At 64.0% G+C, this 55002-nt stretch carries 55 protein-coding genes and 1 pseudogene (1 of these 56 only partly in view); 32 read left to right on the top strand and 24 right to left on the bottom strand.

Going from position 1 to position 55002, the window contains the following annotated elements; genetic code table 11:
• The 4 genes from Q2941_RS22490 to Q2941_RS22475 all read left to right on the top strand — a co-directional run.
• Positions 1 to 707 carry the 3' portion of an ABC transporter ATP-binding protein gene (locus Q2941_RS22490; RefSeq protein WP_458193758.1) on the top strand. Its footprint begins 103 nt before the window's first position, so the window shows 707 of its 810 coding nt (coding positions 104-810); the start codon falls outside the window, past its left edge; the stop codon is at positions 705 to 707.
• Positions 704 to 1555 (top strand): ABC transporter permease, encoded by an 852-nt coding sequence (locus Q2941_RS22485; protein ID WP_458193757.1) that lies wholly within the window; start codon positions 704 to 706, stop codon positions 1553 to 1555. Before Q2941_RS22490 ends, Q2941_RS22485 begins: the two co-directional genes overlap by 4 nt.
• Complete coding sequence (locus tag Q2941_RS22480; RefSeq protein ID WP_027525747.1) at positions 1552 to 2166, top strand: hypothetical protein; 615 nt, start codon at positions 1552 to 1554, stop codon at positions 2164 to 2166. The genes Q2941_RS22485 and Q2941_RS22480 overlap by 4 nt, the downstream gene beginning before the upstream one ends.
• A 138-nt stretch (positions 2167 to 2304) precedes the next feature.
• Entirely contained in the window at positions 2305 to 2607 is a 303-nt protein-coding gene (locus Q2941_RS22475) for a copper-binding protein (RefSeq protein ID WP_027525748.1), read from the top strand.
• Between the two features lie 20 nt (positions 2608 to 2627).
• Here the strand turns inward: Q2941_RS22475 and Q2941_RS22470 are convergent, their stop codons facing one another.
• Positions 2628 to 3191 (bottom strand): PQQ-dependent catabolism-associated CXXCW motif protein, encoded by a 564-nt coding sequence (locus tag Q2941_RS22470; protein WP_458193756.1) that lies wholly within the window; start codon positions 3189 to 3191, stop codon positions 2628 to 2630.
• A gap of 24 nt (positions 3192 to 3215) precedes the next feature.
• Positions 3216 to 4100, bottom strand: coding sequence for a substrate-binding domain-containing protein (locus Q2941_RS22465; protein ID WP_458193755.1), 885 nt, complete (start codon positions 4098 to 4100; stop codon positions 3216 to 3218).
• Positions 4101 to 4244: 144 nt separating this feature from the next.
• Here Q2941_RS22465 and Q2941_RS22460 point away from each other — a divergent pair, with 144 nt between their 5' ends.
• Positions 4245 to 5171 (top strand): quinoprotein relay system zinc metallohydrolase 2, encoded by a 927-nt coding sequence (locus tag Q2941_RS22460; RefSeq protein WP_458193754.1) that lies wholly within the window; start codon positions 4245 to 4247, stop codon positions 5169 to 5171.
• Between the two features lie 49 nt (positions 5172 to 5220).
• Complete coding sequence (locus Q2941_RS22455) at positions 5221 to 6045, top strand: quinoprotein dehydrogenase-associated SoxYZ-like carrier (protein WP_458193753.1); 825 nt, start codon at positions 5221 to 5223, stop codon at positions 6043 to 6045.
• Positions 6046 to 6165: 120 nt separating this feature from the next.
• Here the strand turns inward: Q2941_RS22455 and Q2941_RS22450 are convergent, their stop codons facing one another.
• Entirely contained in the window at positions 6166 to 6525 is a 360-nt protein-coding gene (locus tag Q2941_RS22450) for a hypothetical protein (RefSeq protein ID WP_027525753.1), read from the bottom strand.
• A gap of 86 nt (positions 6526 to 6611) precedes the next feature.
• Here Q2941_RS22450 and Q2941_RS22445 point away from each other — a divergent pair, with 86 nt between their 5' ends.
• From Q2941_RS22445 to Q2941_RS22425, 5 genes are all read left to right on the top strand, one after another.
• Positions 6612 to 7592 carry an ABC transporter substrate-binding protein gene (locus Q2941_RS22445; protein WP_035663749.1) on the top strand — a complete coding sequence of 327 codons (981 nt, stop codon included), beginning with the start codon at positions 6612 to 6614 and terminating at the stop codon, positions 7590 to 7592.
• Positions 7593 to 7594: 2 nt separating this feature from the next.
• Positions 7595 to 8332, top strand: a complete 738-nt coding sequence (locus Q2941_RS22440) for an ABC transporter permease (protein WP_027525755.1) — start codon at positions 7595 to 7597, stop codon at positions 8330 to 8332.
• Positions 8322 to 9050, top strand: coding sequence for an ABC transporter ATP-binding protein (locus Q2941_RS22435; RefSeq protein ID WP_458193752.1), 729 nt, complete (start codon positions 8322 to 8324; stop codon positions 9048 to 9050). Before Q2941_RS22440 ends, Q2941_RS22435 begins: the two co-directional genes overlap by 11 nt.
• A gap of 133 nt (positions 9051 to 9183) precedes the next feature.
• Positions 9184 to 9978, top strand: coding sequence for a pentapeptide repeat-containing protein (locus tag Q2941_RS22430; RefSeq protein ID WP_458193751.1), 795 nt, complete (start codon positions 9184 to 9186; stop codon positions 9976 to 9978).
• A 24-nt stretch (positions 9979 to 10002) separates the two neighbouring features.
• Positions 10003 to 10350 carry a hypothetical protein gene (locus Q2941_RS22425; protein WP_458193768.1) on the top strand — a complete coding sequence of 116 codons (348 nt, stop codon included), beginning with the start codon at positions 10003 to 10005 and terminating at the stop codon, positions 10348 to 10350.
• A gap of 9 nt (positions 10351 to 10359) precedes the next feature.
• Here the strand turns inward: Q2941_RS22425 and Q2941_RS22420 are convergent, their stop codons facing one another.
• Entirely contained in the window at positions 10360 to 10596 is a 237-nt protein-coding gene (locus Q2941_RS22420) for a hypothetical protein (RefSeq protein ID WP_027525759.1), read from the bottom strand.
• Positions 10597 to 10814: 218 nt separating this feature from the next.
• Here Q2941_RS22420 and Q2941_RS22415 point away from each other — a divergent pair, with 218 nt between their 5' ends.
• Together Q2941_RS22415 and Q2941_RS22410 are read left to right on the top strand one after the other, a co-directional pair.
• Entirely contained in the window at positions 10815 to 11885 is a 1071-nt protein-coding gene (locus tag Q2941_RS22415) for an efflux RND transporter periplasmic adaptor subunit (RefSeq protein WP_051389961.1), read from the top strand.
• Positions 11878 to 15033, top strand: a complete 3156-nt coding sequence (locus tag Q2941_RS22410; protein ID WP_458193750.1) for an efflux RND transporter permease subunit — start codon at positions 11878 to 11880, stop codon at positions 15031 to 15033. Before Q2941_RS22415 ends, Q2941_RS22410 begins: the two co-directional genes overlap by 8 nt.
• A gap of 139 nt (positions 15034 to 15172) precedes the next feature.
• Here Q2941_RS22410 and pqqA read toward each other — a convergent pair whose 3' ends face one another.
• Positions 15173 to 15253 carry a pyrroloquinoline quinone precursor peptide PqqA gene (gene pqqA / locus Q2941_RS22405; protein ID WP_035663753.1) on the bottom strand — a complete coding sequence of 27 codons (81 nt, stop codon included), beginning with the start codon at positions 15251 to 15253 and terminating at the stop codon, positions 15173 to 15175.
• Positions 15254 to 15510: 257 nt separating this feature from the next.
• A complete protein-coding gene (locus Q2941_RS22400) occupies positions 15511 to 15834 on the bottom strand; it encodes a hypothetical protein (RefSeq protein ID WP_254111420.1) in 324 nt (107 codons plus the stop codon).
• Positions 15835 to 15980: 146 nt separating this feature from the next.
• Here Q2941_RS22400 and Q2941_RS22395 point away from each other — a divergent pair, with 146 nt between their 5' ends.
• A complete protein-coding gene (locus Q2941_RS22395) occupies positions 15981 to 16265 on the top strand; it encodes a hypothetical protein (RefSeq protein WP_254111419.1) in 285 nt (94 codons plus the stop codon).
• 28 nt (positions 16266 to 16293) lie between these two features.
• Here the strand turns inward: Q2941_RS22395 and Q2941_RS22390 are convergent, their stop codons facing one another.
• Positions 16294 to 16686 carry an EF-hand domain-containing protein gene (locus tag Q2941_RS22390; protein WP_254111417.1) on the bottom strand — a complete coding sequence of 131 codons (393 nt, stop codon included), beginning with the start codon at positions 16684 to 16686 and terminating at the stop codon, positions 16294 to 16296.
• Positions 16687 to 17004: 318 nt separating this feature from the next.
• On the opposite strand from Q2941_RS22390, the gene Q2941_RS22385 reads away from it, so the two are divergent.
• From Q2941_RS22385 to Q2941_RS22370, 4 genes are all read left to right on the top strand, one after another.
• Positions 17005 to 18669 carry a methanol/ethanol family PQQ-dependent dehydrogenase gene (locus tag Q2941_RS22385; RefSeq protein WP_458193749.1) on the top strand — a complete coding sequence of 555 codons (1665 nt, stop codon included), beginning with the start codon at positions 17005 to 17007 and terminating at the stop codon, positions 18667 to 18669.
• Between the two features lie 14 nt (positions 18670 to 18683).
• On the top strand, positions 18684 to 19040 hold the full coding sequence (locus Q2941_RS22380; protein ID WP_254111413.1) for a c-type cytochrome: 357 nt from the start codon (positions 18684 to 18686) through the stop codon (positions 19038 to 19040).
• Complete coding sequence (locus Q2941_RS22375) at positions 19037 to 19963, top strand: type 2 periplasmic-binding domain-containing protein (RefSeq protein WP_458193748.1); 927 nt, start codon at positions 19037 to 19039, stop codon at positions 19961 to 19963. The genes Q2941_RS22380 and Q2941_RS22375 overlap by 4 nt, the downstream gene beginning before the upstream one ends.
• Positions 19964 to 20274: 311 nt before the next feature.
• Positions 20275 to 21312 carry an FUSC family protein gene (locus Q2941_RS22370; protein ID WP_458193747.1) on the top strand — a complete coding sequence of 346 codons (1038 nt, stop codon included), beginning with the start codon at positions 20275 to 20277 and terminating at the stop codon, positions 21310 to 21312.
• An 8-nt stretch (positions 21313 to 21320) separates the two neighbouring features.
• Here the strand turns inward: Q2941_RS22370 and Q2941_RS22365 are convergent, their stop codons facing one another.
• Positions 21321 to 22289, bottom strand: coding sequence for a helix-turn-helix domain-containing protein (locus Q2941_RS22365; RefSeq protein ID WP_027525767.1), 969 nt, complete (start codon positions 22287 to 22289; stop codon positions 21321 to 21323).
• A gap of 499 nt (positions 22290 to 22788) precedes the next feature.
• Between Q2941_RS22365 and xoxF5 the strand changes: the two genes are divergently transcribed.
• The 6 genes from xoxF5 to Q2941_RS22335 all read left to right on the top strand — a co-directional run bounded on the left by xoxF5 (position 22789) and on the right by Q2941_RS22335 (position 30390).
• Positions 22789 to 24591 (top strand): lanthanide-dependent methanol dehydrogenase XoxF5, encoded by a 1803-nt coding sequence (xoxF5, locus tag Q2941_RS22360; protein ID WP_458193746.1) that lies wholly within the window; start codon positions 22789 to 22791, stop codon positions 24589 to 24591.
• Between the two features lie 113 nt (positions 24592 to 24704).
• Positions 24705 to 25193, top strand: coding sequence for a c-type cytochrome, methanol metabolism-related (locus Q2941_RS22355; RefSeq protein WP_027525769.1), 489 nt, complete (start codon positions 24705 to 24707; stop codon positions 25191 to 25193).
• Positions 25194 to 25257: 64 nt separating this feature from the next.
• On the top strand, positions 25258 to 26367 hold the full coding sequence (locus Q2941_RS22350; RefSeq protein ID WP_027525770.1) for an S-(hydroxymethyl)glutathione dehydrogenase/class III alcohol dehydrogenase: 1110 nt from the start codon (positions 25258 to 25260) through the stop codon (positions 26365 to 26367).
• Between the two features lie 33 nt (positions 26368 to 26400).
• Positions 26401 to 26964 (top strand): S-(hydroxymethyl)glutathione synthase, encoded by a 564-nt coding sequence (gene gfa, locus Q2941_RS22345; protein ID WP_027525771.1) that lies wholly within the window; start codon positions 26401 to 26403, stop codon positions 26962 to 26964.
• A 655-nt stretch (positions 26965 to 27619) separates the two neighbouring features.
• Positions 27620 to 28072: a (2Fe-2S)-binding protein gene (locus Q2941_RS22340; protein ID WP_027525772.1), complete on the top strand. Its 453-nt coding sequence runs from the start codon at positions 27620 to 27622 to the stop codon at positions 28070 to 28072.
• A 2-nt stretch (positions 28073 to 28074) separates the two neighbouring features.
• Positions 28075 to 30390, top strand: coding sequence for a xanthine dehydrogenase family protein molybdopterin-binding subunit (locus tag Q2941_RS22335; RefSeq protein WP_458193745.1), 2316 nt, complete (start codon positions 28075 to 28077; stop codon positions 30388 to 30390).
• Positions 30391 to 30491: 101 nt separating this feature from the next.
• On the opposite strand, the gene Q2941_RS22330 is transcribed toward Q2941_RS22335, so the two are convergent.
• Both Q2941_RS22330 and Q2941_RS22325 read right to left on the bottom strand, forming a co-directional pair.
• Positions 30492 to 32219, bottom strand: coding sequence for a methanol/ethanol family PQQ-dependent dehydrogenase (locus Q2941_RS22330; RefSeq protein ID WP_458193744.1), 1728 nt, complete (start codon positions 32217 to 32219; stop codon positions 30492 to 30494).
• Positions 32220 to 32333: 114 nt separating this feature from the next.
• Positions 32334 to 32987 (bottom strand): QcrA and Rieske domain-containing protein, encoded by a 654-nt coding sequence (locus Q2941_RS22325; RefSeq protein WP_254111404.1) that lies wholly within the window; start codon positions 32985 to 32987, stop codon positions 32334 to 32336.
• Between the two features lie 69 nt (positions 32988 to 33056).
• On the opposite strand from Q2941_RS22325, the gene Q2941_RS22320 reads away from it, so the two are divergent.
• Positions 33057 to 33272 (top strand): hypothetical protein, encoded by a 216-nt coding sequence (locus tag Q2941_RS22320; protein ID WP_458193743.1) that lies wholly within the window; start codon positions 33057 to 33059, stop codon positions 33270 to 33272.
• Here Q2941_RS22320 and Q2941_RS22315 read toward each other — a convergent pair.
• The 3 genes from Q2941_RS22315 to Q2941_RS22305 all read right to left on the bottom strand — a co-directional run bounded on the left by Q2941_RS22315 (position 33254) and on the right by Q2941_RS22305 (position 36267).
• Positions 33254 to 33649, bottom strand: a complete 396-nt coding sequence (locus tag Q2941_RS22315) for a group III truncated hemoglobin (protein WP_458193767.1) — start codon at positions 33647 to 33649, stop codon at positions 33254 to 33256. The two genes, Q2941_RS22320 and Q2941_RS22315, sit on opposite strands and share 19 nt — an antisense overlap.
• A 121-nt stretch (positions 33650 to 33770) precedes the next feature.
• Entirely contained in the window at positions 33771 to 35144 is a 1374-nt protein-coding gene (gene ccoG, locus Q2941_RS22310; protein ID WP_254111403.1) for a cytochrome c oxidase accessory protein CcoG, read from the bottom strand.
• Between the two features lie 271 nt (positions 35145 to 35415).
• Positions 35416 to 36267, bottom strand: coding sequence for a 3-hydroxybutyryl-CoA dehydrogenase (locus Q2941_RS22305; protein ID WP_027525778.1), 852 nt, complete (start codon positions 36265 to 36267; stop codon positions 35416 to 35418).
• Between the two features lie 455 nt (positions 36268 to 36722).
• On the opposite strand from Q2941_RS22305, the gene Q2941_RS22300 reads away from it, so the two are divergent.
• The 3 genes from Q2941_RS22300 to Q2941_RS22290 are packed head-to-tail and all read left to right on the top strand — an operon-like array spanning position 36723 to position 39095.
• Positions 36723 to 37208, top strand: a complete 486-nt coding sequence (locus Q2941_RS22300) for a DsrE family protein (protein ID WP_458193742.1) — start codon at positions 36723 to 36725, stop codon at positions 37206 to 37208.
• Between the two features lie 25 nt (positions 37209 to 37233).
• Complete coding sequence (locus Q2941_RS22295) at positions 37234 to 38292, top strand: TAXI family TRAP transporter solute-binding subunit (RefSeq protein WP_027525780.1); 1059 nt, start codon at positions 37234 to 37236, stop codon at positions 38290 to 38292.
• A complete protein-coding gene (locus Q2941_RS22290) occupies positions 38289 to 39095 on the top strand; it encodes a type VI secretion system-associated protein TagO (protein WP_027525781.1) in 807 nt (268 codons plus the stop codon). The genes Q2941_RS22295 and Q2941_RS22290 overlap by 4 nt, the downstream gene beginning before the upstream one ends.
• A gap of 42 nt (positions 39096 to 39137) precedes the next feature.
• Here Q2941_RS22290 and Q2941_RS22285 read toward each other — a convergent pair whose 3' ends face one another.
• The 5 genes from Q2941_RS22285 to Q2941_RS22265 form a co-directional block, all read right to left on the bottom strand.
• Positions 39138 to 39908 (bottom strand): amino acid ABC transporter ATP-binding protein, encoded by a 771-nt coding sequence (locus Q2941_RS22285; RefSeq protein ID WP_305881682.1) that lies wholly within the window; start codon positions 39906 to 39908, stop codon positions 39138 to 39140.
• Positions 39909 to 39942: 34 nt separating this feature from the next.
• A complete protein-coding gene (locus Q2941_RS22280; protein WP_458193741.1) occupies positions 39943 to 40638 on the bottom strand; it encodes an amino acid ABC transporter permease in 696 nt (231 codons plus the stop codon).
• Positions 40635 to 41429, bottom strand: a complete 795-nt coding sequence (locus tag Q2941_RS22275) for an amino acid ABC transporter permease (protein WP_458193740.1) — start codon at positions 41427 to 41429, stop codon at positions 40635 to 40637. The genes Q2941_RS22280 and Q2941_RS22275 overlap by 4 nt, the downstream gene beginning before the upstream one ends.
• A 64-nt stretch (positions 41430 to 41493) precedes the next feature.
• Positions 41494 to 42396, bottom strand: coding sequence for an amino acid ABC transporter substrate-binding protein (locus Q2941_RS22270; RefSeq protein WP_254111402.1), 903 nt, complete (start codon positions 42394 to 42396; stop codon positions 41494 to 41496).
• 41 nt (positions 42397 to 42437) lie between these two features.
• A complete protein-coding gene (locus tag Q2941_RS22265) occupies positions 42438 to 43598 on the bottom strand; it encodes an aminotransferase class V-fold PLP-dependent enzyme (RefSeq protein ID WP_027525786.1) in 1161 nt (386 codons plus the stop codon).
• A 181-nt stretch (positions 43599 to 43779) separates the two neighbouring features.
• Between Q2941_RS22265 and Q2941_RS22260 the strand changes: the two genes are divergently transcribed.
• A complete protein-coding gene (locus Q2941_RS22260; protein WP_027525787.1) occupies positions 43780 to 44562 on the top strand; it encodes an IclR family transcriptional regulator in 783 nt (260 codons plus the stop codon).
• A 20-nt stretch (positions 44563 to 44582) separates the two neighbouring features.
• Here the strand turns inward: Q2941_RS22260 and Q2941_RS22255 are convergent, their stop codons facing one another.
• From Q2941_RS22255 to Q2941_RS22240, 4 genes are all read right to left on the bottom strand, one after another.
• On the bottom strand, positions 44583 to 45509 hold the full coding sequence (locus Q2941_RS22255; protein ID WP_027525788.1) for an FAD binding domain-containing protein: 927 nt from the start codon (positions 45507 to 45509) through the stop codon (positions 44583 to 44585).
• The gene (locus Q2941_RS22250; protein WP_027525789.1) at positions 45506 to 48187 is read right to left on the bottom strand and encodes a molybdopterin-dependent oxidoreductase; all 2682 of its coding nucleotides are present in this window, start codon (positions 48185 to 48187) and stop codon (positions 45506 to 45508) included. Before Q2941_RS22250 ends, Q2941_RS22255 begins: the two co-directional genes overlap by 4 nt.
• Positions 48184 to 48846: a TetR/AcrR family transcriptional regulator gene (locus Q2941_RS22245; RefSeq protein ID WP_458193739.1), complete on the bottom strand. Its 663-nt coding sequence runs from the start codon at positions 48844 to 48846 to the stop codon at positions 48184 to 48186. The genes Q2941_RS22250 and Q2941_RS22245 overlap by 4 nt, the downstream gene beginning before the upstream one ends.
• Before the next feature lie 135 nt (positions 48847 to 48981).
• The gene (locus Q2941_RS22240) at positions 48982 to 50457 is read right to left on the bottom strand and encodes an FAD-binding oxidoreductase (RefSeq protein WP_458193738.1); all 1476 of its coding nucleotides are present in this window, start codon (positions 50455 to 50457) and stop codon (positions 48982 to 48984) included.
• A 219-nt stretch (positions 50458 to 50676) separates the two neighbouring features.
• Between Q2941_RS22240 and hisC the strand changes: the two genes are divergently transcribed.
• A complete protein-coding gene (hisC, locus tag Q2941_RS22235; RefSeq protein WP_458193737.1) occupies positions 50677 to 51729 on the top strand; it encodes a histidinol-phosphate transaminase in 1053 nt (350 codons plus the stop codon).
• Between the two features lie 22 nt (positions 51730 to 51751).
• Here the strand turns inward: hisC and Q2941_RS22230 are convergent, their stop codons facing one another.
• On the bottom strand, positions 51752 to 52822 hold the full coding sequence (locus tag Q2941_RS22230) for a CobW family GTP-binding protein (RefSeq protein ID WP_458193736.1): 1071 nt from the start codon (positions 52820 to 52822) through the stop codon (positions 51752 to 51754).
• 120 nt (positions 52823 to 52942) lie between these two features.
• Between Q2941_RS22230 and Q2941_RS22225 the strand changes: the two genes are divergently transcribed.
• On the top strand, positions 52943 to 54040 hold the full coding sequence (locus tag Q2941_RS22225) for a cyclase family protein (protein WP_027525794.1): 1098 nt from the start codon (positions 52943 to 52945) through the stop codon (positions 54038 to 54040).
• A gap of 267 nt (positions 54041 to 54307) precedes the next feature.
• On the opposite strand, the gene Q2941_RS22220 is transcribed toward Q2941_RS22225, so the two are convergent.
• Positions 54308 to 54541: a hypothetical protein gene (locus Q2941_RS22220; protein WP_035663766.1), complete on the bottom strand. Its 234-nt coding sequence runs from the start codon at positions 54539 to 54541 to the stop codon at positions 54308 to 54310.
• A 290-nt stretch (positions 54542 to 54831) separates the two neighbouring features.
• Here Q2941_RS22220 and Q2941_RS22215 point away from each other — a divergent pair.
• Positions 54832 to 55002: pseudogene (locus Q2941_RS22215) on the top strand (caspase family protein); the annotation flags it as partial.

Here is a 55002-nt window from a genome sequence, read left to right as displayed (position 1 = left end):
GCCCGCGCCGTGCGCTGATCGACGTCTCCTTCACGGTTCAGCCTGCGAGCTTCACGGCACTGCTCGGCCTCAACGGCGCCGGCAAGAGCACGCTGTTCTCTCTGATCACCCGCCTGTTCGGGATCCAGACCGGCCACGTCGGCATTTTCGGCCATGACATCAGCCAAAATCCTGGTGAGGCGCTGCGGCTGTTAGGGGTCGTGTTCCAACCGCGTACGCTCGACCTCGACCTGTCGCTGACGCAGAACCTGCTCTACCACGCCGCGCTCCATGGCATCAGCCGGCGCGAGGCGGCCGCGCGTAGCGCAGAGCTGCTTGGTCGCATCGGTCTTGCCGACCGCGCCGGCAACAAGGTGCGCGATCTCTCGGGCGGGCAGATGCGGCGGCTCGAGATCGCGCGGGCGCTGCTGCACCGGCCGCGCCTGTTGCTGCTGGACGAGCCGACCGTCGGCCTCGACGTCAAGGCCCGCGCCGACATCATCAGCCATGTCCGCCAGCTCGTGACCGAACAAGGCATCGGCGTGCTCTGGGCCACGCATCTGTTCGACGAGATCACGGCGAGCGACGACCTCGTCGTGCTGCATCAGGGCAAGGTGCTGGCGAAGGGACCGGTCGGCCGCGTGATCGCCGAGGCCGGCGCGCAGGACGTCAATTCCGCCTTCATGCGCCTCACCGGGGCGCAGACGATGCCGGGAGGCGGCGCATGAGCAGCATCACCACGCGCGACGCCACACCACGCGGCTTCCCGCTCTCGGCCTACATGACCTGCCTCACCGGCATCGTCTGGCGCGAGGGCCTGCGCTTCCTGCACCAGCGCGAGCGCTTCGTCTCCGCGCTGGTGCGTCCGCTGGTCTGGCTGTTCATCTTCGCCGCCGGCTTTCGTCAGGTACTCGGCATCTCGATCATCCCGCCCTACGAGACCTACATCCTCTATGAGGTCTATATCGCGCCCGGGCTGATGGCGATGATCCAGCTCTTCAACGGCATGCAGTCCTCGCTCTCGATGGTCTATGACCGCGAGATGGGGAATATGCGTACGCTCCTGGTGAGCCCGCTGCCGCGCTGGTTCCTGCTGTCCTGCAAGCTGCTCGCGGGCACCGCAGTGTCGCTCTTGCAGGTCTACGCGTTCCTGGTCATCGCCTGGGCCTGGGACATCACGCCGCCGCCCTCAGGCTATCTCACCGTGCTGCCGGCGCTGGTGCTGTCGGGCCTGATGCTGGGCTCGCTGGGCATGCTGATCTCCTCCGGCATCAAGCAGCTCGAAAATTTCGCCGGCGTGATGAACTTCGTGATCTTCCCGATGTTCTTTGCCTCATCAGCCCTCTATCCGCTGTGGCGCGTGCAGGAAGGCAGCCCGTATCTCTACTATGTCTGCCAGGCCAATCCGTTCACCCACGCGGTCGAGCTGATCCGCTTCGCGCTCTATGGGCAGATCAACTGGATCTCGCTGGCGGTGGTCGCGACCTGCACAATCGTCTTCATGATCGGCGCGATCTATGCCTATGATCCGTCGCGAGGGCTGGCGCGACGCGGGCCCGCGGGAGGCGAAGGATGAGATTCCGGATCGTGACCATAGCCGTCCTGGCGGTCGCCGCATCGACCGCGGCCTCGCAGGCGGCCGATCCGCGCTATCCCGACTGGCCCTGCACGCAGGCAAAAGTCCCGGAAGTCTCGCTCGCCGCGGTCTGGGCCGGCCCGCCGCTCGACGACGTCCAGGACAAGTGGAAGGACAATGCCAAGGTGAGCGCGCTGGTCTCAAAATTATCGGCGCGCAAGACGCCACTGGATGACGCCGAAAAATCAGTGAAGGAGTTTCTGGCAAGCTCCGCCTCCGACAAGACCATGAACGCAAAGCTCCTGTTCGCCGGCCTGTTCGACACGCTCAACGCCCAGCGCTCCTCGGTGATGAACGGGCTCGAGCGGGTCAGTCGCAAGCAGCGCGAGGCCGCCGACAAGGTCCGCGACGACACCATCGAGCTCCAGAGGTTGCAGGGCGCAACGCCGCGCGACGAGGCCAAGGTCGACGCGCTGTCCAATCAGCTGATCTGGGAAACCCGCATCTTCGAGGACCGCCGCAAGGTGGTCCGCTTCGTTTGCGAGGTGCCGACGGCAATCGACCAGCGCCTGTTCGCACTCGGACGCGTGATCCAGCAGGAAATGGAATAGCGTCAGTCTCGTTGACGCCTGCGCGAACAGGGTTCCCGCTGCCCAGCGGGAATCGTGAACCTTTGCCACACTGTCGGCCGGAACCAAATCTATTTAAGATGTCTTGTCGAAATGAAACCTAGACGTCGGGAGGCCTCGATGGGAACAGCAAAACTCCTTCTCGCCAGCGCTGCGGCCATCGGCTTGCTTGCCTCGGCGGCCATCGCCGAAGACAACATGAACGGAATGATCACCAAGATCGACCGGCTCAACAGCACCATTTCGATCCAGGAGGTGCAAGGCGGCACGGTCGGCGCCAATGGCGGTGCGACGGGCCCGGTGCAGGAGTTCAAGGCCAAGGATGCAGGCATGCTCGAGAGCGTCCATGCCGGCGATCGCGTGAGCTTCTCCACCGACGCCAACGGCTCCAAAACCATCACCAAGCTGCAAAAGGCGAAGTAGCGGCGCCTCGCGCGCGCCTGCTATTTGCCTTCATCCGGCCGCGGCTCCGGCTGTGTCTGTGATGTCATGAGCCTGGCGCGTTCCCAGCCGTCGGTACCCTCGGGATACCAGGCGATGTTGGCGTAGCCATAGCCGAGCGCGCGCTTGGCCGCGTTCCACGACATCCAGCAGTCGGCGAGGCAGTAGATGACCAGCAACGCCGACTTGCTGCCGTGCGAGGCGCGTTCAAGGCCGCGGCGGAAATAGTCCTCCATCGCGGGCGGCAGCGCGCCATAGCCGGTGTCCGGCAGCCAGATGCTGCCGGGGATGTCAAAGCGCGGCGTATCGCGCCAGATCGTGCCCGCGGGAAGATTCTTGGGCTTCGGCGGGCGCGGCATCACGTCGATGAAGGTGCCGCTCTTCTCGTGCCAGATCGCTTCCGCCTCCGCCGTCGTCAGCACGCGCGCGCCGGCGAGCGTCGCCGGCACCGGCGCCCGGTAGTTGTCGGTGCGATAACCCTCCGGCTCAAAGGGCTCCTGCTGCTGCGCAAGCGCCGGCGCGAGGAGCGCTGCGACAACGAGCGCAGCGGCAAGATGCCGCCTCATGAGAACGTACTCATGGCGATTTCGTCATGGCGACTTCTTGGCAGTCTCCGCGCCGAGCGGGCGGTCGCTCTCATCGAGCAGCGGCACGCCAAAATCGACCAAAATCCTGTTGATCTCGGCCTGGTTCTCCTGGATGAGCCGGTTGAGCTGCCGCTTCCAGTTCTGGTCGGCGGGGCGCACGCCCATCCCGATGCGATAGACGAGCTTTGGCCCGGTGGTTTCCTTCACCAGCGCCGTGACATGGAGCGGCTGCGCGGCCTTCTTGGCGTAAAAGCCGGCCATCGGGCCCCACAGCACGCCGGCATCGATCTTGCCGGCATTGAGATCGTCAACCATCGCCTGCGCCGAATTGTCGAAGCGGGTGTCGATCATCAACGGATAGGGCTTTGCGTTCGCCATCAGGCCCGCGATCGCCATGTTGGTCGCCGGGGGAGTGCCCGCGATGATGCCGATGTGCTTGCCCTTCAGCCTCTCGTCCTCGAGCGTATCGACGTCCTCGAGCCCGCTGCCGGGCTTGGCGATCAGCGCATAAGAGGTTCGGTAATAGGGATTGGTGCCCTGGACGAGATCATCGCCTTGCGGAAAGCCCATGATGACGTCGCAGCGATGCGCGCCCAGCGTCATGCGCACGAAGCCGGTCGCCTGCGGGAAGAAGACGTAGTCGAGCTTCTTCTGGAGTTTTTCGGCGAAGAATTCCGCGAGCTTGTTCTCGAAGCCCTCCCCCTTCTCGTTGGAGAACGGCAGGTTGCGCGGATCGGCGCAGACGCGCAGCACTTTTGGATCGACCAATTCGAACGAAAGATCGCCGCCGTCCGTGGTCTGTGCGCGCGCGGCGCCATCAGCGACAGATATTGCAGCAATCGCCAACATCGAGAACAACCAGCGACGATGTCGTCCGGCCTCCGTCATCGCGCTTCCTCCTGTTTTCTTGATTGAATGCTATCCATGGATCACGTTACGCGCCATGGTTGGCGAAGTTTCTTGCCGACTTCGCTTGATGACTCGACTTGTTGCAGTGCAATGCCGCGCGATGTTCGGAACTGAGGCGTAAAGATGGCGCATGTCGCTCGGCTGATCGCGGTGCTTGCCCTGCTGGGACTCTCGACGCTAGCACGCGCAATCCCACCTGAATTGCCTGTGAGCGAAGTCGCCCCCGGAATTTTCGTGCACGCCGGGGCAATTGCCCTGATGAACTCCGAGAATGAGGGTGCGATCGCCAATGTCGGCTTCGTCATCGGCAAGGACGCGGTCGCGGTGATCGACACCGGCGGCAGCGTCCGCGAGGGCGCGGCACTGCTTGCCGCCGTACGGGCGCGGACCGACAAGCCGATCCGCTACGTCATCAACACCCACGGCCATCCCGACCACATCTTCGGCAATATAGCCTTCGCCCACGAGGGCACGAGCTTCGTTGGCCATGCGAAGCTCCCGCAGGCGCTTGCCACACGCGGGTCGTTTTATCTGGACAATTTCCGCCGGACCATGGGCGCGGAGCTGATCGATCCCGTCAGGATCGTGCCGCCGACGCTGCTCGTCACCGACACAATGCGGCTAGACCTCGGATCGCGTAGTCTCGTATTGCGGGCGTGGCCGGCCGCACACAGCGACAACGACCTGACGGTGCTGGACGAGGCGAGCAAGACGCTGTTTGCCGGCGATCTCGTGTTCCTCGGCCATGTTCCGGTGATGGACGGCAGCATCCGCGGCTGGCTCGCTGTGCTCAGGCAGATCGAAACCTTGCCGGCGCAGCGTGTCGTTCCCGGTCACGGTCCCGTGAGCGATTGGCCCGCAGCGCTCGCCGATCAGCGCCGTTATCTCGAAACCCTGCTCGCCGACGTGCGCGCGCTCAATCAGAAGGGCGAGCCGATCAGGGCGGCTGCGGACAAGGCAGGCGCAAGCGAGCATGGGCGCTGGCAATTGTTCGACGATTACAATGCGCGCAACGCAACCGCAGCATTTTCGGAAATTGAATGGGAGTAGCGCTCGCGCTACGCTGCCGCCCTGCTTCGTCCACGCGAGAGCCGCGCTCATGATCAAACATTCGCTTCGCCTGACCTTTGCGGCCACACTGCTCGGCATGGCGCTCGCGGCACCGCCCGCGCGCACTGAAGAGGCCTATGATCCCTGGCCGGGCCTCGTGCAGGACATCTTCAACAACCGCCCGATGAACGACGGCAACGACGTCATCGGCATCGAGATGCCTTACCGTGCGGAAGATGCGGCCATCGTGCCGGTCACGCTGCGCGCAAAGCTTTCGCCCGGCGACAACAGGCGCATCCGCGCGATCACGCTGGTGATCGACCGCAACCCGGCGCCGATGGCGGCGAGGTTCGAGCTCGGGCTGGATGCCAATGTCTCGGAGATCTCAACGCGCGTGCGGGTCAACAACTACACCGACGTCCACGCCGTCGCCGAACTCAGCGACGGGCAGCTCTATGTGAGCAAGACCTATGTGAAAGCGTCCGGCGGCTGCTCCGCACCGGCGGCGAAGAACGCCGAGGAAGCCAAAAATCGGCTCGGCCAGATGCGCTACCGGCAATTCGCCCGCGCGGATGAAGCGCCCGCCAGCCGGATCCGGGAGGCGCAGATCATGATCGGCCATCCCAACAATTCCGGCTTGCAGATGGATCAGGTCACGCAGCTCTATATCCCTGCGTTCTTCGTCAACCAGCTCAGGCTCTGGCAGGACGACAGCCTCGTGCTCGCAGTGGAAGGCGGCATCTCGATCTCGGAGGATCCCAACATCCGCTTCACCTACGTCTCCACCGGCGCAAAACACTTTCGCGCGGAGGCGACGGATACGGACGGGCACATATTCCGGAACGAGTGGGATGTAGAGAGGCCGGGGATGTGACTTTCGATCTCCGTCATTCCGGGGCGGTCCGCAGGACCGAACCCGGAATCTCGAGATTCTCAGGTGCGCAAGTGCGCACCATAGTTCGATGCTTCGCATCGCCCCGGAATGACGGAGTCATCAGAAACACCTCACCTCGGCCTCGGCCTGCGCGCGCCGGAGATCGTTGACGGCTGAGGTTGCCTGCTCCGAGGTGCGAAACTGGGCGCCGAGGTTTCCACGTACCTGCGACATGCTGAGCGCGGTTTCTGCGGTGACATATCGTTCATAGGGCACGATCGAGGCGACGACATCGATCGAGCAGGAGCATTGCTCGATCGCCTGCCGGGTCTCGCCATTGGCCTTCATACAACCATAGACGTATTCGGCACGTGCCGCGGTCGGATAATCATTGGCCTCCTCGGCCGGCGCCGCCATCGCGGTGGCGGCGAGCACGGCTAGGGCGGCGACAATCGGTCGTAGCTGTCGTGCTGAGATCATGGCCGTCCTCCCGCTGGTTGCGATGGAAACTATGCTATGCCTATGGTTCTGAAAAGCACACGTCTTATGGAAATGGCCTGGAAGTGATGGGACGCTTGGTTCGAACATTGGCCGTATCGATTGCTCTCGCGTTGACGCAAGGCGGGACCAGCCACGCTGCGGACACAATCCGCCTCGCGGTGCAGAAAACCGGGACCTTCTCCTGGGAACTGGCTGCGATCCGCGACCAGGGTCTCGACAAGGCCGCCAATCTTTCGCTCGAGGTCACCGAGCTCGCGAGCACCGAGGCCGGCAAAATCGCGATGCGCGCGGGCAATGCCGACATCATGCTGTCGGACTGGCTGTGGGTGTCGCGCGAGCGCGCGCTCGGCGCCAAGCTGACCTTCTATCCCTATTCGAGCGCGCTCGGCGCGGTGATGGTGCCTGCCTCTTCGCCGATCAAGACGCTTGCGGACCTGAAGGGCCGCAAGCTCGGCGTTGCCGGCGGCGCCATCGACAAGAGCTGGCTGCTGCTGCAGGCGCGGATGAAGCAGGACGGCATCGACCTCAAGTCCGACGCGAGCATCGTCTACGGCGCCCCGCCGCTGCTCGCCGCCAAGGCACTCGACGAAGAGATGGATGCGAGCCTCAATTTCTGGAATTTCTGCGCCCAGCTCGAGGCCAAGGGCTTTCGCCGCCTCGCCGGCATCGAGGAGATCTTGCCCAATCTCGGCGCCAAGGGACCGGTCGCGGCAGTCGGCTACGTCTTCGACGAAGGCTGGGCGGCGAGCCACCGTGACGTCGTGGCGCGCTTCATCGCGATGACACGCAAGGCCAAGGAGCTACTGACCACCTCGGATGCCGCATGGGAGAAGGTCGCACCGCTGACCGGCACCAGCGATCCCGCCCTGCTGCAGGCCTATCGCAACCGCTATCGCGACGGCATCCCGCACCGGAACATTGACGACGAAGAGGCCGATGCGCGCGTGCTCTATCGCGTGCTGGCCGAGGTCGGCGGCCGTGAGCTGGTCGGGCCGGCACCGGAGCTCGATCCCGGCACCTTCTATCACGCACCCGGCGGAGACTGAGGTTGCTGCGTCTCGTCTCGTTTGCCCTGTTTCTTGCGATCTGGTGGATCGCCGCGCTGTTCGTCGGCGGGGCAAAACTGCCCTCGCCGCCTGCGGTGCTCAACGTGATGATCGCGGAAGCGGCCTCCGGCGCGCTGTTCCTGCATCTCGGAGCGACGCTGGCGCGCGTCATACTGGCCTTCGTGCTGGCGATGTCGCTCGGCAGCGCGATCGGTTATCTCATGGGCCGCAACAGGCTCGCCGACCGGCTCGGCGATCCCTGGCTGATCCTGCTGCTCAACCTGCCCGCGCTAGTCGTGATCGTGCTCGCCTATATCTGGGCTGGCCTCACCGAAGCCGCAGCCATCGCGGCGATCGCGATCAACAAGCTGCCGACCGCGGTGGTCACCTTGCGAGAGGGGACGCGGGCGCTTGACCGCTCGCTGGACGAGATGGCGACGGTGTTCGCGATGTCGCGCTGGCGCACCTTCCGCCACGTCGTGCTGCCGCAGCTTGCGCCCTATGTCGCCGCCGCTGCGCGCTCCGGCCTGTCGCTGGTCTGGAAGATCGTGCTGGTCGCCGAACTCCTGGGACGGCCGAACGGCGTCGGCTTCGAGATCGGCGTCGCCTTCCAGCTGTTCGACACGCCGCGCCTGCTCGCCTATTCGCTGACCTTTGCGGCCGTCGTGCTCGTCATCGAGACCCTGCTGGTGCAGCCGTTTGAAACCCGCTCAACCCGGTGGCGGCCCCGTGCGGCTTGAAGTCGACATTTTAGGCAAGACCTTCACGAGCGCCGCGGGCGGGACGCACGAGGTGCTCGCGCCGGTCAAGTTCTCGCTCGGCGCCGGCGAGGTCGGCGTCCTGATCGGCCCGTCCGGCTGCGGCAAAAGCACGATGCTGCGCATCATCCTGGGTCTCGACCGCGATTTCCGGGGCGACATCAGGCGCCCGCCGAACGCGCGCGTCGGCATGGTATTCCAGGAGCCGCGGCTGTTGCCGTGGCGTTCGGTCGAGCAGAACGTGCGGCTGGCGGCTCCCGAGGTCGACGACGTCAAGCTTTCCGAGCTGTTCAAGATCCTCGAGCTGGAAGCGCATCGCAGCCACTATCCCGGCGAATTGTCGCTCGGGCTTGCGCGCCGCGTCGCGCTCGCCCGCGCTTTCGCCGTCGAGCCCGACCTGCTGGTGCTCGACGAACCCCTCGCCTCGCTCGACGACGCGCTGGCCGGCCGCTTGCGCGAGGAGATTGCAACGCTGGTCGCAAGCCGGCCGGTGATGACGCTCCTGGTGACGCACAGCCTGGACGATGCGGTGCGCCTCGGCGACCGCCTGTTCTTCCTGTCGCCGCGGCCGGCACGGATGCTGGCCGAGGTGCCCATCGGCATCCCCCGCGGCGCGCGGGGCGAGGCCGAGATCGCCGCGATCAAGGCCGGCCTCGTGCGGCGAACGCAGGGCGAGCGCGCCGGGCGCGATGTCTCATAGGCGGCCGCTTTGCTAAAGCGCGATAAGATCGCGCTTTAGGTTATTGTTGGAGCATGATCTTTTCGGAAAACCGCTTCCCACTTTTCCGGATCATGCTCTGGCGTGCTAAACAAGCCGGCGGCGGAGTTTGATCATGAAGCGAACGGTCGCCCTGACGATGTTCGGCCTCGCGCTTGTCGCGTCTGCGGCAAACGCGCAAGACATGATGCGCGACCTCGACCTCACCTCGCCGGCGATGACGTCGGCCGAAATGACGAGGCCGGAGGTCGAAGCCGCGCTGGCGAAAGCGAATGCGGCCGCGCCGGCCGATTTTACCGGCAAGCGGCTGTCCGGCCTTGATCTCTCGGGGCTGGACCTGTCCGGCGCCATCCTCCGCGCCGCGCGGCTCAACAAGACGAAGCTCGCCGGCGCGCGGCTGGATCGCGCGATCCTCGACCAGGCCTGGCTGCTGGAGGCCGACCTCACCGGCGCAAGCCTGAAGGGCGCCAATCTGTTCGCCTCGCAGATGGCTCGCGCGCGTCTCGACGGCGCCGATCTGACCGGGGCGCGCATCGCCGCCGACCTTTCCGGTGCAAGCCTCATTGGCGCGTCCATCGCGGACGCGCATCTCGGCGCCGACATGCGCAACCAGTCGATGGGATTGATGCGGACGGTGCTGCGCTCGGCGAAGCTTTCGGGGCTGAACGCGCGCAACGCCGACCTCTCGCGCGTCGATCTCGAATTCGCCGTACTCAAGGGCGCCGACCTCACCGGCGCCTCGCTCAAAAGCGCCCAGCTCGGCGGCGCGGATCTCAGTGGCGCGACCGTCATCGACGCTGATTTCGAGGGCGCCGATCTCGTCTCGACCAGGCTGGTCGCACCGATCGGACTTGACCGCGCGAAGAATTTCGACAAGGCAAGGAACGTCGAGCGCGTCATCAGAGAATGACGGCATGAGGAGGAGCGGCTGATGATGCGTTGGTGTCTGGCTTTGATCGTGGTGGTGGCGTGTGCCGGCGAAGCTGCCGCGCAGGGCAAGGGCAAAGGCATCCGGCTCTGGAATCTGACCTCGGAGACCATCTCCGGCTTCCAGCTCTCGCCCGCCGGCAAGACCGAATGGGGACCGAACCAGACCTTGAACGACAAGGACAAGGAGGTCGACCATGACGAGCGGCTGCGCATCACCGGCGTCGAGCCGGGCCGCTACGACGCCAAGGTCAGCTACCCCAACTCACGGCAGTGTGTCGTCCGCGATATCGAAATCAGGGCGGACGCGGTGTTCTCGATTGCCGACAAGGACCTGAAGGACTGCACCAAATAGCGTGGCGGCTCAGGCGGCGGGCTTTGCTCCGCCCGCCTCCGCCTTGTCGTTGCTGTGCGGATATTCGCAGCGCCAACGCACGGCCTGCCATTTCGGATGCTCGCCGACCCATTGCGCGATATAGGGCGGCGCCGCCATGGCGCACTGCCTCGGTGACCCGCCATAGGCGAACACCAGGTGCTGCTCCTCGCAGGTGGTCGGCGAGAGCACCGCGCAGACAGTCACAATCAGATCAATCGGATTCATGCCTGAAATCCCTCATAGTCGCCAAGAGATAGCATAAAGGGCTACGCTGCACGCGGCGGGAAGTTTCAAACCGGCGTGAAATGGCGCAGGAACCGGCGGGTCAAAGCCCTCGCGCTGATAGCCGCTGGGCCCTCCACGGCGCCGCGGGACGAAACCCGCGCCTTGCCGCCAGTTGATTTCGCCAATAAGCTGGTTCCCAACAAACTGCTAACAGGCTAATGGCTCTCGCAGAAACCCGATGGCGCGGCGTTGCAGTCGCTGTGCGTTTGCTGGCGCTGGTTGCCGGCATCACGACCTTCGCCGGTCAAACCCCTCAAGCTGTTTCGCAGCCGTCGCAATCGGACAGCCCGAATGCGAGCCGCGCCGAGCCATCCCGCACTGCAAACACCGAGCAGGCCGTCGTCAAACTCACTCCCAGCCAGCAGAAGCAGATTGGACTTGAAACGGCAGTTGTGGAAGCAGCGCCGCACCCCGAGCAATTTCGCGCATACGGCGCAGTGCTGGATATCTCCCGCATCACCGAGCTGACCAACAGTTACGCCAATGCGCAGGCTCAGCTCCAGACGGCCCAGGCCCGATTCGAGGTTGCAAAGAGCGCATTCGACCGGACCAAAAATCTCGTCGACTCCGCGGCGCTTCCAAAGAAGGAAGCCGAAACCGCAGAGGGAACGTTGCGGACGGACAAGGCCGCGCTCGCGGCTGCGGAGTCACAGCTCAGGACTCTCGCCGCAACGGCGCAGCAGGAATGGGGGCCGGTGATCGGCCGCGGCATCGTCGAGCGCTCCCCCGCCGTGGTCCGGCTGATCGAACGCGATCAATTTCTCGTCCAGGTGACGCTGCCGCCGGGCGTAACCGTCATCGGGACCCCAGGGACGGCTCTCGCGCAGGCGCCGACGCGGAACGCGAATATCGATCTGCAGTATGTCTCCCCGGCGACGCGTACCGACCCGCGCATTCAGGGATTGAGCTATTTCTTCTCGGCACCTGGCGACAGCGGACTGCTGCCCGGCATGAACACCACGGTTTACGTGCCGTCAGGCAACACATACGAGGGCGTGTTCGTCGAGGATACCGCAATCGTGCGGTGGCAGGGTCGATCGTGGGTTTACCTGCGCGTCAACGCCGATGGCTTCAGACGTCATCCGATCAACACCGATCAGCCCGTATCGGATGATGACTACGTCGTCCGGGACATTCCGTCGGGTTCGGAAATCGTGATGCGAGGGGCGCAGGTCTTGCTGTCCGAGGAGGCAAAGAGCGAGCTCCGGGGCGACACCGACAATGACTGACGGCATTGGCTCAGGCAGGTCAGGGCCACAAGTCGCTCTCGTAGCTTTCGCCATTCGCTTCCGCGGCGTCGTACTGGCGCTTTCATGCGCGCTGCTCGGCTACGGACTGTTCGCACTTGGCGAAGCCAAATACGGCGTTTTCCCCGAATTCGCGCCGCCACAGGTGACTATCCAGACCGAAGCGCCTGGCCTCAGCCCGGAGCAGGTCGAGATTCTCGTGACACAGCCGATCGAAACCTCGATCAACGGCCTCGCCGGTGTCGAGAGCCTGCGCTCGTCATCGATCCAGGGCCTCTCCGTGGTCACCGTCATCTTCCAGGCGGGCAGAGACATCTACCGTGGGCGCCAGTTGGTGACCGAGCGCCTCGCAGCCGTGGCCTCGCGGCTGCCACAAGGCGTGCAGTCACCGTCGATGACGCCTTTGACGCCGCTGGCCGGTACGGTTCTGGTCATCGGCCTGACCTCCGACGAGCGCTCCCTGATGGACTTGCGCACGGTTGCGGACTGGACCGTGGCCAGGCGCCTTTTGGCCGTCCCGGGCGTGGCGCAAGTGTCCACTTACGGCAAGGATGTCAGGTCGTTGCAGGTGCAGGTTCGGCCTGACGATCTGATCCGCTTCCGGATCGGCATGAATGACGTCCTGGCTGCTGCGCGCAAGGCCACAGGAGTGCGGGGCGCCGGCTTCGTCGATACGGCCAATCAGCGCATCACGCTGCAAACCCAGGGGCAGTCTTTGACGCCCGACCAGCTTGCCCGCACGGTGCTTCTGCACGAGGGCGGCGCCAGCGTGGTGCTCGGCGACGTCGCCACTGTCGTGACCGCCCCCGAACCGCCGATCGGGGCCGCCCTGATCAACGGCGCGCCCGGCATCATGCTGATGGTGAATCAGCAATACGGCGCGAATACCAGGGAAGTCACCACGCGGGCGGAAGCCGCGCTGCGGGAGCTCCGCCCGGCGCTCGAAGCCGATGGGATTCAGCTCCACGCCGATCTGTTTCGTCCCGCCAACTTCATCGACACGGCGACGGAGAACGTGCTCTACGCCTTGCTGATCGGCGGGGCACTCGTGATCATCGTGCTGTTCCTGTTTCTGTTCGATTGGCGCACGTCGGTCATCAGCTGCACCGCTATTCCCCTGTCATTGATCGTGGCGGTGCTCGCCCTGCAATGGATGGGCGAAACCCTCAACACAATGACATTGGGCGGCCTTGCGATCGCCATCGGCGAAGTCGTCGATGATGCCGTGATCGGCGTCGAGAATGTGGTTCGCCGATTGCGCGAGAATCGCAGGGCAAGGGAACCCAGAGCCGAGGCCCGCGTGGTGCTCGACGCCTTCCTCGAGGTGCGCACCGCCGTTGCCTACGCAACGTTTGCGGTGCTGCTGGTGTTCTTTCCGATCCTCGCCCTGTCGGGTATCGCCGGCCGCCTCTTCGGCCCCCTCGGCATTGCCTACATCTTTGCAGTGCTTGCCTCGCTCGCGGTCGCTCTTACCGTAACGCCGGCGCTCTCGATGCTGCTGCTGACCGGGAGGGCCGACCGCCAGCGCCTGCATGAACCACCCGCCGTGCGATGGTCCCGCCGCTATTACCAGGCATTGCTGCGTCGCATCGGCCGTTTCCCGAAGCTCGTGATGACGGCGGCCGTGGTTCTGACGATCACCGCCGCGGCCATGGTGCCGTTCTTCGGCGGGACGTTCCTGCCGGACTTACGCGAGGGCCATCTCATCCTGCACGTCTCCGCGCTTCCTGGCACATCGCTCGACGAATCGCTGCGCATCGGCAAGCTGATCACGGATACGCTCAAGCAAATTCCCGGCATACGCAGCGTGGCGCAGCACACGGGCCGTGCCGAAGCCGGCATCGATACGGTGGGAACGCATTCCAGCGAGTTCGAGGTCGACCTGCAAGCCGGACTGTCCGGCCACGAGCAATCCGAGGCAGAGACGCGCATCAGGGCCGCTTTGGCCGACTTCCCCGGCATTTCCTTCTCGAGCAAGACCTACTTGACGGAACGGGTGGAGGAAACCGTTTCGGGATTCAGCGCGGCAGTCGCCATCAACATCTACGGACCCGACCTCGACTCACTCGAGGGCGCCGCACGCGATGTCGCGCGGGAGCTCGACGAAGTCCGCGGCGCGATCGACGTGCAACAGCGATCCCCGCCGGGGATGCCGCAGGTCAATGTGACGCTCCGCCCGGCCGATCTGCAGCGCTGGGGGCTCGATGCGGTCGACGTGCTTGAATTGATCCGCACCGCCTATCAGGGCGACGTCGTCGGACAGGGCTATGAAGGCAATGCGGTGTTCAATGTCATCGTGGTCCTGGACGCGCCCGCCCGCGCTCGTATCACTCAGCTCGGGGACATGCCGCTGCGCACGCCGAGCGGAGCCTACATTCTGCTGAAGCAAATCGCCGACGTCTACGAAACCTCCGGCCGCTATCAGATCCTGCATCAGAACGCCCAGCGCGTTCAGACCGTCACGGCAAATGTCAGTGGACGCGATCTCGAATCCTTCGTCGTCGCAGTCAAGCGCAAGATGGCGCGCGAGGTCACTCTGCCACCCGGTGCACATATCGAATTTGCGGGAGCGGCCGAGGCGCAGGCGCGCTCGCGGCGCGATCTCATCGTCAACTCGCTCCTCGCCGGGACCGGCATCATCCTTCTGCTTGCGATGGTCACCGGTCATTGGCGAAACCTGCTGCTGGTGCTGATCAACATGCCTTTCGCATTCGTCGGAGGCGTGTTTGCACTGGCCCTGACCGGCGGCCTGCTCTCGCTCGGTTCGATGGTCGGCTTCGTGACCCTGTTCGGGATCACGCTACGCAACTCCATCCTGATGATCTCGCACTACGAGCACCTCGTTCTGATCGACGGCCGTGTGTGGGGGCCCGACACTGCGATCGAGGGTGCGGCGGACCGTCTTGTTCCGATCCTGATGACGTCCCTGGTGACGGGTCTGGGCCTGTTGCCGCTGGCGCTTGGCGCGGGCGAACCAGGACGAGAGATCGAGGGCCCGATGGCGATCGTCATCGTTGGAGGCCTCGTGACGTCGATGGCTCTCAATCTGCTGCTGCTGCCGACGCTTGCGCTTCGCTATGCGCGTTTCAAGGTGAGGCCTGAACTGAAAACCGGAAGCGCCGCGGTCTAGTGGATAGCTTGCGTGGCGACTGCACGAAGTCAGATCCGGGATTGGGCGCGTCGAACGCGTCGGCGTAGCCAACGCCACAAACACCACCGCGGCTCCAACGGTCTCACCGTTGAAGCCGCGGCAGGTCGTCTGGATCGTCTTACTTGCGCGAAGCGCAGGCGTACATGTTGATTTCCATGCCGACCGACACTTCCACGATCTTCGGAGCTTTCCAAGCCATTCGGGGTCTCCCAAGGTATTGAGCGCGACATCGCGCGAGCCAAAACCTAGGGCTGCATCGCCGATCACGCAAGCCTGTAATCACGCGCCGAACATTTCTTGTTCGATTCTTTGCAAACCTAGTTCTCTCTCGGGCAAAACGCCTTCACTTTTGGGCAAACGCGCACGCAGCCTTGTGCGATGCATCGGGAGCCTTTCCCGAATTCGATGCTCCGGGAGAATTTCCCGACACCGACATGGGCTGATGTCAGCACGTCCTTAACAACCCTTGTCGGCTGTTTGCGGATTGTCCTTTGCGCCTTCCGCGCGTTGTGCCGCGGTCGGCTGGCTCTGCATCTGCCGCTGCGCATCTTTCGACGACGCAGCCGTCTCACCACTGGCGCGATTCATCGTGCTGGTCGGCGGATGCCGACTCACATCATTCGCAGAGCCGTGCGACTGTGCCGAGCCGACGGTCACAGGACCCGAGCCCGCGTCCTTGTCGGTGGTCGCGTTGCCGGTGTTGCAGGGAGCTGCCATTGCATTGCCGACGCTCAAGACCAGGATCGAGCATGCGGTCAAAATGAGGCGTTTGGTGTTCATCTGATCTCCTCTCCTCCCGCAGCACTGCCCCGGAGCGATGCGGGATGTCGCGGGAGAAACAGGTCGGCGCGTCCCAGGTTCCGGGTGGCGGGAGAGAATTGATTGCGCTGTAGTCGCAACCAATGCACGGGATCTCGGAGAGATTCATGGCCACGTTCTGCAGACGATTCACGATTTCACTGCTCGTTGCGGGTCTCGCATTTCCGGCGATTGCCGGCGAGCGTCGCGATGAACGAGCCGCGCCGCGATCGGGCGCGACGGCAACCCTCACCGGCAAGGCAAGTCTCACCGGCAAGACAAATCTTACCGGCAAGGAACGACTCGGCCCGAAATGGACGGATGAACAGCGGATCGATGATTGCAACGTGCCGCCCGACAAGCGCGGCGTGAGCCTGCGTCCGATCACCTGCCCGAACGCACAGACGAATTAGACGCAAGCCTGAAGCGGCAACCAGGCACTCATCTGAGCAGCCGCAGCAGGGCGCGTCCTGCGGGCGACCTCAGTTCCTTGGCGTCGAGCGTTCCATCCTTGTCGGGATTGGCCGCGTTGAAGCGCTGCTCCACAACGGCGAGATATTCGTCGAGCGTCAGCGTTCCATCGTGATCCGGATCGGCCGCTGCGAGTTCCTTTGCGGTCAACCGTCCGCGCAGCTCGCGCGCATCGAGCGTTCCGTCATGATCCGGATCGAGCTTGGCGAACACCGCGGTCGCGGCCTTCTTCACCTCGGCAAGATCGAGCGTGCCGTCATTGTCCGTGTCGAACATCTTGATGGCGTTCGGGGATGCCGACCAGGCGGGACCGCCGAGCAATGTGCCTGCAACTGCGAATGCAATGGAGCGACGCGATATCATCGAAAACCTCCCGGCTCGGGCTCCCGGCGCGCCCATGGAATCGAAACAGGTTGCCTGCCGGGACCATGGTTCGAATTCTACGCGGCTCCTCGCGCACACGCAAAGCTGGCAACGACACAGGAGGCAATCTTCGTACCGCGGAATTTTCGCCGTGCACCTTGTATGCAGTGCGAAATGTCGGGCGGTTTACCAGGGGTGACTGCCGTCTGGCGTCCAACAATTCGGCAGCGCGTTTGCGACTTTCGTATTGACGCATTTTACGTTCCATCGGAGTGTTGCAATCGCAGCGTCAAAAGGCGCGCACATTGGGAGGAACGGATGAAACGCTTTGCGATGGCCGCGAGCCTCGTCATGCTTGCGTCGACGGGTGTGAATGCCCAGACCACAGAACAACTCAACAAGGGCGCGTCAGACACATCGAATGTTCTCAACTACGGGATGGGCTACAATCTTCAGCGTTTCTCGACGCTGAATCAGATCAACAAGGACACCATCAAGAACCTCGTCCCAGTCTGGAACTACAGCTTCAATGACGATCGCAGCGAGGAATCGCAGCCGCTGGTGTACCAGGGCGTGATCTACGTGACCTCGCACAACGCCACCATGGCGGTCGACGCCAAGACCGGCAAGCAGATCTGGAAGACAAAGGTCGAGTACCCCGCCGAAACGCCGCGTATCGTCTGCTGCGGCATCATCAACCGCGGCGCCGCGCTGTACGACGGCAAGGTTTTCCGCACCACGCTCGACGCCAATGTGATCGCGCTCGACGCCAAGACCGGCAAGGAGCTGTGGCGCGAGAAGGCCGCCGACATCAAGGAAGGCTATTCGATGACGGTGGCCCCGCTGGTCGCCGACGGCGTCGTCATCACCGGCATCTCCGGCGCCGAGTTCGGCACCCGCGGCTTCATCGACGGCTGGGATCCCGCAACGGGCAAGCACCTCTGGCGTACCCATTCGATCCCCTCGCCGGATGAGCCGGGCGGCGACACCTGGAAGGGCGACACCTGGAAGCTCGGTGGCGGCTCGACGTGGATTACCGGCTCCTACGATCCGGAGCTGAACACAGTCTATTGGGGCATCGGCAATCCGGGCCCGTTCAACTCGGCGGTGCGTCCGGGCGACAACCTATACACCTGCTCGGTGCTGGCGATGGATCCCAAGACCGGCAAGATCAAGTGGCACTACCAGTTCTCGCCGAACAATCCATTCGACTATGACTCGGTCGCCGAAATGGTGCTCGCAGACATGAACGTCGAGGGCAAGCCGACCAAGGTGTTGATGGACGCCAACCGCAACGGCTTCTTCTACGTGCTTGACCGCACCAACGGCAAGCTGCTCGCGGCCAATCCATACGTGAAGGTCAACTGGGCCACCGGCGTCGACATGAAGACCGGCAGGCCGATCGAGACCGATGTTGCCAAGGACGCGCGCGAGGGCAAGAAGGTCACGGTCTATCCGTCGATCCTCGGCGGCAAGAACTGGGAGCCGATGTCGTTCAATCCGCAGACCGGCCTTGCCTATGCCAACACGCTCAACTTCGGAGGCAAGTACAAGGCCGAGCCCGTCACCTTCAAGCAGGGTGAATGGTATCTCGGCATGGACCTCACCGATCCCTGGGAATTCGGCGACGGACCGCGCGGCCACCTCAAGGCGATCGATCCCCTGACCGGCAAGTCGAAGTGGGAAGCGGCGAGCGACATCCCGCGCTTCTCGGGCGTCTTGTCGACCGCGGGCGGCGTCGTGTTCTCGGGCGCGCTGACCGGTGAGTTCGAAGCCTTCGACGCCGACACCGGCAAGAAGCTCTGGCAGTTCCAGACCGGCTCCGGCATCGAGGGACAGCCGGTGACCTGGCAGCAGGACGGCGTGCAGTATGTCGCGGTGGCAAGCGGCTATGGCGGCGTCTACTCGCTGTTCTCCGGCGACGAGCGGCTCGCCAAGGTGCCGCCCGGCGGCTCCCTGTGGGTTTTCGCGATCAAGCAATAACCACGGGTTTCGATGTGCTGAAAGACACTTTGATCAGGACGGCGGCGACATTCGCCGTCGTCGCGGGGCTGGCGGTTGCGTCTCTGGCAACCGCCCGCGCCGCGGATGAACCGAATGGCAATCCCGTTCAGGCGCAGCTCGACCACGGCAAGGCGACCTATGCCGAAAAATGCTCGCATTGCCACGGTCCCGGCATGATGAACTCCGGCACCATCACGCCGGACCTTCGCGCCTTCCCCGACGACAAGATGCGGTTCGTCACGACGGTGAAGAACGGCAAGAACAACAAGATGCCGCCATGGGGCGACATCCTCAGCGAGGACGAGATCACCGACCTCTGGGCCTACATTTCGAGCCGGAGACGGCCATGAGCTGTCGCCTTGGGGCGTTTGGTCTTGCCGCGATGTTTGCGGCTCTCGCGACAGTCGCTTATGCGGCTGATCCCTTGCGAATATGCCTCGACGAGGACCGGCCGCCGTTGTCCGTGCATTACCGCGGCAAGCCGGGCGCCGGCTTCGACGTGACGCTGGCGCAGGCGATCGCGCAGCGGCTCGACCGTCCGCTCCAGATCCAGTGGTTCGAAAGCAAGCTGGATGAGGATTCGAGCCCGCAACTCGAGGCCAACGCGCTGCTGTCGGACGGGCGCTGTGCATTGGTTGGCAGCTACGCGCTGACCCGCGATTCCCTCGTCGTACCCGGCATGAAGACCGCAAGGCTTCCGGATTTCGACGGCGCCACCCGCGACGACCGCAGGCGCCGCGTCGCGCTCGGCGTGCTCGCGCCGAGCCAGCCTTACATCTATTCGCCCATGACGGTCGTACTCGGTCCGAAGGCGCGCGATCGCAAGATCAGCGACATCGGCGATCTCGCGGGTCTCCGCCTGGTGATCGAAAGCGGATCGCTGGGCGACGCCATCTTGATGACCTTCGACAAGGGGCGGCTGATCGACGGCATCACGCATCTCGTTCCCGGCCGCGACGACCTCCTGGGCGCGCTCGACCGCGGCGACTATGATGCGACACTGCTCGATCTCGCCCGCTTCGACGCTCACCGCGCCGCCCACCCCGACACGACGATCACGGCGCCCGGCTATTATTATCCGATCGGCGCCAATCGCGGCTATGTCGGGCTTGCCAGCGATCCCGCCCTGCTCACCGCCGTGAACAAGGCGCTCACCGACCTCATGGCAGAAGGCAAGATAGCCGAGTTCGGCAAGCAGGCCGGGCTCACCTACCTGCCGCCGCGCGAGCCCGCAATCCTCGGCGATGTCTGGAAGCAGATCATCCAGCGGTGAGGCATATCATTGCGACGGCGGCGCCTCGTTCTCCGCTGTCATGCCCCGGCTTGCCGTCTTCGCTAACGCTTCTCCGGCCCAACATCGAAAGCCCGGCGAAGCCTTAGCGGAGCCGGGACCGGGGCTCCAGTATGCCGCGGCTTCTCCATATCATTCACCGCCTCTGGAATACCGGATCGCCCGGTCAAGCCGGCCGATGACAGCAAGAGCGCAGCACGACGCTCGCATGCGCCCCGCGCTGCCCCGCGCCAAAGGCACCGCGGCCATTTCCGTGCTAAGCATTGGGGTCCCCTCGACGATCCGGTGCAATCGTGAGTTCGCCGACCAGCCCGCCCGCTGCAAGCCTGCGCGATGTCCTCTTCGGGGAGATCAAGACCAGCGAGCTCGTCAGAGCGCTATTTGTCGTCGGCCCGCTCGTGGCGGCCTATTTCCTCTTCCGTGAGGCGGCGCTGCTGAATTTGGGACTGGTCGCGGTTTCCCTGCTCATCCCCGCGCTGAAACTGCACCTCGCTCCGCGGGCAGTCGCGCTGCACTACCTCGCCATCGTCGTCACCTTCATCACCCTTTTCCTCGCCGCCCCCGTCAAGCCGCTGTTCGTGGCGCTGACGGCGCTGGCCGGCTTCCTTGCCGTGGCCGTGACGCGCCATGGAAACGCCTTGCGGACGCTGGGCAACTGGGTCTTCATCCCGGCGGTCTATCTCGCCTGCGAGGTGCGCGAGGGGGTGAGCGCGTCCGAGGCCCTGCGTCATGCCGCCGTGATCGTGGCGTCGTCCCCGATTGCCCTCGCCCTCGTCTGCGGCGTCCAGATCCATGACCTGCGGCGCCATCCCGACCACGCCCCACCCTCTTACGGACCTGCCGCGGCCGAATGGTTTCTACCGGCGGCGGCAACGGCGATGGCCGTCTTTGCGGCGGCGGCCCTGGTCGAGGCGTTACATCTGGCCCAGGGACAATGGGTGATGTGGTCGGCCGCAAGCGTCGTCGTCGGCGATCTCGCGGCGTCCACCGGGAAGCTGAAACAGCGCGCCATCGGGGCATTCGTCGGCGTCCCGCTCGGCCTGCTCGCAGGCGTCGCGCTGCCCGAGAGTCGCGCCGGCTATGCGCTCGCTGTTCTCGGCGCGACGCTCACGCTGATCGCATTCTCCCGCTATGTCGTGGGCTTCGGCTTGCGCTGCTTCTTCATCGCCCTTGCAGCGTCGTTCGCGGGCGGGGCAAGCGGAATTGCCGAGGAGCGCGTGGTCAACGTGATCACGGGCGGCACGTTCGGACTCATTGCGGTCGGTCTGACCGAGATTGTCTGGCGGCGCGTCAGGCAGAAGGGCGGCGGGCCGTCGCAGGCTTCGTCGTGAGGCCGCGCCTAATGCTCTTCGGAAGCCACGGCACTCTGCTGCGCCTTGTGGATCGACGACGGCACGACGCCAAAGTACTTCCGGAACACGCGGCTGAAATGTGACGAACTCGAGAAGCCCCAGGAGAAGGCGACGTCGGTGATGGTCTTGCCGGCGTGGGCCTCGAGCTCCTGGCGGCAGTTCTGAAGGCGCGCCTGCCAGATGTAGTCGCTCACCGTCGTGCCGCGCTCGCTGAACAGCATGTGCAGATAGCGCTTGGAGCAGCCGAGCTCGGCGGAAATCTGGTCGATGCACAGATCCGGGTCACGCAGGTGCTCGCGGATGAAAAATTGGGCACGCACATACATCGCCTCGGGCCCGACCCGATCGAACATCGTGTCGGCCTCGCGCAGCGGCAGCAACAGGAGGTCGATCAGCGAATCCGCGACGCCGACCGCGCTGTTCGCCGAGAGCTTTGCGGCCTCGTCGAAGGTGGCGTGGACGAAGTCGTGGGCGATTCGCCCCGTGCCGGTGCGCGCCGACAGCTTGCATGCCGGCATCCGCTGGGACGGGAAGCCGCGATCGCGCAGCAGAGCCTTCGGCACGATCACCACGTCATGCCGCGTGAAAGCGGGGCTGATGATCGAGTGCGGACAGGACACGTCATAGGCGATGATGTCGCCGGGCATCAGTTCGATGTGGCGGCCTTCCTGCTCGAAATACGAGACGCCGTAGGTCTGGAAATGGATCTTGATGTAGGGGTGTTCATTGGCCTTTGCGCGGGCATGCGTGTGCGCGATGCGATGCTGGCTCACCTCGATCTGGCAGAGTTTCAGCCGAGATACCGTGGTGTAGTCGATGCGCCCTTCGAGCGCGGTCGCTTCAAGCGGATCGACGTCGAAATGCCCGCAGAGACTTGTCAGTCCGTCGACCCAGCTCTGGATCTGCCTCTTCGGCGTAAGTCCGGTCGTGCTGAGTGTGTGTATTGTGTCGGACATGATCCCAGCCACTGATTTGATTCAAATCGTGATGGGTGCCGCCAGAGGCCCCCTGTCACGATGAAGCGACGTTTACCTCAAATTAGGGCGGTCTTTGGAGCAAGCGCCAGTGCTCCGTCTGCCATCCTTGTGTTCAATCCTCCGCCTTAGTTGCAGCGCCGTCAAGGGGAACCTGAGTCGAGTCCCCGCGGCCGGGCAGCGCAGAAGATGCTGAATTCGCTACTGCAAAATCAAAAAGTTGGCCCCTTTGCGCTGTCAAGCAAATGCCCTTCTCTCTTGGGCAAGTTTCCCGTTTACGAACCGGTTACGGATTGTGCCAGGAACAACAAGAAACGGGCCGTACTGCAAGCGGACTCGTGGCTCATACCAGGAGGAGGAAACAGCACAGCATCGTTTCTGGTCCCAATCGTGACCGCCCTGCACGAGCAGACGCTGGACCTCAGTGCCCAGCGGTACGCAATGCTTCGGAAACAATAAACGAGACCTAGGAGGAATGACTATGCGCAAGGTGCTACTGGCGACGTTTCTTGGCTCTGCCGCGGCTCTGGCCGCCGGCAGCGCTTCAGCCAATGACGAGCTGATCAAGATGTCGCAAAACCCCAAAGACTGGGTGATGCCTACGGGTGACTACGCCAACTCCCGCTATTCCAAACTCAATCAGATCAACGCACAGAACGTCGGCAAGCTGCAGGTCGCATGGACCTTCTCGACCGGCGTGCTGCGCGGCCACGAAGGCGGACCGCTCATCATCGGAAACGTGATGTACGTCCACACGCCGTTCCCGAACAAGGTCTACGCCCTTGACCTTTCCAACGAGAACAAGATCATCTGGAAGTACGAGCCGAAGCAGGATCCGAACGTCATCCCTGTGATGTGCTGCGACACGGTTAACCGCGGCTTGGCCTACGGCGACGGCAAGATCTTCCTTCATCAAGCCGACACCACGCTCGTCGCGCTCGATGCCAAGACCGGCCAAGTTGCCTGGACTGCAAAGAACGGCGATCCCACCAAGGGCGAGACCGGAACCTCGGCGCCGATGGTCATCAAGGACAAGGTGCTGGTCGGCATTTCCGGTGGTGAGTTCGGCGTGCAGGCCCACATGACGGCCTACGACATCAAGACCGGCAAGCAGGTCTGGCGTGGGTACTCGGAAGGGCCGGATGACCAGATCCTGGTCGACGACAAGACCACGGCTCTGGGCAAGCCGGTCGGCAAGGACTCCAGCCTCAAGACCTGGCAAGGCGATCAGTGGAAGATCGGCGGCGGCGCCACCTGGGGATGGATCTCCTATGATCCTGCTCTGAACCTCATCTACTACGGCTCCGGCAACCCCTCGACCTGGAACCCGAAGCAGCGTCCGGGCGACAACAAGTGGTCGATGACGATCTGGGCCCGCAATCCCGACACTGGCGTGGCCAAGTGGGTCTACCAGATGACGCCCCACGACGAGTGGGACTATGACGGCGTCAACGAGATGATCCTCTCGGATCAGCAGATCAACGGCCAGGCGCGCAAGCTGCTCACCCACTTCGACCGCAACGGTCTCGGCTACACCCTGGACCGTGAAACGGGCGAGCTGCTGGTCGCCGAGAAGTACGATCCGAAGGTGAACTGGACCTCCGGCGTCGATATGGACAAGAACTCGCCGACCTATGGCCGTCCGAAGGTTCTCGATGCTGCCTCCACGGAGAAGGGCGGAGAGGACCACAACACCAAGGGCATCTGCCCGGCCGCGCTCGGCACCAAGGACGAGCAGCCGGCAGCCTACTCGCCGGACACGCAGCTGTTCTACGTTCCGACCAACCACGTCTGCATGGACTACGAACCGTTCAAGGTCAGCTACACCGCGGGCCAGCCCTATGTGGGTGCGACGCTCTCGATGTATCCGCCGCAGGGCGAGACCAACATGGGCAACTTCATCGCCTGGGACGGCAAGACCGGCAAGATCGTGTGGTCCAACAAGGAGCAGTTCTCGGTCTGGTCGGGTGCGCTCGCAACCGGCGGCGGCGTGGTGTTCTACGGCACGCTCGAAGGCTACCTGAAGGCGGTCGACGCCAAGACCGGCAAGGAGCTCTACAAGTTCAAGACTCCTTCCGGCATCATCGGCAACGTCACGACCTATGAGAACGGCGGCAAGCAGTACGTCGCAGTGCTCTCCGGCGTGGGTGGCTGGGCCGGCATCGGTCTGGCGGCGGGCCTGACCGATCCGACCGCCGGTCTCGGCGCAGTCGGCGGCTACGCGGCACTGTCGAACTACACGGCGCTCGGCGGCACGCTGACCGTGTTCTCGCTGCCGAACTAGGCTCAACCTCGTATCGTCCCGGCGCGTGGATCAACTCCACGCGCCGGCTCGTCTCCACCGCGCGCTGTCGAGGAAAAAATCTCTTGCGTAGAATCTGCTCTGTCATAGCTGCGATGATCATCGTCGCGTCCGGAGGAATTGCACTCGCGGACGGCTCGGGCGACCCGGCCGCGGTCAAGCAAAACGAGAATGGTGAGTGGCTCGATAAGGAAGGAAACCCGACCTACAAGATCACTGAGGGATCCGTGGACTGGTACACCTATTCCGGATACCGCCGCTATCACTCGGACTGCCACGTCTGTCACGGCCCGGATGGAATGGGATCGACCTACGCTCCGGCGTTGAAGGACTCCCTGAAGACAATGAGCTACGCCGACTTCCTCGGCGTCGTCGCCTCAGGCCGGAAGAATGTCTCGACCGCGCAGGAGAACGTGATGCCGGCCTTCGGCGACAATCCGAACGTCGCTTGCTACATGGACGATCTCTACGTCTATCTGCGCGCCCGTTCCAACGAAGCCTGGGGCCGCGCGCGGCCGGGCAAGCACGAGGACAAGACTGAGGCCTACACCAAGGCCGAAGATTCCTGCATGGGCAGGAAATGAACGGTTTGGAGCTCGGCTGAGACGACTTCTCGGCGTCTCCAGGAGAGAATTTGAGGAGCTTACGATGAAGACACGTGCCGCGGTCGCTTTCGAAGCGAAAAAACCGCTTGAGATCGTCGAGGTCGATCTGGAAGGACCGAAGACCGGCGAAGTTCTGGTCGAGATCAAGGCGACCGGAATTTGCCACACCGACGCCTACACGCTCGACGGTTTCGATAGCGAAGGAATCTTCCCCTCGATCCTCGGCCACGAGGGCGCCGGCATCATCCGCGAGATCGGCGCAGGCGTCAGCTCGGTGAAGCCTGGCGATCACGTCATCCCGCTCTACACGCCCGAATGCCGGCAGTGCAAAAGCTGCCTGAGCGGGAAGACCAACCTCTGCACCGCGATCCGCGCGACGCAGGGCAAGGGCGTGATGCCCGACGGCACCAGCCGCTTCTCCTACAAGGGCAAGCCGATCTATCACTACATGGGCTGCTCGACCTTCTCGAACTTCACGGTGCTGCCGGAAATCGCAGTCGCCAAGATTCGCGAGGATGCCCCCTTCGACAAGAGCTGCTACATCGGCTGCGGCGTCACGACCGGCGTCGGCGCCGTCGTCAACACCGCCAAGGTCACGCCGGGCTCCAACGTCGTGGTGTTCGGCCTCGGCGGCATCGGTCTCAACGTGATCCAGGGCGCCAAGATGGCCGGCGCCGACAAGATCATCGGCGTCGACATCAACGACTCCAAGGAGGATTGGGGCCGCAAGTTCGGCATGACAGACTTCGTCAACCCGAAGAAGGTGACCGGCGACATCGTCCAGCATCTGGTGACGCTGACCGATGGCGGCGCCGACTACACCTTCGACTGTACCGGCAACACCACGGTGATGCGCCAGGCCCTGGAATGCTGTCATCGTGGCTGGGGAACATCGATCATCATCGGCGTCGCGGAGGCCGGCAAGGAGATCGCCACCCGCCCGTTCCAGCTCGTCACCGGGCGCAACTGGAGAGGTACCGCGTTCGGCGGCGCGCGCGGCCGCACCGACGTGCCCAAGATCGTCGACTGGTACATGAACGGAAAGATCCAGATCGATCCAATGATCACCCACGTGCTGAAGCTCGAAGACATCAACAAGGGCTTCGACCTGATGCACGAGGGCAAGTCGATCCGTTCGGTCGTCGTCTACTAAAACAGAACCATCACCCAAAAGGAGGATCGTCCCATGACTGTTGCTCTCCATCCCTCGATCGACAATGGCCTCAAACAGGGCAGTGGCAGCTTTGCCGGCGGCACGCTGGTCTGCAAATGCAAGGATCACCCGGTCAAGGTCGGCATCAAGGGCGACGTGGCGCACAACCACGCCTGCGGCTGCACCAAGTGCTGGAAGCCGCAGGGCGCGACGTTCTCCGTCGTCGCCGTGGTGCCGCGCCAGAACGTCACCGTGCTCGAGAACGGCGACAAGCTGCAGATCGTCGATCCGTCGGCGGTGATCCAGCGCTGCGCCTGCAAGGCCTGCGGCACGCACATGTACGGCCGCATCGAGAACAAGGGCCACCCGTTCTACGGCCTCGACTTCATTCATCCCGAGCTGTTCCAGGAGCAGGGCTCGCAGGCGCCGCAATTTGCCGCCTTCGTCTCCTCGGTGATCGAATCGGGCGTGAAGCCGGAGCAGATGGCCGGCATCCGTTCGCGGCTGAAGGAAATCGGGCTCGAGCCCTATGACTGCCTGTCGCCGGCGCTGATGGACGCGATCGCGACCCATGTCGCGAAGGCCAGGGCTGCTTAAGTACCAAGGCTGCTTAAGTAAAAGGCCGCGTAGGTGCGAGGCTGCTTAGTGGCAGCCTGAGGCAACGCGTTCAACCTTGCCGCTTCCTCTCGGCTCGCTGGTCTGAACCCAGCGAGCCGGTCGGGTCCTCCAGGATTGGGCGCAAACCGGATGGCCAGCATTGCCGCCTCATTCGCTTGTGAGGCGGCCGGTTCCCTCAGCATCGAGAGTTGTACTCACTCCGCAGAGTCGCCAGCTCGCAAAGCTCGCGTCACTGCGTTCTCCCTCCCTCGACTGAGGTCTCCTGCTTCGTCCGCGCAGTCCCGCCGGACGAAGCTTTTTTATGTCGGTCGCAATGATGCTCTGCCGCACCGCGCAACGGCGAGCGACGGGTCGCGCCCAGCTTTTGACAAATCAGGGATGCAATCTGGTCGCGAACACAAGCGGCTGTGATGCCCGCGGTGTCCGGTTTCTGCTAGCATCACGCTCGTCACGATGCCGCGCGGAAATCATCAAACAAGAATCAACCGGGAGGTATCGAGCACATTCCAGACATCGCCCGTCGTCATCCCCTCCGCCCCGGGAGTTGCCTGGGCTTGCGGAAGCAGGGGATGCGGGCGCCGCCACACCAATCACGCGCATCGGATCATTGGCTTAAGAAGAGCGAGAAACGATCATGATCAAGATAAAAATCAACGGCCAGGAACAAAGCTGGGATGGCGACCCGGATCTTCCGCTGCTCTGGTTTCTCCGCGACGAGGTCGGGCTGACCGGCACCAAATTCGGCTGCGGCCAGGCGCTGTGTGGGGCCTGCACCGTCATCGTCGACAAGGAAGCGGTGCGCGCCTGCATCACTTCGGTCAATGACGTCGCGGGCCGCGAGGTCACGACCATCGAGGGCCTGCATCCGAACGGCGATCATCCCGTGCAGAAAGCGTGGCGCCAGGTCAACGTTCCCCAATGCGGCTTCTGCCAGGCTGGCCAGATCATGCAGGCCGCGGCGCTGCTGATGGACAATGCAAAGCCGTCGCATGACCAGATCCGCCAGGCGATGGCGGGCAACATCTGCCGCTGCGGCTGCTACCAGCGCATCGAGAACGCCGTCCATCTCGCATCGACGGGGGTGTGATCATGAATTTCATCGACAACCCAAAGAAGCTTCGCGGCTTCGAGAAGCACGTCAGAATCGAGAAGGTTTCCCGCCGCAGCATCCTGAAGGGACTGGGCGTCACCGGCGGCTTCGTGCTCGCCGCGCCCGTGATGTCGCGCCAGGCCTTCGCCTATGAGACCGGCGCCGGGAAGATGCCGCACGGCGTCGTGGTCGATCCGCGCGTGTTCGTCGCGGTCGCTCCCGACGGCATCGTCACCATCGTCGCGCACCGCTCCGAGATGGGTACCGGCGTGCGCACCAGCCTGCCGCTGATCGTCGCCGAGGAGATGGAAGCCAACTGGTCGAGGGTCAAGGTCCAGCAGGCGCATGGCGACGAGGTCATGTACGGCAACCAGGACACCGACGGCTCCCGCAGCACGCGGCACTATCTGATCCCGATGCGCCAGATCGGCGCCTCGGCGCGCATCATGCTGGAGCAGGCCGCAGCCAAGCGCTGGGGCGTGCCGGCGACGGAGGTGAAGGCGGTCAATCACGAGGTCGTTCACGGCGCCAGCGGACGCAAGCTCGGCTTCGGCGAGCTCGCCGCCGACGCGGCCAAGGAATCCTTGCCCAGCGTCGACAGCCTCAAGCTGAAGGACCCCAAGGATTTCCGTTATCTCACCAAGGGCCAGATCGGCATCGTCGACCTCCACGACATCACCACGGGGAAGGCAGGCTACGGCGCCGACGTGCGGCTGCCCGGTATGAAATACGCCGTCATCGCGCGCCCGCCGGTGACCGGTGGCAAGCTGGTCTCGTTCGACCCGGCCGACGCAATGAAGGTCTCGGGCGTCGAGAAGGTGATGGAGGTGCGCGGCTGGCCGTGGCCCTCGAAATTCCAGCCGCTCGGTGGCGTGGCCGTGATCGCCCGCAACACGGGCGCGGCGATCAAGGGACGCGATGCGCTGAAGATCGTCTGGGACGACGGGCCGAACGGCAAGTACGAGTCGGTCGCCTACCGCAAGGAGCTCGAGGAAGCTGCACGCAAGCCCGGTCTCGTCGTGCGCAAGGAGGGCGATGCGGATGCCGCGCTCAAGAGCGCCGACAAGGTGATCGTCGGCGAGTACTACGTCCCTCACCTCGCCCATGTCAGCATGGAGCCGCCGGTGGCGGTTGCCGACGTCAAGGGCGACAAGGCTGAGATCTGGGCGCCGGTGCAGAGTCCGGGTGGCACCCGCGAGGACGTCGCCAAGACGCTCGGCATCCCCGAGCAGAACGTCACCGTGAACGTAACGCTGCTCGGTGGCGGCTTTGGCCGCAAGTCGAAATGCGACTATGCGCTCGAAGCCGCCCTGCTCTCCAAGGAGCTCGGCGCGCCCGTGAAGGTGCAGTGGACGCGGGAGGACGACCTCCACAACGGCTTCCTGCACACCGTCTCGGTCGAGCGCATCGAGGCGGGTCTCGACAAGAGCGGCAAGGTGATCGCCTGGCGCCACCGCAGCGTCGCTCCCAGCATCGCCTCGACGTTTGCGGCGGGAACCGTGCATCAGGCCTCGTTCGAGCTCGGCATGGGCCTCGTCGACATGCCCTTCGAGATCGCCAACGTCTCCTGCGAGAATCCGGAAGCGGCCGCCCATACCAGGATCGGCTGGTTCCGCTCGGTCTCCAACATCCCGCGCGCCTTCGCGGTGCAGTCGATGGTCGGCGAGATCGCGCAGGCCATCGGCCGCGATCAGAAGGACATGCTGCTCGAGCTGATCGGTTCGCCCCGCATCGTCAAGCTCACTTCGGTGAAGGACCTCTGGAACTATGGCGAGCCCTATGACAGCTACCCGATCGACACCGCGCGCCTGCGCAAGGTGGTCGAGCTGGTGGCCGACAAGGGCGAATGGGGCCGCCAGGTGCCGAAGGGCCATGGGCTCGGCATCGCCGCGCATCGCAGCTTCGTCAGCTACATCGCGACGATCGTGGAAGTGGCCGTCGACGATAAGGGCAAGCTGACGATCCCGCGGGTCGACACCGCCATCGACTGCGGCACCTTCGTCAATCCCGAGCGCATCCAGTCCCAGATCGAGGGCGCTGCGATCATGGGCCTGAGCCTCGCCAAATATGGCGAGATCACCTTCAAGGACGGCAAGGTCCAGCAGAAGAACTATGACGATTTCCCGGTGATCCGGATGGACGAATCTCCGCTGCTGACCAACGTCCATATCGTGCCGCCGGGGCCCGACACGCCCCCGAGCGGCGTCGGCGAGCCCGGCGTGCCGCCATTCGCGCCGGCGCTGATCAACGCGATCTTCGCCGCGACCGGCAAGCGCATCCGCTCACTTCCGATCGGCAAGCAGTTGGAAGCCTGAGCACAAGCAGAAATGCGGCGGACGTTACCGTCCGCCGCATTGCTACTCCCCCCTGGCCGCGCCGCTTCCTTCGATCCGCCTCCAGGAACTTCTTCAGCGAGCTACTTCTTCAGCGCGAAGACCCAGATCACACCGCCCTGCGGCACGTTGGCTTCGATGCCGATGTTGTTGGTCGCGAGCGCATCCTGGATGCGTTGCGCATCGACGCCCCAGCCGGACTGAATCGCGACATATTGCGTGCCATCGACCTCGTAGGAGATCGGCATGCCCATGATGCCGGAGTTGGTCTTCTGCTGCCATAGCTGCTCGCCGGTCTTGGCGTTGAAGGCGCGGAAATAGCGGTCGTTGGTACCGCCGGCGAAGACGAGATCGCCTGCGGTCGCCGTCACCGAGCCAAACAGCTGCGACTTCGGGAAGTCGTGCTGCCACACCTTCTTGCCGGTCGCGGGATCCCAGGCCTGGAGCTCGCCGAAATGATCAGCACCGGGCTTCGCCTTCAGGCCGATGTCTTCCGGCTTGGTGCCGAGCCAGAGCTCGCCGGCCTTGAGCGCCACCTTCTCGCCAGTGAAGTCGCCGCAGAAGTTTTCGTTGGCGGGAACGTAGACGAGGCCGGTCTTCTGGCTGTAGGCCGCCGAAGGCCAGTCCTTGCCGCCCCACAACGACGGGCAGAACTCGACGCGTTTGCCAATCACGGGCTTATGCGCGGGATCGACGATCGGCCGGCCGCTCTCGGCATCGATGCCTTTCCAGACGTCGGTGGAGACGAACGGCCAGCCCGCGACATAGTTGATCTTGGTCGGCGTGCGCTCGAGCACCCAGAAGATCGCATCACGTCCCGGATGGATCAGGCTCTTGATCGAGCGGCCGTCGCGTTGCAGATCGACCAGCATCGGCGCGTCGACCTCGTCCCAGTCCCAGGAGTCATTCTGGTGATACTGGTGATAGGTCTTGATCTTGCCGTTGGCAGGATCGAGCGCGATCACCGACGAGGTGTAGAGATTGTCGCCGGGATGACTGTCGCCGGGCCATGGTGCAGCGTTGCCGACGCCCCAGTAGATCGTCTTCAAGTCCTTGTCGTAGGTGCCGGTCATCCAGGCCGAGCCGCCGCCGGTCTTCCAGTCGTCGCCCTGCCAGGTGTCGTGACCGGGCTCGCCCTCGCCTGGAATGGTGAAGGTGCGCCACAACTCCTTGCCGTCCTTGGCATCGAAGGCGGCGACGTAGCCGCGCACGCCGAGCTCGCCGCCGGAGCCGCCGACGATGACCTTGCCGTCGACGACGAGCGGCATCAGGGTCATGTACTGGCCCTTCTTGTAGTCCTGCACCTTCGTATCCCAGACCACCTTGCCGGTCTTGGCATCGAGCGCGACAACGTGGTCGTCGGTGGTGGCGAGATAGAGCTTGTCCTCCCACAGACCAACGCCGCGGCTGGTCGGATGGAGCTGGAACAGGTCGTCCGGCAATTGCCGCTTGTAGCGCCAGTATTCGTCGCCGGTCTTGGCGTTCAGCGCGATCACCTGCCCCATCGGCGTCGCCACGAACATCACGCCGTTGTTGACAATCGGTGGCGCCTCATGGCCTTCGATCACGCCGGTGGCGAAGGTCCAGACCGGTGTGAGATCCTTGACGTTGCCGGTGTTGATCTGGTCGAGCGGGCTAAAGCCCTGCCCATCATAAGTGCGGCGATACAGCATCCAGTTGCCGGGTTCCGGATTTTCCAGACGCTGCGAGGTGACTGGCGTGTAACTCTCGATCGGACCGGCGCCCGCGGAGGTCGAGACGATGCAGGTGAAGGCGACGAAGCCGGACAACAACCATTGTTTTCTGGTCATGGACGTTTCCCCTTTTGAATTCTTGCTGCTTGAATTCTTGAAGTTTGTTTGTCTCCTCGCCCGCACGCCTGCGGGCGCGACCGCTTCTGGCGCGCGGGTGCGACCCGCGGCTGATCACCCTGGCTGCTGGCCACCTACCTTTCCGATGAAATTGCCGGCGACGCTGAGCGCGCCGTCAGTGAGTGCCAGCGGCAACGCTGCAAGCCGTCGCGGCGCCGGCCCGAACACGACCTGCGCGCCCTGTCGCGGATCGTATTCGGAGTTGTGGCACATGCACTTGAACACCTCCTTGTCGCCGACATCGCTCTTGACCCAGGCGGTGACGGGACAGCCGGCATGGGCGCAGATCGCCGAATAGGCGACGATGCCATCCTGAGCACGCGCGCGCGTCTGATCGTCGAGCTCGGCGGGATCGAGCCGGATGATCAGGATCTCGTTGAGGCGCGAGGCGCTACGCACCACTGATGTCTTGGGATCCTTCGGCCAAGCGTGCACTGGCGGGCCACCAAGCGGCAAGTCGGCGATCGTGACGAGCTTGCCTTCCTGATCGCCTTCGGAGAACACCAGCACATCGCCCTTCTGCGGCCGCTCGTCGGCGCCGGGCGGATCCTCGCCCGCGGCGGCATGTCCGGAACCTGCAAAGCAGGCCGTGGTGGCGATTGCACCGATCAAAAGCGTTCGTCGCGTCTGCGCCGCGCAGACGCAGGCATCAGATTCCGCTGTGTTGTCGGAGGATGGACATGACGTGCTGTGCGTTGAATGCGCCATGTACGCTAGCAGGCGCTGGGACTCTGCCAAAAAGAAGGCGAAGAATTTGCGCCGCAGTGCATCATTCGCATGATGCTCGCTTTGATTGAATGCGAAAGTGCGCATTCACCGGCGTTTTTGCGATCGCAACGTCAAGATGCGCGACAGGGCATGATCATTTTGCAGATCAGATCGAACATGTTGGAATTGGTGCGACGCGCCATCGCATGGCGCATTGCAGATTCAATTCAAGGTGTCTGCACGTTTGTCAGGCAGGCATATCGTATTCAAGAGCGCAGCATGTGACGCGGCGTGAACATGCGTCCGCTTTGCGTCGCTGCCGCCATTTCAAAGCTGTCGGCAATGCGGCGTGCCTTGTCGATGAACAGAGCCGCTGCGGCCGGCGGGCAGACCTCGCGCGCAGTCTGCTCGAACAGATCGAGCCAGCGATCGAAATCATCGCCGATCAGGCTGAGCGGAAGATGCGCCCGCATCGGCTGGCCGTGATAACGGCCGGTGGTCAGCACCACCGACGACCAGAAATCGCGCAGCTTGGAAAGATGCTCATCCCAGTTCTTCACGATGGCGAACACCGGACCAAGCAACGCGTCCTCGCGCACCCGGCCATAAAACCTCGTGACGAGTTCCCCGATCATCGCCTCGTTGATCCCGGTTCGCTCCATCACGTCCTGGGCCAGCAGGCTGCGCCGCTCCGCCGCCGCTTTGCGATCGATCGTCATTCGGTCAGGCATCTCGCTCTCAGTATCCATTCGCGTTGTTCCAAGTCCTCGTGTTCCAGGCGCCTCAGCGCGCCACGAACCGGTCGGAGGTCGACAGCACCGTCCCTCCCGTTTCGTCGCGGGCGGTGAAAACCACATCGGCGTCCTTCGGACTCGCCGAGGTCAGGGTGACCCGTAGCGATTCCGAGCCGTCAGGCTCGACGGTGATGGGAGTTCCATCGTCGTGACCGACGATGCTCAGGCTGGCATCTATGCCTTTTATCGCCAAAGTGTAGTGGTGGGCGACGTTCGCCTTGTTGAGAAGCTTGACGGTGTAGGCATTTCTGACCGAGCCGTCGGACAAGGTCACGGCCAGGGGATCGCGGTCGTGCAGCACCGCTATAGCGCCCGTCGCCTTGGTTGCCAACAATCCGACCAGGCCGGCCGCCAATCCGACGCTGACGACCGTGAGCGCGATGGTTTTCGGGCGCAGCAAGCGTGAGACGCGGGCCTCGCCGCGATGGCCGCGCTCGATATTGCGCCAGCTTTCATAATCGATCAGGCCGCGAGGGCGATCCAGCCTGGTCATGACGCTATCGCAGGCATCGACACACAGCCCGCAATTGATGCAGGCGAAATTCGGCCCCTCGCGAATGTCGATCCCGATCGGACAGACATTGACGCACAGGCCGCAATCGACGCAGTCGCCGGCTGCCTCGCCGCGCGCGCGAAGTTCCGTGGCCTTCTTGGCCGACATGCGCTGCTCGCCCCGGTAGTCGCGATAATTGACCGTGAAGGCTTCCGGATCCCAGATCGCGCCCTGCAGCCGCGGCCAGGGGCACATGAAGGTGCAGACCTGCTCGCGCGCGAATCCCGCAAGGCCGTAGGTGGTCCCGGTGAAGACAGCGATCCAGGTCAGAGCCGTCGCGGAGACGTCACCGCCGGCAAACGCGCGAACGAGGCCGGGCGCATCCGTGAAATAGAAGATCAGCGTCCCACCCGTCATCAGTGAGATCAGTAGCCAGGCGCTGTGCTTGATGCCGATCCGGAGCGCCCGCGCGGCGGTCAGCGGAGTGTTCATGTCCTTCAGCCGCTCGCGCCGGTCGCCTTCAATCAGGCGTTCGACCAGGAGGAACAGGTCGGTCCAAACCGTTTGCGGACAGGCAAAGCCGCACCACACCCGTCCTGCAAGCGCGTTCGCGAGGATCAGGATGACCGAGGCGAGGATCAGCAGACCCGTGACGAGATAGAGGTCCTGCGGCCAGATCTCGATGAAGAACGCATAGAGCCGGCCATGCGCGAAGTCGAGCAGCACGGCCTGGTCGGGCGCGTTCGGCCCGCGGTCCCAGCGCAGGAACGGCGTGACGTAATAGATCGACAGCGTCAGGACGAGGATGGCCCACTTGATCCGCCGTATGCGTCCTGAAACGGCTTGCGGCACCACGCGCGATGTTGCCATTGCGGCTCTCTTGCGCGTGTCCGCCCTGGCCGCACCCGCTTTGGCGCGCGTGCGAGAGTGATCGATTTCAATGACAGTCATCGCGGTCCGCAGTCCCGATTTCGCTGGAGCAAGGCGACGGTAAGCGGATAGCGGCACGCCCTCTTTGTCGGGGCACAAACTTCGGAACGAAAGTGCAGATTTCGAGAATGGAACTGGCGGTCGTTCGAGCTGCCGGCCGCCAGTTACGGAAATGAGTTAGCCGCTTCGGCGATCGCGGCCTCAAGCTCCATCAGGCGCCGTAGGTGTAGAAGCCCTGGCCGGTCTTGCGGCCGAGATGGCCGGCATCGACCATTTCCTTGAGCAAGGGCGCCGGACGGTATTTCGGGTCGTTGAAACCTTTGTAGAAGACCTCCATCACCGACAGCATGGTGTCGAGCCCGACGAGATCGGCGAGCGCCAGCGGCCCGATCGGGTGGTTGCAGCCGAGCTTCATGCCGGCGTCGATTTCCTCGGCGGTCGCGATCCCCTCCTGGAGCGCGAAGATCGCCTCGTTGATCATCGGGCAGAGGATGCGGTTGACGGCGAAGCCCGGGCTGTTCTTGGCCGTGATCGCGACCTTGCCGACGCGCTGGGCGAAATCGAGCGCCTTCGCGTGGGTGTCGTCGGAGGTCTGCAAGCCGCGGATCAGCTCCAGCAGTTGCATCACCGGCACCGGGTTGAAGAAATGCATGCCGATGAAGCGATCGGGGCGATCGGTCGCGGCGGCGAGCTTGGTGATCGATATCGACGAGGTGTTGGTGGCGATCAGCGTGCGCGGCGACAGCGTCGCGCAGAGGTCCTTGAGGATCTTGACCTTGAGCTCCTCGTTCTCGGTGGCGGCCTCGATCACGAGGTCGCAGTCGGCGAGCTTGGCACGGTCGGTCGTGCCGGTGATGCGCTTGAGCGTCGCCTCGCGATCGGCCGCCGACATCTTCTCTTTCTTGACCAGGCGCTCGAGGCTGCCGCCGACGGTCGCAATCCCGCGGCTCACCGCCGCATCCGAGATATCGACCATCACGACGGAAAGCCCGGCCGCGGCACAGATCTGGGCGATGCCGTTCCCCATGGTGCCGGCCCCGATGATACCAACGGTTTGGATCATTGCTTCAAATCCTTCTCATCTTTCGGGCATGTAAACCGCCCTTCTGCCTGAACCAGGGACACCTCGCCTGTGGCGGACGGCCCGGTCCTGATAGGTTCTTCCTTAAAGCATCCATGGCGGGAATAAAGCCGCCTCTTCGGTCGCGGATGGCGCAATCTGGCATTCTCGCGGCCTGTCTGGCCCAAGCTACGCGCCTCGTGCGGCCCTCAGACGTGCCGAGGGCGGCCCGGGCAACGAGACATTGAGCTGCGGCCTCTCCGCTTAATCCATTGGGACTAGCATGAAGTAACGGCTGTCGGCGGGCGCAACGCGAGTTCATGGTCTGTCGCCCGGACGCGTCCGACGGAGAAGCGGCCGAGCGTGCATAGCCGAGCGCAGCATCAGGACGAGGCCGAGCGCAAAGGTCAGGCGACCTCTACCCGGATGCAGCGCCAAACGCAGAGGGGAGATAGCCTATGCGCAGCGCCCGAATCCAGATGGCCGCAGCCCTGCTCGCGACATTTGCTCTGACAAGCGCGCACGCCATGAACATGAAGCAGTCGGTCGGCGGGGGCGCGGCCAAGCCGGCGCCGCACCGGCTGGTGATCCAGGTCGACCAGAACGACCCTGGCGTGATGAATCTGGCGCTCAACAACGCCACCAACGTGCTCGAATACTATCGCAAGAAGGGCGAAGACGCCGACGTCGAGATCGTCGCCTTCGGTCCTGGACTCCATATGCTGCGTGCCGACACGACGCCGGTCGCCGAACGCATCCACGCCATGAAGGACCTCGCCTTTCCGGGCAAGGTGCGCTTTGCCGCCTGTGGCGTCACCCGGGAGGGCATGGAGAAGAAGGAGGGCAAGCCGCTCGAGCTCGTGCCCGAGGCTTCCATGGTCCCGTCGGGCGTCGTCCACATGATGGAACTGCAGGAGAAGGGGTGGAGCTACGTGCGGCCCTGAAGGGGGACGCGACAGGAGGATCGTGATGGTGCGCAGACTGCTGCTCGCGCTGATATTGCCGCTGCTCGTCGTGTCACTGCGCACGCCTCCGGCTGCCGCTCAGGATGCCGGCACCGCGCAGCGGTCCCGGGGCGTGGCCGCGCACGTAGCCCGCCCGGCGCAGGCGAGCCGGCCGCGAAGCGGAGAGCAGGAGATGAGAGACCGCGTCAATGCAGGCACGGTCGGGCTCGCCGCCGGTCTGCTGGAAGGCGCGCCGCTCCGTTTCGCCACCGAAATCTCGCGCGTCGTCAACGAGGGCGGGAAGGTGCACGTGCTTCCGGTCGTCACGCGCGGGCCGACCGAGAACGTCAACGACCTGCTCTATCTCAAGGGAATCGACATCGCGATCATCAACAGCGACTCGCTCGACGAATACCGCGCGCAGGTCCCCGAGGTCGGAAAGCGTATCGTGCACGTGATGAACCTGTTTCCGTCCGAGCTGCACGTTTTCGTGCGCCCCGAGATCAACTCGCTCGCCGAGCTCGCCGGCAAGAAGGTGAACTTCAACACGCAAGGCACCGCCGCCGCCTATTCCGGTCCGCTCATCTTCAGCCGTCTCGGCATCGAGGTGGAGAAGACCTTCCTGCCCCATCCGGTCGCGCTGGAACAGATGCTGCGGGGCGAGATGGCTGGCGTCGTGTTCGTCACCTCCAAGCCGGTGGATGCTTTCGTGAAGCGCAAATGGGGCGAAGGCTTCAAGTTCCTGCCGGTGCCGTACGGCCCGAAACTCTCCGACTACTACGTCCAGGCCCGGCTGACCCCGGCGGACTATCCCGCGCTGGTGCCTGCGGGCAAGGACGTCGAAACCATCGCGGTACCGACGGTCCTCGTTGCCTATAACTGGAATCCGGGCACTCCACGCTACGACAGCGTCACAGCCTTCGTGAACGAGCTGTTCGGCAAGCTCGACCAGTTGCGCGCGTCGGGCTTCGACCCGAAGTGGAAGGATGCCGATCCCGCCGCCACCGTCCCCGGTCTGCAACGCCTAAAGGCGGCGGAGAGCTGGAAAGATGGCCAAGTGGCGAACCGGTCGGGGGCGCCGTGAGACGGGCGGCGGTGGTCCTCGTCGCGAGCCTGGCGCTCGCGGAAGCTCGCGCTCAACCAGCATCCGACTCCACCAGGAACCTGGAGGACTGCTTCGCCCTGACGCGCGCGGCCGAAGCCGCTTGCGACCAGCCAGGTGGCAGCACCACCATGCGTCTCGAATGCCGGCTGAAGGCGCACAGCGCCGAGAAGGCGTGTGTCGACCACCTGATCGCGCATCTGGGCAAAGGCAAGCCACAGAATGATGAGCCCGCAGAACTCTCTACCCAGACGCTGCGGGAGCGATCCCGGCCGGCGCCGGAAAAAACACCGCCCCGGCGCGACAATGCGACCACAGAAGCGCAAGCCGGAAAGGGCTGGGTGATGGGCGAGACCACCTCTCCGGTCGACTTCTCGCCGCTTCTCGTCGCCAAGCTGTACGCGCTTCCTCCCGTCGCGGCCAATGCCCCCGAGATTCTCCTCCTGCGCTGCCGCAAGCAGCGGACCGAGATGTCCCTCAGTGTCAACGGTGCGTGGCGGGCATCGCGCGATGGTGTCGTCGAGGTCACGATCTCCGTCGACGAACCGACGACGGCGCGACTGCGCTGGCCACTCTCAACCGACGGCCGCACGGCTTCCATGCCGGAGGACGCAACCGAAGCGGTACGCACGCTCCGCGGAGGACGAACGTCGATCTCCGTGACCGACGGCGCGGGCCACAACACCAGCTCGATCTTTGATCTCGCCGGCATCGATGCCGTCCGCTCAAGGCTCGCAAGCACCTGCCACTGGCCGAATGCAGCGGCTCAATCAGGCGCGCGATGACGGCTCGTTGACAGTGCTCCTTGGGCGAATTCGTGCTCTCGCCTAGTGGATGATCTGGTTGAGAAAGCCCTTCGCCCGCTCCGTGCGAGGCGAGCTGAAGAAACTCGCAGGCTCCCCCTCCTCGACGATGCTGCCCTGGTCCATGAACACGACGCGGTCGGCGACCTCGCGCGCAAAGCCCATTTCGTGGGTCACGCACACCATGGTCATGCCTTCGCCTGCGAGCTGCACCATCGTGTCCAGCACCTCCTTGACCATCTCGGGATCGAGCGCGGAGGTCGGCTCGTCGAACAGCATAATCTTCGGCTGCATGCACAGCGCGCGGGCGATGGCGACGCGCTGCTGCTGGCCGCCCGAGAGCTGCGCGGGATATTTGTCCGCCTGACCGTGAATGCGAACCTTCCTGAGCAAGCCCATCGCACGCTCGTGCGCTTCGGGACGCGAGAGTCCTCGCACCTTCATCGGCGCCAGCATGCAGTTCTCGACGACCGAGAGGTGCGGGAACAGATTAAAGCTCTGGAACACCATGCCGACCTCGCAGCGAACGCTGTTGATGTCGGCCATGCGGTTCACCAGCTCCACGCCGTCGACCACGATCCGGCCGCCGTCATGCTTCTCGATGTGGTTGATGCAGCGGATCAGGGTCGACTTGCCGGAGCCGGAGGGGCCGCACAGAACGATCTTCTCGCCCTTCGCGACCGTGAGATGGACATCATTCAGCGCGGTAAAGCCGCCGAACCGCTTCACCAGATTCTCCACGACGACGATCGCAGAAGAATGATTGCTCGGGTTCACCGCGCCTTCCTGTCGCATCTTCGTGTTCCTCTCAGTTTTCAAAGCCGCTTCGCTACCGGTGCGCGCCGCCGAGCGCGTATCGCCGCCGGAGCGATGCGACACACTGCGACGCTGCCGAACTGATGGCGAGATAGACGACCGCCACCACGAGATACATCTCGACGAGCCGGCCGTTGAGCTGCGCGAGCTTCGAGGCCGCGCCGAGGAGATCGGTCAGCGAGAGCACGTAAACCAGCGAAGTGTCCTGGAACAGGATGATGGTCTGGCTCAGGATGATCGGGCTCGCGACCCGGATCACCTGCGGCAGGATCACGCATCGATAGGTATCGAAGGTGGAAAGCGCGAGCGCCTGGCAGGCTTCAAACTGGCCCTTGTTCACCGCGCGCAATCCGACGCGGATAATCTCGGAATAATAGGCCGCCTCGAACAGGCCGAAAGTGATGAAGGCCGTCCAGGTGGCGCCGATCGGGACTGGACGGCCGTTGCCTGAGAGGTGCCCAAGCACGATCGGCACCAGGAAGAAGAACCAGAACAGCACGAGGATCAACGGAATCGAGCGGACCAATGCGATATAGCTGCGCACGATCTGGCTGACGACGGGGACCTCGAAATGCTGCACGAGGGCGAAGCAGGTCCCCAGCATCATGCCGATGACGAAGGCTGCAGCAGTCAGCGCGAGGGAGAACAGCAGTCCCGACCACAGATAGGGCCAGGCCTGAAGGAGGATCGAGAAATCGAGGCTGTTCATTTCACGACCTCCATTCCGTGGGGCAAGGCGGTGCCAGACTGCACGTCGTCCGCCAAGATCGGCTCGACCGCATCCTTCGCGGGCGTGGAGCCCGGGATACGCACGGCCTTGTCGATGAGCATCATCGATTGATAGGCGATGAGCGCGAGCACGAGATAGATCAGCGTCGCCGCACCGAAGGCGGTGAAGGTCTGGAATGTCGCTTCGCTGAACTGCCGCGCCTGCGCGGTCAACTCCATCAGGCCGATCGTGAGCGCCACGGACGTATTCTTGTAGATGCCCATGACCTCGCTGGTCAGGCTCGGCACGATAAGCCGCAGCGCCTGCGGGACGATGACGTGGCGATAGGTCAGGAGGGGAGAGAGCCCCAGCGCGTTGGCCGCCTCGGTCTGGCCCTTCGGCAAGGCCTCGATGCCCGCGCGCACCTGCTCGGCAATGCGCGCGGCGGTGTAGAGACCGAGGCACACCAGCGCCGGGAAGAACGATCCCCAGGGCGGCGGGATCTGCTTGATGGCGTCGCCGAGGCGGCTGGGGAGGATCTCCGGCAACACGAAGTACCAGAGAAACATCTGCACCAGCACCGGGATATTCCGGAATATCTCGACATAGAGCCGTGCGAGCGCCGTCACGAGCCGGTTCTGCACGGTACGGCCGATCCCGACGATGACGCCGACGGCGAAGGCGATCCACCAGCCGAAGAAGGCCAGCGCCAATGTCCAGCCGAGACCGGCGAGAAGCCAGTCGATATAGCGCTGGCCATCCGCCGTCTGTTCAAAAAGCACTCCGAACATCGCAAACCTCAGAGTTAACGGTGCGAGCGAAGGCGGTCTTGGTCGAGTCCCGCGGCGTTTCCGGTCAGTCGACCGCGTCGCTGGGCCTCGCGATCCGCTCCATCAGCGTATCAGTGAGCGGAAAAGCGAGGTTCTCACCCTTGGGCGGGATCGGCCTGGTGAACCATTTCGTGTAGGTCTTCTCGAACTGGCCCGACGCCATCTGTTTTGACAGAACGTCGTCGACGAGTGCCTTGAAGCCGGCATCGCCTTTCGCGAACATCAGCCCATAGTAGATTCTCGCATAGCCTTCGGGAAGGAAGATCAGCGCGTCCGGCTTAGGCGCTGCGGCCTTGAGGCCTGCGAGAAGGATGTCGTCTTCCATGAAGGCTGCGGCACGTCCCGTATTCAACATCAGGAATGATTCCGCGTGATCCTTGGCCTGGACGATGTTGAGGCCGAGCTGCTCTTTGGCGTTTACGCCTTGCGCGAAGCCGATCGCGTTGGAGCCCTGCGTGACGACGATCGTCTTGCCCTTGAGATCGCCGGCGGTCTTCAGGCCGCTGTCCGCCTTGACCAGCCAGCGTGGCTGACTGACGAAAGTCGTCACCGAGAATGACACCTGCTCCTGCCGCTTCTTGTCGTTCGCCGTACTGCCGCATTCGATATCGACGGTGCCGCTCTGAATCAGCGGAATCCGGTTGGACGAGTTCACCGGCGTGTAGTTGACGGTGAGATTGGGCAGGTTGAGTTCCGTCTTGATGCGCTCGACGATGGCGGCGCAGAGATCCTGCGAGAAGCCGATCGGCTTTTGATCGGGACCGAGGTAAGAGAACGGGATCGAGGTCTCGCGGTAGCCGATCGTGATCGCGCCGCCGGACTTGATCTTGGACAGCGTCGGGCTGTCAGCGGCGGCCGACGGCTCGACCATTGCGATGACGGCCACAAGGCCCGACAGGGCCCCCAGCATCCGTGCAAAATTCCTCATGTCCTGCACCCTCCTCTCATATCTCTGGCCCTGGCGGCCTTCTAGGCAGCCTTGGATGATGTCTTCACGCCGCGCCGGCGGATGAGCTCGATCAAGCGATCGACATCCGCTGATTTGTTGAACATGCCGAACGACACGCGAATGCCGTCCCGTTCCGGCGACACACGCACGCCGTTCTCTTCGAAGTAGCCAAGCCATTCGGCCGCAGGCAGCGCGACGACGTAGATGTGCGGCGCACGGTGCTTCCGGTCGCGCGGACCGACGAGCCGGATATCGAGCGCATCGAGCTCTGCGATGAGATGATCGCCGAGATCGAAGCAGTGGTTCTGGATGTTCCCGACGCCGATCTGCGCGATCAGGTCGAGCGAGGCGCCAAGCGCGTGGATCGCCGGAAGGTTGAAGTTGCCGAGTTCGAAGCGACGGGCGCTCGGAGCCGGCGCGAGCCTATCAGGGCGGGCGATGAGATCGGCCGGGATCTCCGCAAGGCTTGCGGCAGCGAGATAAGCGGGCTCGAGCTCCGCTTGCGCACTGTCCCAATAAAGGAGCCCAAGCCCCTGGGGAACGAGCAGGCCCTTGTGACTGCCCGACCCGATGAAGCTCGCGCGGATGGCCTTTGCATCGATCGGCACCACGCCGATCGCCTGCATCACGTCGACGATGAAATGGAGCCCCTTTTCCGCGCACAGCGCGCCGACGCTGTCGACATCGAAGCGGTGGCCGGCGTGAAAGGTCACATGGGACATCGAGATCGCGCGGGTGTTCGCATCGATGTGGGAACGAAAGCTCGCCGCATCGACGACATCGGTCATCGGTACGAACCGTACCTCGACGCCCTGCCGTTGCAGGTTGAGGAAGGCGTATGCGTTGTTCGGGTGATCGCCGTGAACCATCAGGACATTGTCACCCGCCCGCAGCCGCAGGGCGTTCGCGGCAATATTCATGCTTTCCGAGGTGTTCTTGGTGAAGGCGATCTCGTCGGCGGACACGCCGAGGAAGCGCGCGACCTTCGCACGCGTCTGCTCGACGCGGTCGAGCCACACGCTCTTTGGGCCGGCCGTCTCGAGGCTCTCGCGGAGAAAGAGGTCGATTGCCGCCTTCACGGGGCGCGCGAGTGGCGCCTGAAATCCGGAGTCGAGATAGGTCATCCGCTCGGCAGCCGGGAATTCCTTCCGCACGGCATCGACGTCGTAATGACCTGACATCCCACTCTCCTGTTCGGCGCGTTGCCTGTCGGGCCCGGTTTGCGTTGCACAAATCCTGTTCACCGACTGGCGGAGCCAACGATATGAGCAGCAAGGGAAAACCGTCCAATATATTTTTCATATTTCAGTAGTTTTAGTTCCGAAAACTGATAATTTATTGCCGCGACTTGAGGAGACGCGAATGGCGGAGCCAGCCAAGACCGAAGGACCACTTGATCGCGCCTTTGCGATCGTCGGGCACATCGCCAGTCAAACCAAAGCCGTATCGGTCGCCGAGATCGCCCAGGCGCTTGGCCTTCCGCTTCCGACCGCCCATCGGTTGATCGGAAACCTTGAGGAACGCGGCCTGGTTCAGAAGGCGCTCGGGACCAAGCGCTACGTCGTGGGCAATCAGCTCGTCACCCTGGCCGCCAAGGTCATTGGCGCAGCATTCCGCACCGCGCGCCGGCATGCCGTGCTGCGCGCGGTCGCCGGGGAAATCGGCGAGCAATGCGAGATCGGCGTCGTGCGCGACAACATGGTGGCTTATGTCGACAGCGTCCGCGTCTCGCAACCACAGGGACTCCAATTCAATCCGGGCGAAGCGGCGCCGCTGCACTGCACGTCGACAGGCAAGATCTATATGAGCCGCCTGTCGGAGAAAGCGCGCGAGAAGCTGTGCCGCGCGCTCACGCTGACGAAATTTACGGACACGACGATCGCAGACTACGACACCCTGCTGGGTGTGCTCGCGGAGACGCGCGCACGCGGCTGGGCCAAAACCAACGAGGAGTACGTCAAGGGCGTGGTTGGATGCGCCGTCCCCATCCTGTCGCCCGACCGTGAGCTGATCGCGTGCCTGGGCGTCTCCGTCCCGGCGGCCCGCGTGAGCTTCGCCGAACTCGACCGTTTCATCGCCCCGCTTCAGAAGGCCGCCGCGCTCCTGTCGGAAACGATCCTGCAGGACGATGATGATGGTGGATGAGAGCGAGGGCCACGGCCAATCTACTTCGCAATCCGCTCCACCACGTCCCGCACCAGGCCGACCAACAGCTCGAGCTTGTATCCGGTCATCGGCAGCGGCCTTGCCCCTGATGTCGCGAGCTGCGCTGCTTGTGCGATAACTTCCGCGTTTGCCGGCTTTCCCTCCAATGCGACCTGGCACGCCGTCAGCCGCAGCGGCACCGGGGCGACCCCGCCAGCGGCAATGCGGACATGCTGGAAGATGCCGCCGGATACCACTGCGCGCGCGCAGACTTCGACCAGCGGCCATTCCGCATAGCTGCGGCTGATGGCACGCTGGTAGCAGGCGCGCTCGGAGGCGAGCGGCGCGGGAAGTGAGATGGCCTCGATCTTTTCGCCCGGCTCGAGCGCATGGTCCGCGGCGCCGTTGGTACCGTCGCCAACGAAATCAGGCAACGACAATCGGCTGCGCCGGTCTGTCGTGATCGTCGCGTCATAGACGAGCAGCGCCATCGCCATGGTCGACGGATGTGGGGCCACGCAAGGTCCGAGGTCGAATGCGGCGTGATAAAGATGATTGCCCGATCGCGCCGGGCAATCGGAGCCGCCCTTCTTGAGACAGCCGATCTGCGGATTGCGGAAATACCAACAGCGCGAACGCTGAGCGAGGTTGCCGCCGAGCGTTGCCAGATGCCGGATCTGCGGCGTGGCGAGGCCTTGCGCGGCAGCGGCGATGCCTGGATAGGCATCCTGGATACGTACATCGGACGCAATCGCCGCGATCGTGGTGAATGCGCCGATGCGGGCCGAGCCGTCCGCAGCCCAGTCGATCCCGATCGTGCCTGACGTCACGGGGAGATCGACGATCGGCCCACGCGACACGCCGCTGCGGCGGCGCTCGGACAGATCCGTGCCGGCGGCGCGGAATTCGGGTGCGCTGCCCGCCGATATTGCTGACGAGGCGTTCATGCCGCAGTCCTCCCCTTCAAGGCGGCGACGATGCGGTCGGGCCGGATCGGAATTTCGGCGAGGCGAACGCCGATCGCATTAAAAATCGCGTTCGCGACGGCAGGCGATGTCGGCACCGTCGCCACCTCACCGAGGCCGACGCTGTTGCCGAGTACATGATCGAAACCAGCCTCGTCAAAATGCACGTCGATCTCGGGCGTATCCGCGATGCCGGGGATGCGATAATCCTCCATGCCGGCGGTCAGGACGTCGCCGCTGAGCGGATCGACCTCGCGGGCCTCGTAGAGCGCGTAGCCGAGCCCCTGGATCACCGCACCGCAGGCCTGGCTGTGCGCGAGCGGAGGCGCCGCGATCTTCCCGACCGCTATTCCCGTGTGCACCTTGAGCACGCGCACGTGGCCGAGCCAGGCATCAACCTCGACTTCAATCACCTGCACCGAGCTCGGCACGCCCGCGCCGATGACGATGTTGGAGTTGCGCCGCATCATCCAGCCGAACACGACGCCGAGAAGCCCGAGGTCCTTCAGCGGCGAGCGGATGCCGGGCGCCGTGTTCTTCCCATCCTCGCCACGCGTCTCCGAGATAGCGATATCTGCCGAGCGCGCGATCAGCTCGCGCCATGGCGCATTCGAGCCCGGCGCGGGCTTGCGCGTGGCTTGCTCGAGGAGCGCGGCTTTCAGCTTCTGGATCGCCGTCAGCGTCGGCGGCAGCACCGAGGCGGTGACGCGGCTGCCACCGGAGCCGGGGCCTTCGGGGAGCGACGAGTCGCCGATGCGCACCTCGACCTCATCAGCCTCGAGATCGAATTCGCGAGCGACCGTATCAGCCAGAACGCTGCGGGTACCGGTCCCGATATCCTGTGTCGCTGTCGATGCAACGATGCGGCCGCCCTTGACCGCGACCTCGACCTTGACCTTGGGCTGCCAGAGATAGAGCCAGTAACCGGTCGCCACACCAACACCGCGGCGATAGCGACCGCTCCCGGCCGACGTCCGATTGCGCCAGGTGTCGAGGCTCAAGGCCCAGTCATAGAGCCTTTGCCTATTGGGATCCGGGTCCCAGCGCTTGCGCAAGGCAATCGGATCGACGGCGAGCCGCAGCGCGGCCTCGTCGACCGCCTGCTCTACTGCAAATGCCATCGGCGGACCGCCGGGGCCGCGGAACGCCGCGCCCGGCGGCAGATTGCTGATGACGTCGAAATCCCTGAGGTCCTTGGCTTCGGCCGGATACATCAGCCGCGCCAGACCCGCGATCGTCGAGTTGGTCGCGGCGCCCGTATCGGCGTGCGCCGTGACGGAGAGCGCCTTCAACTCACCCCGATCAGAGGGCAACAGCGCGACCTTCACCTCCGCGGCCGGACGATAGCCGGCAACCGACAATTCTTCATGACGGTCATAGACAACTCTTACCGGCGCATTCGCCGCGCGTGCGAGTTCGACCGCGGCAATCGTCTCGGCGCCGATGCTCGCCTTCGAGCCGAAACCGCCGCCGACATGATCGGCGATCACGCGGACGCGCGCAGGATCGAGCTTGAAGCGCTTGGCGATCTGCTCCTTCAGATGGACCACCCACTGCGACGAGGCGTGCACCGTCAACTCCTCGCCATCGAAACGCGCCACCGCGGCATGCGGCTCGAGACAGGCATGCTGCTGCGTGCCGGTACGGAATGTTCCCTCGACGAGAAGACTGTTGCTCGCCTGCCGCGCCTCGTCCACCCAGTTGCGCGCCCTTTTGGCACGCCTGGCAAACACCGAGGTCGGCCCGCGAACGTTCCGCTTCCATGGCGCGGGCCCGCCGGCCGCTTCCGAAACATTGCCCGCTCTCTTGCGGCTCGCCCGGTCGAACACCACGGGCGCATCATCTTTCCGCGCCGCATCGAGCCCGATCACCGCGGGTAGCGGTTCGCTGGTCGGCTTGATCGCGGCGAGCGCCGCGAGCGCTGTCTTGCGGTCCTTCGCTGCGACCGCCGCGATTGGCTCGCCGACATAGCGCACGATGCGATCGTCGGAAAGCAGCGACACAGCGGTGACGCCGTCAAGCGCACGCGCGGGGGCCAGGTCGAGCACCGTGATGCGCGCATGCGCGTCACGCGAACGCAGAATCACGCCCTCGAGCTGACCGTCATGCCTGATATCTACGGTATACCTTGCCGCGCCCGTCACCTTGTCGCGCGCCTCGATGCGTGGACTTGCGAAATGACCGCCGTCGAAGCGGCCGGCACAGGCATCCGCCACGGCGCGAAAGATCGCATCATAGGCGCCGCAACGGCAGAGATGGCCTGACAGCGCCGCACCGATCTCCTCGCGCGAGGGCACGGCCGTCCCCTTCGCCGCGCGCCAGCGATCGCAGAACGCAGCCGCCTCCAAGATGAAGCCGGGCGTGCAGAAACCGCATTGCAAGGCGTCATGCGCCATGAACGCCTTCTGCACCGGGTGCAGCTCCTGTGCGCCAATGCCTTCCACCGTCGTCACGGATTTTCCAGCGGCGGCACGCGCCGGCATCAGGCAACTCGCGATCGGGACGCCGTCGACGAGCACCGTGCAGGCGCCGCAGACGCCGCCACCGCAGACGAGCTTGGTGCCGGTGAGACCGAGCTGATCGCGCACGACATCGATGAGCAGCGCATCGGGATCCTCAGGCAGAGGCTCGACGCGGCCGTTGATGATCATCGTATTCATGGACGTGCTCCGGCTTTGCTGCGTGAGGATCGTTCTCTGGTCCCGGCCTTGCTCGCGGGCGGCTCCTGCGACTTCGGCACAGCGCCGGCGCAGAGCGTCCGCACCATCATCGCCATGTCCTTCAGGAAGGCCTCTGCCGGCTGCATCGCCGGATGCTGCGACTTCGATCCGTGTACGGCCATCTCGACGAGCCGCGCGAACTCGGCCGCCGACAGGCCCTGCGGCAGCGCAAGCTTCTGCTTGCGCGCAACCCGCGCGATCGTGGCGACCAGTCGCTCGGCATAAAGCGCTGCGTATTTCTGATAGAGGTCACGTCCATGCACGAGGTGCTCGGAATACAGCTCCTCGATATGCGGCGAGCCGTCGAAGGATCCGATCATGGCCCGCATCCGCGCCGTCATGCCGGCGACGAGAATGTCGGCGAAGCTGCGGCCCGCCTTCTCCGCCCCGCTGATTGCCGTCTCCTCGGCCGCAATGGCCGTCTCGTGCACGCGCTCGATGACGGCGCGGAACAGCGCTTCCTTGGATTCAAAATGATGATAGAGCGCCTGCCGCGTCAGGCCGGCGGCCTCGGCCACCTGCTCGATCGAGGAGCGGCGAAAGCCGTGGCGGCGAAACACCAGCATGGTCGCGTCGAGAATGCGCGTCTTCGGTCCCATTTGTCGATTTTGACAAAATATGAAGAACTGTCAAATCGCGATTTGGTGAGCCCGGCGTCGCACCATTGCGATCGGGCAAGCTGCAGGCACAGCCTTCCTCGCGCTTTCCGCGACTTGCGGTTCGCCAGGCGCGTATCACAGCCGCAGGATCTTGCCCGGGTTCATGATGTTCCTCGGATCGAGCGCCCGCTTGATCGTGCGCATGACGTCGAGCTCGATCTTCGAGCGGTAATGCGCGAGTTCGTCGATCTTCTCGATGCCGATGCCGTGCTCCGCCGAGATCGAGCCGGCCATGGAGGCGATGATGTCGTTCACGCTCCGGGTGATCGCGGCGGAATATTGTGTGAGCGTCTCGCGATCCATGCCCTTCGGCCCCATGAAGGAGAAATGCAAATTTCCGTCCCCGATATGGCCGAGCGGATAGGGGCGGATCGTCGGAAGGATGTCGAGGACGGCCTTGAGACCCTTGTCAATGAGTTCAGGAATTCTGGAGATCGCGACCGACACGTCGTAGCTGAGACCAAGTCCTTCGGCACGCGCGGCCTCGGCCACGCTTTCGCGAATGCGCCACATGTTGCGCGACTGCGCCTCTGTTTGGGCGATCACCGCATCGAGCAGGCGGCCCGCCTCCAACTGATCGGCCAAGAACTGCTCCATCTTCTCCGACATGCCCGCGCTGCCGTCCAGCCGCGGCCGGGATGACGACCATTCGAGCAGGAGATACCATGCCGTGTCCGCCTTGAGCGGATCCTGCGTGCCCGGGATGTGGCGCAGCACCATGTCGGTGCATGCGCGGCTCATGAGCTCGCAGGAGCCGACATTGTCGTCGGAGGCGACGTATGCTTCCGAGAGGATCTCGATGGCGGCCTGTGGATCGCGGATCGCCAGCCATGCCGTGCATACGTCCTTCGGGGCCGGCCACACCTTCAGCACCGCCTTGGTGATGATGCCGAGCGTGCCTTCGGCGCCCATGAAAAGATGCTTGAGGTCGTAGCCGGTATTGTCCTTCTTGAGCGCGCGCAGCCCGTCCCAAACGCCGCCGTTCGGCAACACGACCTCGAGGCCCAGAACCAGGTTGCGAGCATTGCCATAGCGCAGCACCTGCACGCCGCCTGCATTGGTGGAGAGATTACCCCCGATCATGCATGAGCCCTGCGACCCGAGGCTGAGCGGAAAGAAGCGGTCGTGGCGCGCCGCCGACTCCTGGATCGTCTCGAGGATGCAGCCCGCCTCCACGGTCATGGAATAACCGACCGGATCGACGTTCAGCACATGATTCATCCGGCCGAGCGACAGCAGGATGCCGCGGTGGGTTGGCCACGGCGTGGCCCCGCCCATCAAGCCGGTGTTGCCGCCCTGCGGCACGATGGCAATGCCGTTGTCGTGGCAGAGCTTCACGACCTCGGAGACCTCGGCCGTATTGGCCGGACGCACGACCGCGGCGGCCTGCCCGACCAGCGCCCCCCGCCACTCGGTCACGAAGGGCTGCTTGTCGTGCTCGTCGAGGATCAGGCCCTTGTCACCCACGATCTTCCGCAAGGCGTCGAGGATGGGCGCCGTCACGGGCGCGCCAGGAACGGACGGATCGGTGGGAAGGACTGCAACCGGCATATGTTCCTCTCTTAACGGCTCGGCTTGTACGCCCGCCTTCGTTCTTGTTGTCGGTCGTTTTCGACCTTGGGTGCTGACCCTAGCATGGAGCCTTCGCTTGCAGGAACGTGCTGACCTCCGACGTTTGTGCAGATCAGGTTCGAGCTTCGAACACGAGCGGGCTTTCGCTCACGATCCCCATACCCTACTGTGATACGATCAGCCCCTAGGTCAGAGATCATGAGCCGCTTCTGGAATCCCGTCGTCCACACCTTGTCACCCTACGTACCGGGCGAGCAGCCGAAGCAGGACGGCGTCGTCAAGCTCAACACCAACGAGAATCCCTATCCGCCCTCGCCGCGCGTGCTCGCGGCGGTCGCATCGGCCGCGGAGCGGCTCCGCCTCTATCCCGATCCACGCGCATCGCAGCTGCGCGAGGCGATCGCCGCCCACTACAAGGTCGCGCCCGAAGAGGTGTTCGTCGGCAATGGCTCGGACGAGGTGTTGGCCCATACCTTCCAGGCGCTTTTAAAGCACGACGCACCGCTTCTGTTTCCCGACGTCACCTACAGCTTCTACCCCGTCTACTGCGGCCTCTATGGGGTCGCTCACGAGGAGGTGCCGCTCGATGCCGCAATGCGGGTGCACATTGCCGACTACCGGCGGCCATGCAGCGCGATCCTTCTCTGCAATCCGAACGCACCGACCGGCATCGCGCTTCCGCGCGATACGATCGCGGCGCTGCTCACCGAGCATCCGGATCAACTCGTGGTGATCGACGAGGCCTATGTCGATTTCGGCGCCGAGAGCGCCGTGCCGCTTGTCGCACGCCACGACAATCTGCTTGTCATCCAGACCTTCTCGAAATCGCGGGCGCTCGCCGGCCTACGGGTCGGCTTTGCGATCGGGCAGCGGCCGCTGATCGAGGCGCTTGAGCGGGTGAAGGACAGTTTCAACTCCTACCCCATCGATTGCCTCGCCCTCGCCGGCGCCACTGCCGCCATCGCGGACGACGCGTGGTTTGAGCAGACGCGTGCGCGCATCATGGCGAACCGCGAAACGCTGACGCGGGACCTCTCTGGGCTCGGCTTCGAGGTGCTGCCATCGCAGGCCAACTTCGTCTTCGCGCATCATCGGAGCCAAGGCGGCGCCGATCTCGCCGCTGCGCTCCGGCAACGCGGCGTCCTGGTCCGGCATTTCAAAAAGCCGCGCATCGAGAACTTCCTGCGCATCACGGTCGGCACGGAGGAGCAGTGCGGCCGGCTGATTGACGTGCTGCGCGGCTTGATCTGATCGCGCGCTGGTTCGGGCCCCCTCACGCTGCGGCGCGAACGGCCCGCCAGAGCGCGAGCACCTCCTCGCGCGCGATGTTGCGGGTGATGAAGACGATGCGCGAGCGGCGGTCGGCATCGGGCCATTTGGCGAGCGCCACCGGCGGATGGAAGACGTGGTGCACGCCGTGGACTGCGACCGGCGTCGGCTCGCCGCGGAGGTTGAGAATCCCCTTGACGCGCAGGAGATCCTCGCCGCGCCCGGAGCGCAGATGCGCAAGCCAGCTCGAGACGGCCATCCAGTCGAGTGGCTCGTCGAAAGCGAGCATGAAGCTGCCGATCGATGCATCGTGATGGTGATGGTGATGGTGATGGCCATGATCGTGGTCGTGACGGAGGTGCGCGTGCTTCGCCTTGCGAGGCGTCACAAAGGCCTGCTCATTGAGCCAGCGCGCGACGTCGACCGTCTTCTTCTCGGGATCAATGAGGCCGGCGCCAAACAGCCGCGCCGGATCGATCTTACCATGCGCCACGCGTTCGATTCCGGCACCGGGGTTGAGCCGGCGCAGGCGCGCTTCCAACGCTGTGGTGTCGCCGGCCAGATCAGACTTGGTGATCAGCAGCCGGTCGGCAAGCGCGACCTGTTTCACCGCCTCGTACTGGCGGTCGAGTTGCAGCTCGGCGTTGACGGCATCCACCGTGGTCACGACGGCATCGAGCCGCAGGAAATGCGAGATCAGCGGATTGTTCAGGAGTAGCTGCACGATCGGCGCGGGATCGGCAAGACCCGTGGTCTCGATGAGGATACGGTGGAACGGCGGCACCTCGCTGCGGTCGCGCCGTGCAAGGAGCCCGCGCAGCGTCTCCTCGAGGTCGCTGCGGACGGTGCAGCAGATGCAGCCGCTCGCGAGCACGGCCACCTCGCCATCGACACGCTCGACGAGAAGATGGTCCAGGCTGACTTCACCGTATTCGTTGATGATGACCGCGCTGTCCTTCATGTCGCCGTGGCGCAGCAAGTGATTGAGCAGCGTCGTCTTGCCGCTGCCGAGAAAGCCGGTGATCAACGACACCGGTAGCCGCTCGGCGGATTTGTCGCTCTCGAACAGGCTCATCAGCGTCCCTCACCTTTTGGCCGTCTTATTTTTGTCGCTGGACAACAACCTAACGTAGGAGGAGCATGCCGAAAACAATTTAGAGCCCGGCTTCTCTGGGCCACAACCTGGGAGAGTAAAATGCCTAATGAAATCAAGGGCGAAGAACAGCAAGGCGGAATGAGCACGACCGATCGTCGGACCTTGCTCCGCACGGCAGGCCTCGCCGGCGCCGCAGGGGCAGCGCTCGCGGGCACGATGCATGGCAAGTTCTCGCTCGCGCCGGTTAGCGAAGCCCAGGCGCAGACTCCCATCTCCATGCCCAAGGGAACAGACAAGCCATGGTGGCCCTCGAAATGGGGCCCGGAAGACGAGGCTGGCGCTTCCAACCACATCACACCGGAAAAAGTTCTCGACGCGGCGAAATGGATCAAGGACGGCAAGATCTACAAGATCGGCCGCGTCTACGAAGGCGGCATGCCGCTGTTCGGTCCGCGCGCCTTCACGCTGCGCATCCCCGGCGGGCCGACCGGTGGTCCGTTCGGCGACAACAAGCTCGTCTATCACGACGAGTTTCTCTCCACCGAGATCGGCCAGACCGGCACGCAGTTCGACGGCCTCGGCCACATCGGCATCCAGCTCGGCAAGGACGGCGACAAGAGCGAGATGCGGTTCTACAACGGTCACACCGCGGCGGAGATCAGCGACGCTTACGGCCTGAAGAGGCTCGGCGTCGAGAAGCTCAAGCCGCTGTTCACCCGTGCCCATCTGATCGACATGGTCGCGCTCAAGGGCGGGATGATGGATGCCGGCCAGGAGATCACCTCGGCCGACATCAAGGCGGCGCTGGCCAAGCAGAACATGTCGGAGAGCGACATCAAGCCGGGCGATGCGATCATGTTCCACACCGGGTGGGGTTCGCTCTGGATGAAGAACAATGATCGCTTCAACAGCGGCGAGCCGGGCATCGGGCTGGACGCTGCGCGATGGGTGATCGAAAAGGACCTCGCGCTCACCGCGGCCGACACCTGGGCGGTCGAAGTGGTGCCCAATCCCGACAAGTCGCTCGCCTTCGTGGTGCATGCCGAGCTGCAAACCAAGCACGGCATCCACAACCACGAGAACCTGATCTTCGACGAACTGATCGCCGACAAGAAGTACCAGTTCGTCTATTGCTTCGCCCCGGCGCCCATCAAGGGCGCCACGGGCAGCAATGGTTGCCCGATCGCGATCACGTGATGATGGCGCACCGGCGCGCGGGCGGAAGCACCGCCCGCGTGCGCTCTGGCTCCTGCCATCAGCCGCTACGGATCAGCGTGCCCGAGAGCGGATTCCACACGGTATTGCCGCTACGGTCCGTTGCCTTCATAGCGACATACAGACGATGATGTTCGACGCGAGACGTGGATACGCCCGAATGCTGGCGCCGTGACGCGAAAGGAATTGTCTGCTTCAACTTAAAAAAGTGAGGAACGAAGGAACTCCAGCCGTCCGCACTGACAGCGTTCACGCTGCCACGATATCTTCCGGTCGCATCTGATTCGCATTGGCGGTTTGTTGTGGCTGCGCCAGCTCATTCGAGCTGGCCGTGCATTCCCTGAAATGCTCCTGCAGAGCAGCGTCTGCGGCATGCTCCCAGTATTCCGCCTCAGCGAGCAGCTTCCAGCTTCCGTCAGGACGATATGCAGCGCTCTGTCGGCAGAGCGAGGCCATTGCACGCAGGCGGCGCACGGTTTCCATTCCCTTCCTCCCCTTTCTTGCCGGTCTACTTTCTTGACGTGTTTTCCCACAGCTTAATTTCTATTTCTGCATCTGTGCCATCATGATTATGATTCAGAACTATTTTTTCGCTCCTCGATTAACCCGTCAGGCGAATGGACGCCGCGCTTGTTGCGATCCAGTTTCGGTTCCCCTTCACATCGATTTCGAACGCTGCTCTCGCCGTCTCTGTCTCCGTGTTAATACGACCTCCGATCGGGGCCATCATGAACCGACGCCGGCTTTTTCTCGGATTTGTCCTTGCCGCTGCGCTCGCGGCGGTTACCCCGGCTACTGCGTCGCCCGATGGCAAGCGGGTTGCGCTAGTGATCGGAAACGGCGCCTACAAGAGCGTGCCGGCGCTGCCCAACCCACCCAACGATGCCGGCGACGTCGCAGCCGCGCTCAGGCGTCTCGGCTTCACGGCTGTCTCTTATACACAT

It is taken from the genome of Bradyrhizobium sp. UFLA05-153 (genome assembly GCF_054185185.1).
The sequence above is the reverse complement of the archived record's forward strand: the minus strand, read 5'-3'. Positions and strand labels throughout refer to the sequence as shown.

Excerpts from the sequence above, each read along its gene's own strand:
- Q2941_RS22485 (WP_458193757.1), top strand. The coding sequence starts at position 704 with ATGAGCAGCATCACCACGCGCGACGCCACACCACGCGGCTTCCCGCTC.
- Q2941_RS22480 (WP_027525747.1), top strand. The coding sequence starts at position 1,552 with ATGAGATTCCGGATCGTGACCATAGCCGTCCTGGCGGTCGCCGCATCG.
- Q2941_RS22475 (WP_027525748.1), top strand. The coding sequence starts at position 2,305 with ATGGGAACAGCAAAACTCCTTCTCGCCAGCGCTGCGGCCATCGGCTTG.
- Q2941_RS22470 (WP_458193756.1), bottom strand. The coding sequence starts at position 3,191 with ATGAGGCGGCATCTTGCCGCTGCGCTCGTTGTCGCAGCGCTCCTCGCG.
- Q2941_RS22465 (WP_458193755.1), bottom strand. The coding sequence starts at position 4,100 with ATGACGGAGGCCGGACGACATCGTCGCTGGTTGTTCTCGATGTTGGCG.
- Q2941_RS22460 (WP_458193754.1), top strand. The coding sequence starts at position 4,245 with ATGGCGCATGTCGCTCGGCTGATCGCGGTGCTTGCCCTGCTGGGACTC.
- Q2941_RS22455 (WP_458193753.1), top strand. The coding sequence starts at position 5,221 with ATGATCAAACATTCGCTTCGCCTGACCTTTGCGGCCACACTGCTCGGC.
- Q2941_RS22450 (WP_027525753.1), bottom strand. The coding sequence starts at position 6,525 with ATGATCTCAGCACGACAGCTACGACCGATTGTCGCCGCCCTAGCCGTG.
- Q2941_RS22445 (WP_035663749.1), top strand. The coding sequence starts at position 6,612 with ATGGGACGCTTGGTTCGAACATTGGCCGTATCGATTGCTCTCGCGTTG.
- Q2941_RS22430 (WP_458193751.1), top strand. The coding sequence starts at position 9,184 with ATGAAGCGAACGGTCGCCCTGACGATGTTCGGCCTCGCGCTTGTCGCG.
- Q2941_RS22425 (WP_458193768.1), top strand. The coding sequence starts at position 10,003 with ATGCGTTGGTGTCTGGCTTTGATCGTGGTGGTGGCGTGTGCCGGCGAA.
- Q2941_RS22420 (WP_027525759.1), bottom strand. The coding sequence starts at position 10,596 with ATGAATCCGATTGATCTGATTGTGACTGTCTGCGCGGTGCTCTCGCCG.
- Q2941_RS22415 (WP_051389961.1), top strand. The coding sequence starts at position 10,815 with ATGGCTCTCGCAGAAACCCGATGGCGCGGCGTTGCAGTCGCTGTGCGT.
- Q2941_RS22410 (WP_458193750.1), top strand. The coding sequence starts at position 11,878 with ATGACTGACGGCATTGGCTCAGGCAGGTCAGGGCCACAAGTCGCTCTC.
- pqqA (WP_035663753.1), bottom strand. The coding sequence starts at position 15,253 with ATGGCTTGGAAAGCTCCGAAGATCGTGGAAGTGTCGGTCGGCATGGAA.
- Q2941_RS22400 (WP_254111420.1), bottom strand. The coding sequence starts at position 15,834 with ATGAACACCAAACGCCTCATTTTGACCGCATGCTCGATCCTGGTCTTG.
- Q2941_RS22395 (WP_254111419.1), top strand. The coding sequence starts at position 15,981 with ATGGCCACGTTCTGCAGACGATTCACGATTTCACTGCTCGTTGCGGGT.
- Q2941_RS22390 (WP_254111417.1), bottom strand. The coding sequence starts at position 16,686 with ATGATATCGCGTCGCTCCATTGCATTCGCAGTTGCAGGCACATTGCTC.
- Q2941_RS22385 (WP_458193749.1), top strand. The coding sequence starts at position 17,005 with ATGAAACGCTTTGCGATGGCCGCGAGCCTCGTCATGCTTGCGTCGACG.
- Q2941_RS22375 (WP_458193748.1), top strand. The coding sequence starts at position 19,037 with ATGAGCTGTCGCCTTGGGGCGTTTGGTCTTGCCGCGATGTTTGCGGCT.
- Q2941_RS22365 (WP_027525767.1), bottom strand. The coding sequence starts at position 22,289 with ATGTCCGACACAATACACACACTCAGCACGACCGGACTTACGCCGAAG.
- xoxF5 (WP_458193746.1), top strand. The coding sequence starts at position 22,789 with ATGCGCAAGGTGCTACTGGCGACGTTTCTTGGCTCTGCCGCGGCTCTG.
- Q2941_RS22355 (WP_027525769.1), top strand. The coding sequence starts at position 24,705 with ATGATCATCGTCGCGTCCGGAGGAATTGCACTCGCGGACGGCTCGGGC.
- Q2941_RS22350 (WP_027525770.1), top strand. The coding sequence starts at position 25,258 with ATGAAGACACGTGCCGCGGTCGCTTTCGAAGCGAAAAAACCGCTTGAG.
- gfa (WP_027525771.1), top strand. The coding sequence starts at position 26,401 with ATGACTGTTGCTCTCCATCCCTCGATCGACAATGGCCTCAAACAGGGC.
- Q2941_RS22340 (WP_027525772.1), top strand. The coding sequence starts at position 27,620 with ATGATCAAGATAAAAATCAACGGCCAGGAACAAAGCTGGGATGGCGAC.
- Q2941_RS22335 (WP_458193745.1), top strand. The coding sequence starts at position 28,075 with ATGAATTTCATCGACAACCCAAAGAAGCTTCGCGGCTTCGAGAAGCAC.
- Q2941_RS22330 (WP_458193744.1), bottom strand. The coding sequence starts at position 32,219 with ATGACCAGAAAACAATGGTTGTTGTCCGGCTTCGTCGCCTTCACCTGC.
- Q2941_RS22325 (WP_254111404.1), bottom strand. The coding sequence starts at position 32,987 with ATGGCGCATTCAACGCACAGCACGTCATGTCCATCCTCCGACAACACA.
- Q2941_RS22320 (WP_458193743.1), top strand. The coding sequence starts at position 33,057 with ATGATGCTCGCTTTGATTGAATGCGAAAGTGCGCATTCACCGGCGTTT.
- Q2941_RS22315 (WP_458193767.1), bottom strand. The coding sequence starts at position 33,649 with ATGGAGCGAACCGGGATCAACGAGGCGATGATCGGGGAACTCGTCACG.
- ccoG (WP_254111403.1), bottom strand. The coding sequence starts at position 35,144 with ATGGCAACATCGCGCGTGGTGCCGCAAGCCGTTTCAGGACGCATACGG.
- Q2941_RS22305 (WP_027525778.1), bottom strand. The coding sequence starts at position 36,267 with ATGATCCAAACCGTTGGTATCATCGGGGCCGGCACCATGGGGAACGGC.
- Q2941_RS22300 (WP_458193742.1), top strand. The coding sequence starts at position 36,723 with ATGCGCAGCGCCCGAATCCAGATGGCCGCAGCCCTGCTCGCGACATTT.
- Q2941_RS22295 (WP_027525780.1), top strand. The coding sequence starts at position 37,234 with ATGGTGCGCAGACTGCTGCTCGCGCTGATATTGCCGCTGCTCGTCGTG.
- Q2941_RS22285 (WP_305881682.1), bottom strand. The coding sequence starts at position 39,908 with ATGCGACAGGAAGGCGCGGTGAACCCGAGCAATCATTCTTCTGCGATC.
- Q2941_RS22280 (WP_458193741.1), bottom strand. The coding sequence starts at position 40,638 with ATGAACAGCCTCGATTTCTCGATCCTCCTTCAGGCCTGGCCCTATCTG.
- Q2941_RS22275 (WP_458193740.1), bottom strand. The coding sequence starts at position 41,429 with ATGTTCGGAGTGCTTTTTGAACAGACGGCGGATGGCCAGCGCTATATC.
- Q2941_RS22270 (WP_254111402.1), bottom strand. The coding sequence starts at position 42,396 with ATGAGGAATTTTGCACGGATGCTGGGGGCCCTGTCGGGCCTTGTGGCC.
- Q2941_RS22265 (WP_027525786.1), bottom strand. The coding sequence starts at position 43,598 with ATGTCAGGTCATTACGACGTCGATGCCGTGCGGAAGGAATTCCCGGCT.
- Q2941_RS22260 (WP_027525787.1), top strand. The coding sequence starts at position 43,780 with ATGGCGGAGCCAGCCAAGACCGAAGGACCACTTGATCGCGCCTTTGCG.
- Q2941_RS22255 (WP_027525788.1), bottom strand. The coding sequence starts at position 45,509 with ATGAACGCCTCGTCAGCAATATCGGCGGGCAGCGCACCCGAATTCCGC.
- Q2941_RS22250 (WP_027525789.1), bottom strand. The coding sequence starts at position 48,187 with ATGAATACGATGATCATCAACGGCCGCGTCGAGCCTCTGCCTGAGGAT.
- Q2941_RS22245 (WP_458193739.1), bottom strand. The coding sequence starts at position 48,846 with ATGGGACCGAAGACGCGCATTCTCGACGCGACCATGCTGGTGTTTCGC.
- Q2941_RS22240 (WP_458193738.1), bottom strand. The coding sequence starts at position 50,457 with ATGCCGGTTGCAGTCCTTCCCACCGATCCGTCCGTTCCTGGCGCGCCC.
- hisC (WP_458193737.1), top strand. The coding sequence starts at position 50,677 with ATGAGCCGCTTCTGGAATCCCGTCGTCCACACCTTGTCACCCTACGTA.
- Q2941_RS22230 (WP_458193736.1), bottom strand. The coding sequence starts at position 52,822 with ATGAGCCTGTTCGAGAGCGACAAATCCGCCGAGCGGCTACCGGTGTCG.
- Q2941_RS22225 (WP_027525794.1), top strand. The coding sequence starts at position 52,943 with ATGCCTAATGAAATCAAGGGCGAAGAACAGCAAGGCGGAATGAGCACG.
- Q2941_RS22220 (WP_035663766.1), bottom strand. The coding sequence starts at position 54,541 with ATGGAAACCGTGCGCCGCCTGCGTGCAATGGCCTCGCTCTGCCGACAG.